This is a genomic window from Marinobacterium iners DSM 11526, from assembly GCF_900107855.1.
Classification (GTDB): Bacteria; Pseudomonadota; Gammaproteobacteria; order Pseudomonadales; family Balneatricaceae; genus Marinobacterium; species Marinobacterium iners.
The window spans coordinates 113,738-167,945 of sequence record NZ_FNRJ01000007.1; the positions used below are offsets into that span (position 1 = coordinate 113,738).

Consider the following 54,208-nt stretch of genomic DNA (forward strand, 5'->3'; position numbering starts at 1 on the left):
TCGTAACAACAACGGCCGTATCACCACCCGTCATATCGGTGGTGGTCACAAGCAGCATTACCGTATCGTCGATTTTCGTCGCAACAAGGATGGTATCCCCGCTGTAATCGAGCGTGTGGAATACGATCCGAACCGTTCTGCGCACATCGCTCTGGTGAAGTACGCAGATGGTGAGCGTCGTTATATTATTGCGGCTAAAGGTTTGACTGCGGGTTCCAAAATCCAGTCTGGTGATGATGCCGATATCAAAATCGGTAACACTCTGCCGCTGCGTAACATTCCGCTGGGTAGTACTGTTCACTGTGTCGAACTGAAGCCGGGTAAGGGCGCTCAGATCGCACGTTCAGCAGGAACTTCAGCACAGCTGGTAGCCCGTGAGGGAACCTACGCGACACTGCGTTTGCGTTCAGGTGAAACTCGCAAGGTGCTGTCCGAATGCCGCGCGACCCTGGGTGAAGTGAGCAACTCTGAGCACAGCCTGCGTCAGCTGGGTAAAGCTGGTGCCAAGCGCTGGCGTGGTGTTCGTCCGACCGTTCGCGGTGTGGCGATGAACCCGGTTGATCACCCGCACGGTGGTGGTGAGGGTCGTACCTCTGGTGGTCGTCACCCGGTTACACCGTGGGGCGTGCCGACCAAGGGTCACAAAACCCGTTCGAACAAGCGTACTGATAAACTGATCGTACGCCGTCGTCAGGCTAAATAAGAGGATACAGCTGTGCCACGTTCACTGAAGAAAGGTCCGTTCATTGACCTTCACCTGTTGAAGAAGGTAGAGGCTGCAATCGAGGCTAACGAGCGTCGTCCGATCAAGACCTGGTCACGTCGTTCAACTGTGTTCCCACAGTTTGTAGGTCTCACTATTGCAGTACATAACGGTCGTCAGCATGTTCCGGTTTTTATTACCGAGGACATGGTAGGCCATAAACTGGGCGAGTTCGCTGCGACACGTACATACCGCGGTCATGCAGCCGACAAGAAGGCCAAGAAGAAGTAAGGGGGTTGATGATGGAAGTTATCGCCAAGCATGTAGGCGCCAACATCTCCGCCCAGAAGGCCCGACTGGTCGCTGATCAGATCCGTGGTAAGTCTGTGGGCGAAGCTCTGAATATCCTGGCGTTCAGCACGAAGAAAGGTGCACACCTGGTCAAGAAAGTACTCGAGTCTGCTATCGCGAATGCGGAGCATAACGAAGGTGCTGATGTTGACGAGCTGCGTGTATCAACGATCTTCGTTGATGAAGGGATGACCATGAAGCGTATCCGGCCGCGTGCCAAGGGTCGCGCTGATCGCATCCTGAAGCGTACGTCACATATCACCGTCAAGGTGGCCGACTAAGAGCTGACTGCTAGGAGAGTTCAATATGGGTCAGAAAGTAAATCCGACCGGTATTCGGCTTGGTATCGTTAAAGACCACACCTCTGTGTGGTACGCGGACAAGTCTGAATACTCTGCACGGCTGCTGAACGATCTCCAGGTTCGCAAGTACCTGGATCAGCAGCTGAAAAATGCATCTGTGAGCCGCATCGAAATCGAGCGTCCGGCACAGAATGCCAAGATCACCATCTACACGGCTCGTCCGGGTATTGTGATCGGCAAGAAGGGCGAAGATGTCGAGAAGCTGCGTAACGCCGTTTCCCAGATGATGGGTGTGCCTGTTCACATCAACATCGAAGAAGTACGCAAGCCGGATCTGGATGCAAAACTGGTTGCACAGAGCGTCGCCAGTCAGCTGGAACGTCGCGTAATGTTCCGTCGCGCCATGAAGCGTGCGGTTCAGAACGCCATGCGTCAGGGCGCGAAAGGCATCAAAATTCAGGTTGGCGGACGTCTCGGCGGTGCCGAGATTGCACGTACTGAATGGTATCGCGAAGGTCGTGTTCCTCTGCACACTCTGCGTGCAGACATCGATTACGCTACCTACGAAGCCCACACTACATATGGTGTGATTGGCGTTAAAGTCTGGATCTTCAAGGGTGAGATCCTCGGCGGTATCGAACAGGTACGTGCCGAGAAGAACGCGCCCAAGAAGAAAGGTTCTAAGTGAGGTAGACGTCAATGCTGCAACCGAAACGACTGAAATACCGCAAGGTAATGAAAGGTCGCAACCGCGGCCTGGCACAGCGCGGCAGCAAGGTCAGCTTTGGTGAGTTTGCACTGAAAGCGACCGGTCGTGGCCGCATCACTGCTCGCCAGATCGAAGCGGCCCGTCGTACCATGACCCGTCACGTAAAGCGTGGTGGCAAGATCTGGATTCGGGTTTTCCCGGATAAGCCGATCACCACCAAGCCGCTTGAAGTACGTATGGGTAAAGGTAAGGGTAGCGTGGAATACTGGGTCGCTCAGATTCAGCCCGGCAAGGTGCTGTTTGAAATGAGCGGTGTTCCCGAAGAGCTGGCTGCAGAAGCCTTCGCTCTGGCTGCTGCCAAGCTGCCGGTATCAACCACTTTTGTTAAACGGACGGTGATGTAATGAAAGCTACTGAACTGCGTGACAAGTCCGTTGAAGAGCTTCAGCAGGCTCTGCTGGGCCTTCTGAAGGACCAGTTTAACCTGCGTATGCAGAAAGCTACTGGCCAGCTGGCGCAGACTCACCTGCTTGGTCAGGTTCGTCGCGACATCGCTCGCGTTAAGACAGTACTTAACGAAATGCAGGTGACCAAATGAGCGCGGAAAAACGTACTCGGACTGTGACCGGTAAGGTCGTCAGTGACAAGATGGATAAAACCATCACAGTTCTGGTTGAGCGTAAGGAAAAACACCCGATCTACGGTAAGTTTGTAAAGCGCTCCACCAAACTGCATGCTCACGATGAGAAGAATGAGTGTCAGATGGGTGATCTGGTAACTATTGCCGAATCCCGTCCGCTTTCAAAGACCAAAACCTGGTCGCTTATTCGCATTGAAGAGCGTGCAGCAAAGGTGTAAACTAGTGCGCCTTTGCTCCATTATGCCTGCTCACCTCAGCTGCTAATGGCAGTTGTGGTGACGGTTTATACAGTTTGTGGAGTAGACCATGATTCAGACTGAAACGATGCTTGATGTTGCTGACAACAGCGGCGCCAAGCGTGTGCAGTGTATTAAGGTCCTGGGTGGTTCCCACCGCCGCTACGCATCCGTTGGCGACATCATCAAGGTGACCGTCAAGGAAGCAATTCCGCGTGGCAAGGTGAAGAAAGGCCAGGTACTTAAGGCTGTCGTAGTACGTACCCGTAAAGGTGTTCGTCGTCCAGATGGTTCACTGATCCGCTTTGATACCAACTCTGCGGTTCTGCTGAACAACAACGACGCTCCGATTGGAACGCGTATCTTCGGGCCAGTAACGCGTGAGCTTCGTAATGAGAAGTTCATGAAGATCATTTCCCTGGCGCCTGAAGTGCTCTAAGACTCTGTTTATTAACAGTGTCTTGTTAAAAACGCCACTCCCAGTAGGGTTTGGCGTTTTTGAGCATGAGAGGGTAGCAGGAAAAGACAAGGTAAAATAATGCGTAAGATTCGTCGCGACGATGAAGTCATCGTTATCGCAGGTAAAGATAAGGGCAAGCGCGGCAAGGTTATGCGCGTGCTTCAGGACGATCGTCTGATCGTTTCTGGCATCAACATGATCAAGAAGCACCAGAAGCCCAATCCGATGCTGGGTCGTCAGGGTGGCATTGTTGAGAAGGAAGCGGCTATCGCGACCTCCAACGTGGCTATCTTTAACGCGCAGACCGGAAAAGGCGATCGTGTAGGCTTCAAGCTGCTCGAAGACGGCACCAAGGTCCGCTTCTACAAGTCTACCGGCGAAACCATCGTTGGTGCTAAGTAAGAGAGGTTGGTGCAAATGTCCAGATTGAAAGCGCTTTACGCAAACGAAATCAAGCAGAAGCTCAAAGAAGAGCTGAACTGCCCGAACGTCATGGCCGTTCCCCGTGTTACCAAAATCACCCTGAACATGGGTGTTGGTGAAGCATTGGGCGACAAGAAACAGCTCGAAAACGCTGTTGCTGACATGACTGCAATCGCTGGTCAGAAACCGGTCGTAACCAATGCTCGCAAGTCAATTGCAGGCTTTAAGGTTCGTGAAGGTTGGCCTATCGGTTGCAAAGTCACTCTGCGTGGTCAGCAGATGTGGGAGTTCCTGGATCGTCTGGTTGACGTTTCCATCCCGCGTATCCGCGACTTCCGTGGACTGAACCCGAAGTCCTTCGATGGCCGTGGTAACTATAGCATGGGCGTCAAAGAGCAGATTATCTTCCCGGAAATCGACTATGACAAAGTCGACAAGCTGCGTGGTCTCGATATTACGATCACCACTACCGCGAAGAATAACGACGAAGGTCGTGCGCTGCTGTCCGCTCTGCAGTTCCCGTTCAAGAAATAAGGCAGGGGTTGAATAATGGCCAAGGTTTCCATGATCAATCGTGAGCTCAAGCGCGAGAATCTCGTGAACAAGTACGCCGCAAAGCGTGCTGAGCTCAAAGCAATTATTGCAAGCCCGAACAGCTCAGAAGATGAGGTGTGGGATGCACAGGTCGCGCTGCAGAAATTGCCGCGTGATGCTAGCCCGGTGCGTAAGCAGCGTCGCTGTCAGGTTACAGGTCGTCCGCACGGCGTATATCGCAAGTTCGGACTGTGCCGTATCAAGCTGCGTGAAGCAGCTATGCGTGGCGATGTTCCGGGTCTGAAGAAGGCAAGCTGGTAAGCTTGTCATTGGTAAGCTCAGTGGTCAGGGCAGGCAATTTGCCTGCTACCGCACTGCGCTGCACTTAAGAGGACGTTAATAGCATGAGTATGCAAGACACCCTCGCGGATATGTTTACCCGTATCCGCAACGGACACATGGCTGAAAAAGCCCATGTTGCCATGCCGTCTTCCAAACAGAAGATTGCAGTGGCAAATCTTCTGAAGGATGAAGGCTACATCACCGACTTCTCCGTTGAAGGTGATGTTAAGCCGGTCCTGTCCATCGAACTGAAATATTTCGAAGGCAAGCCGGTTATCGAAGAGATCAAGCGTGTAAGCCGTCCCAGTCTGCGTATCTACAAGAGCGCGTCTGAGCTGCCGAAAGTGGCAGATGGTCTTGGTATCGCAATTGTCTCTACCAGCAAAGGCGTCATGACCGATCGCGCTGCCCGTAAGGCCGGCATCGGTGGTGAAGTTATCTGCACGGTATTCTAAGAGGTATTCCAATGTCACGAATTGCGAAGAAACCCGTAGTAGTACCGGCAGGCGTGGAGATTAAACTGGCGGGTCAGTCTCTGACAGCCAAAGGTAAAAACGGTCAGCTGAGCCTGGATGTTCATGCTTCAGTTGCTGTAGAGCAGGCTGAAGGTCAGCTCGTTTTTGCTCCGCGTGATGGCGCCAAACAGTCCATGGCACTGGCTGGTACTACACGTGCACTGGTCAACAATATGGTGGTTGGTGTAAGTGAAGGCTTTTCCAAGACCCTGAATTTGCTGGGTGTTGGTTACCGTGCGCAGGCTAAAGGTAAAGTTCTGAACCTGACGCTTGGCTTCTCTCATCCGATCGATTACGAACTGCCCGAAGGTGTTACAGCTGAAACACCGAACAACACCACGATCGTTATCAGCGGTGCTGATAAGCAGCGTGTTGGTCAGGTGGCTGCAGAAGTTCGCGCATTCCGTCCGCCTGAACCTTATAAAGGTAAGGGTGTTCGTTATGTTGACGAATATGTACGCCGTAAAGAGGCTAAGAAGAAGTAAGGCAGGGTCATGAACGTTAAGAAACAAGCTCGTATCCGTCGTGCGCGTCGGTCGCGCATGCAAATGCGCGAGCAGAGTGCTGTTCGCCTTTGCGTGAACCGCTCTCCGCGTCACATTTACGCGCAGGTTATCTCTGCTGATGGCAGCCAGGTTCTGGCCTCTGCTTCCACAGTAGAAAAAGATCTGCGTGAAGGTGCTACCGGAAATATCGAAGCAGCCAAGAAAGTGGGTGCTCTGATCGCCAGCCGTGCTAAAGAAGCAGGCGTTTCCAAGGTAGCGTTTGACCGCTCCGGTTTTAAATACCACGGTCGTGTTGCAGCTCTTGCTGATGCTGCTCGCGAAGGCGGCCTGGAATTCTAAAGGTTTCTATTATGGCAAATCACGAACAGAAAGACGGTGAACTGCAAGAGAAGCTGGTTCAGGTAAACCGCGTCGCCAAGGTGGTAAAAGGCGGTCGTATCTTCGGTTTCACAGCGCTGACTGTCGTTGGTGACGGTAACGGACGTGTGGGCTTCGGCCGCGGTAAAGCACGTGAAGTTCCTGTTGCGATCCAGAAAGCGATGGAGCAGGCGCGCCGTAACATGGTTAGCGTCCAGCTCAATGGCCACACTCTGCAGTACCCGGTTAAAGCCCGTCACGGTGCTTCCCGTGTTTACATGCAGCCCGCTTCAGAAGGTACCGGTGTAATTGCCGGTGGTGCAATGCGCGCCGTTCTGGAATTGGCAGGCGTTCACAACGTACTGGCCAAGTGCTACGGCTCTACCAACCCGGTAAACGTAGTACGTGCAACTATCAACGGCCTGAAAGTCATGAAGGCGCCTGAAGATGTTGCAGCCAAGCGTGGCAAGTCCGTTGAAGAGATTCTGGAGAGCTAAGCGATGGCGAATACTATCAAGGTAACTCTGACTCGTAGCACCATCGGTCGGCTGCCCAAGCACATTCAGTGTGTGAAGGGTCTGGGTCTGCGCCGTATCGGCCACACCGTAGAAGTGGAAGATACTCCGGCTGTGCGCGGGATGATCAACAAGGTCAACTACATGGTTAGTGTAGAAGGCGAATAAAAGGAGTCACCCAATGCGTTTGAATTCTCTGCGCCCGGGCGCCGGTTCCAAGCATGCTCCCAAGCGTGTAGGTCGCGGTATCGGTTCCGGACTGGGTAAAACTGGTGGCCGTGGCCACAAGGGCCAGAAGTCCCGTTCTGGCGGTAGCGTGAACCCGGGCTTCGAAGGTGGTCAGATGCCAATCCAGCGTCGTCTGCCGAAGTTTGGTTTTACCTCTCGTCAGGCGCGCTATGTAGCTGAAGTTCGTTTGAACGAACTGGCTGCTGCCGGTGTTGACGTTGTCGACCTGGCTGCGCTGAAACAGGCTGATATCATCCGTGAAGAGATCAAGTCTGCACGCGTGATACTGTCTGGTGAGATCAAAAAGGCAGTCACCGTTAAAGGTCTTAAAGTGACCAAAGGTGCACAGGCTGCGATCGAGGCTGCTGGCGGCAAAGTCGAGGCGTAAATGGCTAAGCAAGGACAAATACCGGCAGGCATGCAGAGTGGACTGAAAGAGCTTTGGGCTCGTCTCAGATTCGTTCTGATTGCGATCATCGTATACCGCATCGGGGCTCATATTCCGGTGCCGGGTATCAACCCTGATCGTCTTGCTGCGCTGTTTGATCAGAATCAGGGAACCATTCTCAGTCTGTTCAACATGTTCTCAGGTGGTGCGCTGGAAAGGATGTCAATCCTGGCGCTGGGGATCATGCCCTACATCTCTGCATCCATAATCATGCAGTTGATGACAGTGGTCAGTCCGCACCTGGAGCAGTTGAAGAAGGAAGGAGAGGCGGGTCGTCGCAAGATCAGCCAGTACACCCGCTACGGTACAGTCATTCTCGCGACTGTACAGGGGCTTGGTATGGCAGTTGGTCTGGCCAGTCAGGGCGTTGCCTTCGCAGCCGATATGAGCTTCTACTTTGTAGCAGTCGTAACGCTGGTTGCAGGGGCTGTATTCCTGATGTGGCTGGGTGAGCAGATCACTGAGCACGGCATTGGCAACGGCATCTCGATTCTGATCTTTGCCGGTATTGTGGCTGGTTTGCCGGGTGCGATCGGTCAGTCCTTCGAATCAGCGCGCCAGGGTGATCTCAATATCCTGGCGCTGCTGGCGATTGCTGTCATGGCCATTGCTACTGTTGGTTTTGTTGTGTTCATGGAGCGTGGCCAACGCCGCATTACCATTAACTATGCAAAACGTCAGCAGGGACGTCGTGTCTATGCCGCGCAGTCAAGTCATCTGCCTTTGAAGGTCAATATGGCTGGGGTTATCCCGCCGATCTTCGCGTCCAGCATCCTGCTCTTCCCGGCTTCGGTTGGCCAATGGTTTGGTCAGTCTGAAGGGATGGAGTGGCTGCAGGATGTGGCACTGGCTCTTGGGCCAGGACAGCCGCTGTACATTCTGCTGTTTGCGATGGCAATTGTGTTCTTCTGCTACTTCTACACTGCGATTGTTTTCAATCCACGTGATGTAGCAGATAACCTGAAGAAATCAGGTGCCTTTATTCCAGGGATTCGTCCTGGTGATCAGTCCGCACGGTATATCGACTCCGTGCTGAGTCGCCTGACATTGTTTGGTGCACTCTATATCACGGCCGTTTCGCTGATGCCCCAGTTTCTGGTGGTAGCTTGGAACGTGCCATTCTACTTCGGCGGTACATCGTTGCTGATCGTGGTGGTAGTGGTTATGGACTTTATGGCGCAGGTGCAGTCGCATCTGATGTCACATCAGTATGAGTCCCTGATGAAAAAATCGAATCTTAAAGGCGGCGCAGGTCTGCTGCGCTAAGCCTAATGAGGTGGATCATGAAAGTACGTGCATCTGTTAAAAAGATTTGCCGTAACTGCAAGATCGTACGACGCAACGGTTCCGTGCGCGTGATCTGCAAAGTGGAGCCCCGACACAAGCAGCGCCAGGGTTAATCCACAGCTGGCCGGGAGTGGAGGTGCGTAGCCTTGATTTATTTTTGATCAGGGTGTAACATTGCGCGCCTTCCACGAACTAAAGAATGATTGGTTCTGGTGAGCATTTCTCCCAGGACATAAATATGGAGTACATTGAATGGCCCGTATAGCTGGCGTCAATATTCCTGACAATAAGCATGCGGTAATTTCTCTGACTTACATTTACGGGATAGGCCGCACGACTGCACAACAGATCTGTGATGCTACTGGCATTGCGCCTAGCACCAAGATTGGTGATCTGTCTGAAGAGCAGCTCGATAATGTTCGTGGTGAAATTGCCAAGTTGACCGTTGAAGGCGACTTGCGTCGTGAAGTCAACATGAACATCAAGCGCCTTATGGACCTCGGTTGCTACCGTGGCCTGCGTCACCGTCGTAATTTGCCGGTGCGTGGTCAGCGCAGCAAGACCAATGCGCGTACCCGTAAAGGGCCGCGTAAGCCGATCCGTAAGTAAGCGATAGGAATTTCCGAATATGGCTAAGCCAGGTAATCGCACTCGTAAAAAGGTTAAAAAGCAGGTAGCGGATGGGCTCGCGCACATCCACGCCTCTTTTAACAACACTATCATCACTATTACCGATCGCCAGGGTAATGCTCTGAGCTGGGCAACTTCAGGTGGCTCCGGCTTCCGTGGTTCCCGCAAGAGCACCCCGTTTGCCGCCCAGGTGGCAGCTGAGCGTGCCGGTCAGGCAGCTCTGGAATACGGTCTGAAAAACCTCGACGTGTTTGTGAAAGGCCCGGGACCGGGTCGTGAGTCAGCAGTCCGTGCACTGAACGGCTGTGGCTACAAAATCACAAACATCACGGACGTGACCCCGATTCCGCACAACGGTTGTCGTCCGCCGAAGAAGCGTCGCGTTTAATCTGGAGACGGTAATATGGCTCGTTATCTTGGACCAAAGTGCAAGCTGTCCCGTCGTGAAGGCACCGATCTCTTCCTGAAGAGTGGTGTCCGCGCGCTTGACAGCAAGTGCAAAGCAGAAACAGTACCCGGTGTTCACGGTGCCCGTCGCGGTCGCCTGTCTGAATACGGTCTGCAGCTGCGTGAAAAGCAAAAAGTACGTCGCATTTACGGCGTGCTGGAACGTCAGTTCCGTGGTTATTACAAAGAAGCAGCACGCCGCAAGGGTGCTACAGGTGAAAACCTGCTTCAGCTTCTCGAAGGCCGTCTGGACAACGTTGTATACCGCATGGGTTATGGTTCTACCCGTGCTGAAGCACGTCAGGTTGTGTCTCACCGTCAGATCACTGTCAATGGTCAGGTAGTTAATATTCCTTCCTACCAGGTACAGGCTGGCGACGTAGTAGCAGTTCGCGAAAAAGCCAAAAACCAGCTGCGTATCAAACACGCACTGGATCTGGCTGCTCAGCGTGCTCCCGTTGAATGGATTGAAGTTGATGCTTCGAAGATGGAAGGTACTTTCAAGTCCCTGCCGGAACGTAGCGATCTTTCAGCCGACATCAACGAGCACCTGATCGTCGAGCTCTACTCGAAGTAATTCTTGAACTCTTGACTGGTGGAACTATGCAGCGTTCAGTAAACGAGTTTCTTTACCCGCGTCACATTGACGTGCAGGAGATTAGCAAAACCCGCGCCAAGGTGACTCTTGAGCCACTGGAGCGAGGGTTCGGCCATACCCTGGGCAATGCGCTGCGCCGTATCCTGCTCTCTTCCATGCCGGGTTGTGCAATTTCGGAAGTTGAGATTGAGGGTGTGTTGCACGAGTACAGCAGCATAGAAGGGGTGCAGGAGGATGTCATCGAGATCCTGCTGAACCTCAAAGGTGTTGCCATTGCTCTGCACAACGGTGATGAGGCGCTTCTGACACTCTCCAAGTCAGAGGCAGGTTCTGTCACGGCTGGCGATATTCAGCTGACTCAGGACGTTGAAATTGCCAATCCCGAACATGTGATTGCTCACCTGAATCCGGGTGCTGCACTGAACATGCAGCTGCGCGTGACACGCGGCCGTGGCTATGTGCCGGCTGACTCACGTAACAGCGACGAGGATGAAACTCGTGCCATCGGACGTCTGCAGCTGGATGCCAGCTACAGCCCTGTTCTGCGCGTGTCCTATGCAGTTGAAAGTGCACGTGTAGAACAGCGCACCGACCTGGACAAGCTCGTGATCGATATCGAATCCAACGGTACTATCGATCCGGAAGAGTGCATCCGTCGTGCGGCTACCATACTGCAGCAGCAGCTGGTCGTGTTTGTTGATCTGGAAGACGCGGGTGAACAGACTCGCGCCGAGCCGAATGAGCCGGAGATTGATCCTGTTCTTCTGCGCCCGGTCGACGACCTGGAGCTGACTGTACGTTCCGCGAACTGTCTGAAAGCAGAGCAGATCTATTATATTGGTGATCTGATCCAGCGCACCGAAGTAGAGCTGCTGAAGACTCCTAACTTGGGCAAGAAGTCTCTGACCGAGATCAAAGATGTGCTGGCATCTAAAGGTCTGTCGCTTGGCATGCGTCTGGAAAACTGGCCCCCGGCCAGTCTGAAAGGCGATGACAAGGTTGCCTCTTGAGTCTGACTTCTAACCCTAAGTTGCAAAGGATTTAGAAAATGCGTCATCGTAAATCTGGTCGACACTTAAATCGTACAAGTGCTCACCGCAAAGCGATGTTCAAAAATATGGCAGTGTCTCTGTTCGAACACGAACTGATCAAGACTACTCTGCCTAAAGCTAAAGAACTGCGCCGCTTTGCTGAGCCGCTGATCACTCTGGCCAAGATCGATTCGGTTGCTAACCGTCGTCTGGCGTTCTCCCGTACCCGCAGCAACGATGCTGTAGGTAAACTGTTCAACGAACTGGGTCCGCGTTACGCGGCTCGTCCCGGTGGCTATATCCGCATTCTCAAGTGCGGATACCGTGCCGGCGACAAGGCTCCCATGGCCTACGTTGAACTGGTAGATCGTCCGGTTGGTCAGACTGTTGCAGATGAGAGTGCAGAAGATTAATACTCTTCTGAACTGTTAAAAAAACCCGGTGCCTTTGGTTACCGGGTTTTTTTTCGCCTGTAATTTAGTGAAGGCGGGCTGTAGTGTTGGTGACAGCCCGCACAAGGTCAGACAGGTTTCAACATGGGTTTCAGGAAGCGTCCGGTATGTGACTGTGGCACGTTTGCAACGGTCTCGGGTGTGCCGGTGGCAATGATTTCGCCACCACCGCTGCCACCTTCCGGGCCCAGGTCTATGATCCAGTCGGCGGTCTTGATTACGTCCAGGTTGTGTTCAATCACTACGATGGTATTGCCGTGGTCCCGTAGGCGATCAAGGACATTGAGCAGCTGCTGTATGTCATAGAAATGCAGTCCGGTGGTGGGCTCGTCAAGAATATACAGGGTCTTGCCGGTGTCACGCTTGCTTAATTCGCGTGCAAGTTTGACACGTTGGGCTTCGCCGCCAGACAGCGTGGTGGCGGCCTGCCCGAGGCGGATATAACTGAGACCGACATCGATCAGCGTCTGCAATCGTCGAGCCAGCGCCGGTATGGCGTCGAAGAATTCACGCGCATCCTCAACCGTCAGCTGTAACACCTCATCAATGCTCTTGCCCTTGTATTTCACTTCCAGGGTTTCACGGTTATAGCGCTTCCCTTTGCAAATATCGCAGGGCACATAGATGTCCGGCAGGAAGTGCATCTCCACCTTGATTACGCCGTCCCCCTGGCAGGCTTCACAGCGGCCACCTTTTACATTGAAGCTGAAACGTCCCGGTTTGTAGCCGCGTGAGCGTGCTTCCTGGGTCCCGGAAAAGAGTTCACGGATCGGTGTAAAAATACCGGTATAGGTCGCGGGGTTGGAGCGTGGAGTGCGTCCAATCGGACTCTGGTCTATATCGATGACCTTGTCAAACAGATCCAATCCTTCAATCCGCTCATAAGGTGCTGCGTCCAGCGTTGTCGCATGATTAAGTGCCGTGGCGGCAACCGGGTACAACGTGTTGTTGATCAATGTGGATTTGCCTGAACCCGACACGCCGGTCACACAGGTCATCAGTCCAACAGGAATTTCGAGCGTCACCTGCTGCAGGTTGTTGCCGCTGGCGCCTATCAGACGCAGTATCCTGTCACTGTCCACCGGCTTGCGTTGTTCCGGTATCGCAATCGACCGTTTGCCGGACAGATACTGGCCTGTGATCGATTCGGGATTGTCCATAATGGTCTGGGGCAGGCCCGCGGCGATGACACGCCCGCCATGTACGCCGGCTCCGGGGCCGATATCAATCAGATAATCCGCCATGCGGATGGCATCTTCATCGTGTTCAACTACGATGACGGTATTGCCCAGGTCACGCAGGTGTTCCAGAGTTTTGAGCAGACGTTCATTGTCGCGTTGATGCAGTCCGATGGATGGCTCATCCAGTACATACATGACACCGACCAGACCTGCACCAATCTGACTTGCCAGTCGGATGCGCTGAGCTTCACCACCTGAAAGAGTATCAGCACTGCGTTCAAGCGATAGGTAGTCGAGTCCTACATTGACCAGAAAACTCAGGCGTTCACGAATCTCTTTTAGAATCTTGTCGGCGATCTCGCCTTGTTTGCCTCCGAGTTGAAGCTGTTCAAAGTACTCTTTTGCCTGACCAATCGGCAGGCGTACAAGATCAGGCAGAGTGCGTTGGTCAATAAATACATGGCGCGCGTCAGCACGCAATCGGCTGCCATTGCATGAGGGGCATGCATGCATGTTGAGATAGCGAGCCAGGTCTTCGCGTACACTTTCGGACTCGGTTTCCCGGTAGCGCCGCTCCAGATTATTGATAACGCCTTCAAAGGGGTGCGCCTTCTTAACGCGTTCGCCTCGATCATTACGGTAGTGAAAGTCTACGCTGTCATCACCACTGCCGTGCAGAATGATATTGCGGTGTTGTTCGCTGAGTTTCTCAAACGGGGTATCCAGATCAAAGCCGTAGTGTTGACCTACCGCCTGCAGCTGTTGGTAATAGTAGAGACTTCGCTTATCCCAGCCACGTATGGCACCCTGTGCAAGTGTCAGTGATGCGTCCTGTACCAGTTTGGCTGGATCAAAATACTGTCGTACCCCAAGACCATCACAGGCAGGGCAGGCGCCGTGGGGGTTGTTGAATGAGAACAAACGAGGCTCGAGTTCCTGAATGCTGTGGCCGCAGGTCGGGCAGGCGAAACGTGCCGAAAATACCATCTCCTCCATACCCTCATCCATGGGGGCAATTCTGGCAATGCCATCGCTCAGCTCCAGAGCGGTTTCAAATGATTCTGCCAAGCGGGTTTGAAGGTCCTCTCGAACCTTGATGCGATCAACCACCACTTCAATATCGTGTTTGCGTTTCTTGTCCAGTGTTGGGGCATCATCAAGATCGACCACCAGCCCATCTATACGGGCGCGGACGAAGCCCTGGCTGCGCAGCTGGCTGATGATATGTAAGTGCTCACCCTTGCGGCCCTGTACGACGGGAGCCAACAGCATTACGCGTGTGCCTTCGGGCAGTGCGAGCACCTGATCAACCATCTGGCTGACGGTCTGTGCCGCCAGCGGCAAGTCATGTTCAGGGCAGCGCGGTTCGCCTGCTCGGGCAAAGAGCAGACGCAGGTAATCGTAAATCTCGGTGATGGTACCAACTGTCGAGCGGGGATTATGCGATGTGGATTTCTGCTCGATCGATATGGCCGGTGACAGTCCTTCGATATGGTCTACATCGGGCTTTTCCATCATCGACAAGAACTGGCGTGCATAGGTGGACAAGGATTCCACGTAGCGGCGCTGTCCTTCGGCGTAGAGAGTGTCGAAGGCGAGTGAGGACTTGCCTGATCCCGACAGCCCTGTGATGACGATCAACTGGTCGCGGGGGATATCGAGGTCAATATTTTTCAGGTTGTGGGTGCGTGCACCCCGTACCAGAATCTTGTCCATTGCGGCTCCGCCTTGGCTGGCAAAAAGGACTATTATAGAGCCTATAGCGGGACAGCAAAAACAGCTGTGCTTGTGGTATCCTCATGGGCGTACGGCCACATGCAGGATGCGGTGGCCCAGGCTAACAGGATAACGGGAGAGTGAGATGGCGCGCGGTATCAATAAGGTAATTCTGATCGGTAATCTGGGAGCTGATCCCGAAGTACGTTACATGCCATCTGGCAATGCGGTCACCAACGTGAACCTTGCCACCAGTGATAGCTGGAAAGACAAACAGAGCGGCCAGATGCAGGAGCGTACCGAGTGGCATCGGGTCGTATTCTTCAACCGTCTGGCTGAAATTGCGGGCGAGTATCTGCGTAAGGGTTCAAAGGTTTACATTGAGGGCTCCCTGCGTACCCGCAAGTGGCAGGGACAGGATGGCCAGGATCGCTACACGACTGAAATTGTAGCCAGCGAGATGCAGATGCTGGATGGACGCGGTGGTGAAGGGGGTGGTGGTTACCAGCAACCTTCACAGGGTGGCGGTTATGCACCTCAGGGCGGCGACATGGGCTATGGTCAGCCACAACAATACAATCAGGCACCGCCACAGCAGGCTCCGCGTCAGCAGCCGGCACAACAGCCTGCGCAACAACCTCAGCAGCCAGCCCCGGGTTTTGATGACTTTGATGATGACATCCCGTTCTGAGAGCTGATCCACGCGACTGCAGCAATACCTGTTCAAAGGCCCCGCAACGCGGGGCTTTTGTGTCTGTTGCAGGGCACTTTTTTTCATATCGGGCAGGTGTGCAGGGGCAGAGTTTGCGGTATGCTCGAAATGAACCGGGCTTGCCCCCGAACTTTCATTCCAGTAACAGGTGAACATCCCGTCAATGGTGGCCAGCGCCTATACAACATCAGCCAAGGTTCTCATCTGCGGAGCGGATGGCCAGATTGGTCATGCTCTGGCGGAGCTGTTGTTGCAACAGCAGGGGCTTGAGTGTATCGCCCTGGGACGACGCAAACTTGATGTGACCGACCCTGAGCAGATCCGACAGCAACTTGAACGACACCTGCCTGACTATGTGATCAACTGTGCCGGCTTCAACCGGGTTGATGATGCCGAACGGCAGCCTGATCAGGCTTTGGCCGTGAACAGTGCCGGCGCGGCCAACCTTGCTGCCGCTTGTGCGCTGCTCAGTATCCCGCTGCTGCACCTGTCCTCGGACTATGTCTTCGATGGCCACTATGCCAGTGGCTACAGTGAGGATGACGCTGCCTCCCCGCTGGGAGTATTTGGGCGCAGCAAGTGGGAAGGTGAAGAATCCGTGCGCAGCCTGCACTCTCAACATCTTATCCTGCGTGTGAGCTGGGTGTTCAGTGCCCGTGGTGACAATTATCTTTTGCGTACACTGGAGCAGGCGCGGCATGAAGCCATGATTGAGGCGGTTGATGACCGGCGTGGCTGCCCTACCTCGGCTGAAGATGTGGCGCGTGTCATCCTAGCCATCCTGCGCCAGCTGACCTGCGGTATTGATGTGTGGGGAACCTATCACTATTGCGGTGCTGAAATCACCTCCCGTTATGGCTTCAGTGAGGCGATTCTGGCCGCGGCGCGGCAGTATGAGGAGCTTGCTGTACAGGAACTTCGTGCCGTAGCATCGGCTGATTATCCGGCTGCTGCACAGCGGCCGGCTTCATCTGTGCTCAAGTGCCGTAAGCTGCTCAGTACCTTCGGTATTCGTCAGCGTCCCTGGCGCAGTGAGTTGCAGCGCGTCATTCGGGAGCATTACGGCGAACTCTAAATGTTCGCCGTATACCTTCACATTTTAAAACAGCCCAAGGCTGGCAGAACGCGTCAAAGCCACTGCCAGAATATACCCCAGACACAACAGTGCCGCGACCAGAGCCAGCAGGCGTGTTTTCATTGTTTTGCCACGCTTCAGCGCAACCGTTCCAAAACCAATATATCCGACCAGACCCAGTATCTTGGCTGTGAGCCAGTGATGGGTGAGCGGGTATTGCGACAGCACCAGCATCAGGCCGATCGCACTGACCAGCAGCAACGTATCGATCACATGGGGGAAAATCTTGAGCCAGCGAGCATTGAGCGCCTTGGGCCAAACCAGCATAAGTGCTGCGCGCAACATGAACAGGATGATACTCAGTCCGACCATGGTCAGGTGTGCATGTTTAAGCATCAGGTAAGTATTCAATGCCGGTTTCCTCAACTATTGCAGGCGGGTGGGTGTTGGATGGGCTTCACTATACCTGCGGCATGTCTGATTTGAAATTCGCCTTTGCCTGCAGGGTAATGTTTTACCTTCCGCTGCACTGTAAAACGGGCAGTAACAGGGTAAAATGTGCAACTTTTCAGCAGCCGCTAGAGGCGTGATATACGCGAATGAATGCTCAGACTCTGACACCGGATCCCTATCAGTCCATCCGCCCCTACAGGGATGATGAAGTCGAGGCGGTACTTCAGCGGCTGGTGCGCGACGACGAATGTATCTCGGCCCTGACACGCTACCAGTTTCCCAGGGCTTCCGGCCCGCTGGGTTGGCTGCTGCGTCCACTGGTGCGCATTGCTGTGGCAGCACGAGTTGGCGAGATCGAAAGCATAGATGGTTTCCAGCAGCTGGTGGCCGATTACATGCAGAAAATGATCGGACGCACCACAACGCGGGTTAGCTGCTCGGGTATTGAGCGTTTGGACCCCAACGAAGCTTATCTGTTCGTATCCAATCACCGTGACATCGCCATGGACCCGGCGTTTGTGAACTGGGTTCGCTATAAGGCTGGCATGTCGACGGTGCGCATTGCGATCGGTGATAACCTTCTGCGCAAACCTTATGTGTCGGACCTGATGCGGCTTAATAAAAGCTTCATCGTTAATCGCTCTGCCAAGGGGCGAGAGATGATGTCGGCGCTGACTCAACTCTCTTCCTACATCGATCACAGCATCAGCAATGGCCACTCTATCTGGATCGCGCAGCGCGAGGGGCGGGCGAAAGATGGCAATGACCGTACAGATCCGGCATTGATGAAAATGTTCTACATGTCGCACCGCAAGCAGCGCAGCCTGGGCGAGATGGTGGGGCGGCTCAACATTGTACCGGTATCCATTGCCTATGAGCTTGACCCCTGTGATGAGCTCAAGGCTCGTGAGCTGGCCGCTGTTGCGCTGCACGGTGCATACGAGAAGTCTGAATACGAGGATATCAGCAGTATTGTCCGAGGCATTACCGGCGACAAGGGGGAGGTTTACATCGCTTTTGGTACTCCGCTGAGTGGCGAGTTTGAAACCCCTGAGCAGATTGCCGCTGAGATCGATCGTCAAATCCACCTCAATTACCGGCTGCACCCAAGCAATCTTGCTGCTGCCGGCGAGGCGGTCAGTGTCGAGCAGCAGCAGGCCTTTGACGCGCGCCTTGAAAGTGTGAGCGATGAGGAGCGGCCGTTCCTGCGTCAGATGTACGCCAACCCGGTCATCAATCATCACAATGCCAGCCAGGGGGAGAGCTGATGCCTGCTCAACGCTCTGGCAGCATGTGGCTGTATCTGCGCGGCTTGCTCTATGCAGTTGGCTTTTACCCGTTGACCATGCTGTTTGCGATTCCCTGTTTGCTGATTGGCCCATTGCTGCCGTTTCGGGCCCGGTTCAAGTTTCTGACCCTGATCAATTACTTCTATATCGACTGGTTGCGCATCTGCTGTGGTTTGGGAGTTGAACTGAAGGGGCGTGAGCATCTTCCAAAAGAAGGTGCGTATGTGGTTGTGGCCAATCATCAGAGCGAGTGGGAGACGCTGTACTTCCAGACACTCGTTCGGCCTCAGGCCGTGGTGCTCAAGCGCGAGCTGCTACGAATCCCGCTGTTCGGCTGGGCACTGGCACTGTTGCGTCCGATCGCGCTTGATCGCAGCAAGCGGCGCGGTGCGCTGAAACAGCTGCTGGAGCAGGGGCAGCAGCGGCTGGACAGCGGTATTCCATTGCTGATTTTTCCGCAGGGTACACGTGTACCTGTGGGGCAGATGGGCAAGCTGAACAAGGGCGGTGCGATGCTGGCCGTGAGTCGCGGTGTACCGATTGTACCGGTGGCACATAATGCGGGTCTTTACTGGCCCGGTAACTCGTTCGTCAAGTATCCCGGCACCGTGCAGGTCAGTGTAGGTCCCGCGATCCAGACGGAAGGGCGCAGTGTGGATGAAGTGCATGCTGAAGTAGCAGGCTGGCTGGAGCAGACCATGCGAGAGCAGGGCAGTCTGGAGTAAGCTAAGGTTGAATTCGGCCCATAAAAAAGCCGCTCCATTATGAGCGGCTTTTTTATGGGCCAGCCAACGGGGCTGGCCGCAGTATCAGCCTTCGTATTTCTCGAACACCAAAGTTGAGTTGGTGCCGCCGAAGCCGAAGCTGTTGGACATGACGCGCTTGAGCTCGATGTTGTCCTTGCGTTCCGTGACAACCGGCATGCCGGCCGCTTCCGGATCCAGTTCTTCGATGTTGGCCGACGCACAGATGAAGTTGTTCTGCTGCATCAGGATCGAGTAGATCGCTTCCTGTGCACCGGTGGCGCCCAGTGAGTGACCGGTGAGTGACTTGGTAGAGCTGACCGGCGGCATCTTGTCACCGAAGGTCTGCTTCATCGCCTTCAGCTCCTGAATGTCACCAGCCGGAGTGGAGGTGCCGTGGGAGTTGATGTAGTCGATGGGGCCATCTACGGTGGCCATCGCCTGCTGCATGCAACGAATGGCGCCTTCACCGGACGGTGCAACCATGTCGTAGCCGTCGGAAGTAGCGCCGTAGCCAGTCAGCTCAGCGTAAATCTTGGCGCCACGAGCTTTGGCGTGCTCCAGTTCTTCGAGCACCAGCATGCCGGCACCACCTGCGATCACGAAACCGTCGCGATTGGCGTCATAAGCACGAGACGCTTTTTCCGGAGTATCGTTGTACTTGCTGGACAGCGCGCCCATGGCGTCAAACATGACACTCAGCGACCAGTGCAGCTCTTCACCACCACCGGCAAAAACAACGTCCTGCTTGCCGAGCTGGATCTGCTCCATGGCGCTACCGATGCAGTGTGCACTGGTCGCGCAGGCTGAGGTGATCGAGTAGTTGACACCCTTGATCTTGAACGGAGTTGCCAGACAGGCGGAGACGGTGGAGCCCATGGTGCGGGTAACGCGGTAGGGGCCTACGCGGCGGACACCTTTTTCACGCAGAATATCAGCAGTTTCAACGATATCGGCTGAAGATGCACCCCCTGAGCCGGCGATCAGGCCGGTACGGACATTGGAGATCTGGTCTTCGCTCAGGCCGGAATCTTCAATCGCCTGCTTCATGGCCAGGTAGGCATAAGCCGCAGCGTTGCCCATGAATCGACGCAGCTTGCGATCGATCAGGCTGTCCAGGTCGATATCGATGCTGCCCGCAACCTGACTGCGGAAGCCAAGCTCCTTGTACTCCGGCTGAAACTTGATGCCGGAGCGCCCCTGCTTCAGTGAGTCCAGAACTGTTTCCAGATCATTTCCCAGGCAGGAAACGATCCCCATACCGGTCACAACGACGCGTCGCATGTGTAGCCTCTCTTCAATCGTTCAGAAATATACTGTCTTATTATATGGCAAGGTTAACGGGTCGAAGTTCAGGCTCAGAAGTTATCTGTCTGCTTGAACAGGCCGACACGCAGGTCCGTGGCAGTATAGATGGTACGGCCGTCAACAGACAGTGAACCATCGGCTATACCCATAACCAGCTTGCGCTCGATGACACGCTTGAGCTCGATGTGATAGGTCACCTTGCTGGCAGTGGGAAGCACCTGACCGGTGAACTTGACTTCGCCGGAGCCCAGTGCGCGCCCGCGTCCTTCATTGCCGCGCCAGCCGAGGAAAAAGCCTACCAGCTGCCACATGGCATCAAGACCGAGACAGCCCGGCATGACAGGGTCTCCCGGGAAGTGGCAGTCAAAGAACCAAAGGTCTGGGCGGATATCGAGTTCGGCGATGATCTCACCCTTGCCGTACTGACCACCATCGGTGTTGATCTCGATGATGCGGTCCAGCATCAGCATGTTGCCGACCGGCAGCTGGGCATTGCCTGGGCCGAACATCTCGCCATGGCCGCACTTGAGCAGCTCTTCACGTTCAAAGGAGGAGGGTCTAGTCATAGGAAACCGTATATCCAAGGCATTTCATAAAATTTGCCCGATTATACCGATTTGACTGCCTGCAGGCACGGCCTGTGTGCCCTTATTTGATCGATATCGGATCAGATGGGGGATTTTAGCGGCTGCAAAGGCTCAAGTTGCACGCCGCAGTCGAGCTGCAGCGTGCTCAGGGATCAGCTGGTGCGGCGGGTTGCCATCTGTGCCAGGGTGGTGAGTGTCTCACGGAAAGAACTGGCCGGCAGTGCTTCCAGCGCGGTAATGGCGCGACTGACTTCGGCTTCGGCCTGCTGACGGGTGTAGTCGATTGACCCTGTGCGCTGCACGATATCCAGTACCGGTTGCAGATCGTCCAGACCGCCTTCGCGAATAGCGCCACGAATCAGTTTGCGCTCAGTCTCGCTGCCGACTCGCATGGCGTGGATCAGTGGCAGGGTGGCCTTGCCTTCCGCCAGGTCATCACCGACATTCTTGCCCATGGTGGCGCTGTCGGACAGATAGTCCATCAGGTCGTCCACCAGCTGGAAGGCGATACCCAGGTGGCGACCGTACAGTCGCAGTGCTTCGCGCTCCTCTGCGCTGGCATCGGCGAGAATGGCGCCAACTTCGGTAGCAGCCTCAAACAGCATCGCCGTTTTGCCGAGAATGACCTGCATGTAGGACTCTTCGGAGGTGTCCGGGTTGCGCTGATTCAGCAGCTGTAACACTTCACCTTCGGCGATTACGGTAGTTGCATTGGAGATCACCTGCATGATCTCCATGCGGTTTATCTCGACCATGATCTGGAAAGCGCGGGAATAGAGAAAATCACCCACCAGTACGCTGGGCGCATTGCCCCATTTGGCATTGGCGGTTGCATTGCCACGGCGCAGCTCTGAGTTATCCACAACATCGTCGTGCAGCAGGGTAGCGGTATGGATGAACTCGATTACGGCGGCCAGCGGGATATGCTGCTCGCCCCTGTAGCCGCAAGCGTTGGCGCTGAGCAGTACCAGCAGCGGGCGCAGTCGCTTGCCGCCGCCGGCGACAATATAGTGACCGATCTTCTCGACCAGGGGCACAGTCGACCCAAGGTGGTTAAGAATATAATCGGTTACCGCATCGAACTGCGGCTCTATGGTCGGATTAAGCTGGTGTGGCTGCATGGGCGGGGTTCTGTATGTGGACTGAACACCCGCCGCATGCTAGGGGGCTGGGAGAAGGGTGTCAAGCCGAGCTGGGAGACGGGCGTCGGGGCGGGGGATTTGGCAAGGATTGCGCTTGCCTGTAACGAGGGACTCGGGTAAAATTGCGCGCCTTAAACCTGTCCACGATCGCTCCCTACCATAGGGTGTCCAGAAGTCTTCAGACTTCGGCCATTAGAAGTAGGTTTCGTTTCCAGTAGCCGGGCAGGTTAATACTTGGAGAAAAGCATGTTTGCAGTAATCGTAAGCGGCGGTAAACAGTACCGTGTGCAGGAAGGACAGACACTGAAGCTGGAAAAACTGACTGCTGAAGCAGGTTCCAGCGTTGAGTTCGACCGCGTTTTGCTGGTCGGTAACGGCGACGACGTTAAGGTCGGTGCTCCGGTTGTTGAAGGTGCCAAAGTGGCTGCAGAAGTTGTAGCTCACGGCCGTGGTGACAAAGTCACTATCATCAAGTTCCGTCGCCGCAAGCATCACATGAAGCGTCAGGGTCACCGTCAGTGGTTTACAGAAGTTAAAATCACTGGCATCAGTGGCTGATCAACCGAATTAGGAGATTGAATAATGGCTCATAAGAAGGCTGGTGGTTCAACGCGTAACGGCCGCGACTCACAATCAAAGCGTCTGGGCGTAAAGCGTTTCGGTGGTCAGGCCGTTATCGCGGGTAACATTCTGATCCGTCAGCGTGGCACCAAGTTCCACGCCGGCACCAACGTTGGTCTGGGCAAGGATCACACCCTGTTTGCAACTGCAAACGGCGTGGTCAAGTTCGAGGTCAAGGGTCCGAACAACCGTAAATATGTGAGCGTCGTTCCTGCCTGAGCAGTGATCTGATACTCGCATCGAAAAGCTCCGCCCAGGCGGGGCTTTTTTCGTTTGCAGGCGGCCGTGCGCAAGCGTCCGGCTGTCCCGCCCGGATTGAGGGGGTGTACTCCTCTGATCCCGGGATGAATGAAAGTTGGAGGTAATGATGAAATTTGTAGATGAAGCGACCATCACAGTGGAAGCTGGCAAGGGTGGTAACGGCTGTCTGAGCTTCCGGCGTGAGAAATTCATTCCAAAGGGCGGGCCTGATGGCGGAGATGGTGGTGATGGTGGCTCGATCTGGGTTGAGGCGGATGAATCGCTCAATACGCTGATCGACTATCGCTTTACCCGCCGATTCAAGGCGCAGAACGGTGAATCCGGCAGCGGGCGCAACTGTACCGGCTCCAAGGGGGAAGATCTCATCCTGAAGGTGCCTGTGGGTACAACAATAGTGGATGTCGATACCGGAGAGGTGTTGGCGGATCTAACCCGTATTGGTCAGCAGGACAAGATTGCTCAGGGCGGTTTTCATGGCCTGGGTAATACGCGCTTCAAGAGCAGTGTCAACCGCGCACCGCGCCAGACCACCAAAGGCAGTGAAGGCGAATTGCGCAACCTGCGGCTGGAGCTGAAGGTGTTGGCCGATGTAGGGTTGTTGGGTTTGCCCAATGCGGGCAAGTCCACCCTTATTCGCTCCATCTCGGCAGCCAAGCCGAAAGTGGCGGATTACCCGTTTACAACGCTGGTGCCCAACCTTGGCGTGGTGCGCACCGAAGCGCATCGCAGCTTCGTGGTGGCTGATATTCCGGGCATCATCGAAGGTGCAGCCGAGGGTGCGGGGCTGGGGATTCGCTTCCTCAAGCATCTGGCGCGCAACCGGGTGCTGCTGCATCTGGTGGATATGGCGCCCTGGGATGAAACTACGCCCGCGCAGGCGGCGGTGACCGCGGTGAACGAACTTGAAAAATTCAGCCAGACGCTGGCGCAACAGCCGCGCTGGCTGGTGCTGAACAAGCTGGATATGTTGCCTGAAGAGGAGCAGGATGCAGCCTGTCAGGCCGTAATCGACGCGTTGGGCTGGGAAGGTCCAGTGTATCGAATTTCAGCGCTGAACAAGCTGGGGCTGACGCCGCTGGTGCATGATCTGCAGGACTTCCTGGACGCGCGTGCAGCGGCCATCGCGGAAGACCCGGAACTGCTCGAGCAGGAGAGGCATGCGCGTGCACTGATCGATGAAGAGGCGCGTGAGAATCTGCAGCGTCTGCGCATGGAGCAACGTGCTCGTCGCATGGCGGATGATGGCCTCGATGATGATGACTTCGACGATGATGATTACGATGTCGAAGTGGAGTATGTACCCTGACGGAGAAGGTATAAGGTGACAGCGGGACGTAATGGTCTGACCCAGCGCGGGCGCTGGGTGGTCAAGATTGGCAGTGCGCTGCTGACCAATGATGGTCAGGGGCTGGATCAGGTCGCCATTGCGCACTGGGTGGACCAGCTGGTAGAGCTGACGCGCAGTGGTGTCGAGGTGGTGCTGGTGTCTTCTGGCTCAGTGGCTGAGGGAATGACCCGGCTGGGCTGGGCTGGGCGTCCGCGCGAGATTTACCGCCTTCAAGCGGCAGCGGCTGTCGGTCAGATGGGGTTGGTGCAGGCCTATGAGACCAACTTCCGCCGTCACGGCATGCACACGGCTCAGATATTGCTGACCCACGATGACCTGTCCAATCGCAAGCGCTATCTCAATGCTCGCTCCACGCTGCGTACCCTGATCGAGCTGGGTGTGGTTGCAGTGGTCAACGAAAACGATACCGTTGTCACCAGTGAGATTCGCTTCGGTGACAACGATACGCTGGGGGCATTGGTGGCCAACGCGGTCGAAGCGGATGTGCTGGTACTGCTGACTGATCAGCAGGGGCTGTATACCGCTGATCCGCGCAGCAATCCCGATGCAGAGCTGATCAGTGAAGCGATGGCGGAGGATGAGCGACTGGTCGCCATGGCTGGAGATGGTGGTCGGCTTGGACGCGGTGGCATGGCGACCAAGGTGCGTGCAGCCAAGCTGGCAGCGCGCTCTGGTGCACTGACGCTGATTGCCAGTGGGCGCGAGCCGGATGTGCTGCTGCGGCTCCACCGCGGTGAGCTGATCGGTACTCTACTGTTGCCTGAGAGAGAGCCCATGGCGGCACGCAAGCAGTGGATTGCCGGGCACCTGCAGGCGCGCGGTACGCTGGTGCTGGATGCTGGTGCCGTGATGGCGCTGGCGGAACGGGGCAAGAGTCTCCTGCCTGCTGGAGTGCGCTCGGTCAGCGGTGATTTCTCGCGTGGCGAGATGGTGATGATGATGGATGAGCAGGGGCGTGTGGTTGCACGCGGGCTGGCAAATTACGGCGTAGAGGATGCGCGTCGAATTATCGGTCGTCCCAGTCGCGAAATCGAGTCATTGCTGGGCTTCATGGGCGAGGAAGAGCTGGTGCACCGTGATAACCTGGTGCTGGCCTGAGGTCGGTACCTCGCGGCGTTATTACAGTGGCTGAATGACAGGCACAAAAAAACCGGCAATTGCCGGTTTTTTTATGCTGACAAGGTAGTGACTTATGCCATTGCCTTGATGCGAGCAGTCAGGCGGCTCTTGGTGCGGGCGATCTTGTTCTTGTGGAAGATGCCTTTGGTTACAGAGCTGTCCATGATCGGCTGAGCGACCTTGAACGCTGCTTCAGCAGCAGCCTTGTCACCGCCGTCGATGGCAGCGATTACTTTTTTCATGTACGTGCGCGCCATGGAGCGCAGGCTAGCGTTGTGTTGACGACGCTTCTCCGCCTGGCGAGCGCGTTTTTTGGATCCTGCGGAATTAGCCACGGTCCGGCTCCTTTGATAATTGGGTTGATCAGATTACGACGATGCGAGTGCCGAAAATTAGACGCGACATTATTCATGTCAGGCCGGTCAATGTCAACCTTTACGCGCGTCGTCTTGAATCCACTTTGTCTGTCTGGCAAAGGGGGATATGATCGGCGCACATTTTTTGCATTTCAATAAAGGGGTCAGTGTGACAGACAAGGCGAAACGGGGCGGTGTCGGGCTACTGCGCTCCAGTGGCGTTGTGGGCATCATGACCATGATGTCGCGAGTGCTTGGCCTGGTGCGTGATGTGGTGATTGCCAATTACTTTGGTGCCAGTGGCAGTGCCGATGCCTTCTTTGTCGCATTCAAGATACCCAACTTCCTCCGCCGTCTGTTTGCCGAGGGCGCTTTCTCCCAGGCCTTTGTGCCGGTGCTGTCCGAGTATCGCAGCCAGCGAGATCTTGCCGCGGTCAAACAGCTTGTTGATCGCGTTGCCGGGGCGCTGGGTTCGGTGCTGGTGCTGGTCACGGTAATTGCGGTGATAGGAGCGCCTGTGCTGGCTGCTGTTTTTGCGCCGGGCTTTTACATGGCCGGTGGCGAAAAGTTTGAGCTTGCCGCCGACATGCTCAGAATCACCTTTCCCTATCTGTTGCTGATCTCTCTGACTGCTTTTTGCGGCGCCATTTTGAACAGCTACGAGCGCTTCGCCGTTCCGGCCTTTACCCCGGTGCTGCTGAATCTTTGCTTGATCGGTTCGGCGGTTTGGCTCAGCCCCTGGTTCGAAACCCCCATCATGGCGCTCGCCTGGGGAGTGCTGATGGCTGGCGGTGTACAGCTGCTGTTCCAGTTGCCGTTCCTGGCGCGGCTGCGGCTGTTGCCGCTTCCGAAGGCTGATTTCAAGGATGAGGGGGTGCGCCGAATTCTTAAGCTGATGCTGCCGGCACTGTTCGGCGTCTCGGTGGCGCAAATCAATCTGCTGCTGGATACCGTGCTGGCCTCTTTCCTGCAGACTGGCAGTGTGTCCTGGCTGTACTACTCCGACCGGCTGTCGGAGCTGCCGCTGGGGGTGTTCGGCATCGCTATCGCTACCGTGATTCTGCCCAGCCTGTCCCGCATTCATGCCGAAAAGAGTCCGGAACGTTTTGCCCATACCCTCGACTGGGCGATCCGCATGATTCTGCTGATCGGTCTGCCCGCTGCGCTGGCGTTGGCGGTGCTGGCCGAGCCGCTGATCGCTACCCTGTTCCATTACGGTGAAATGACCGATCGGGATGTGCAGATGGCCGCCATGAGCCTGCGCGCCTATGCTTTCGGTCTGCTGGCGTTCATGCTGATCAAGGTGCTGGCACCGGGCTATTTTGCTCGTCAGAATACCCGTACCCCGGTCAAAATCGCCGTCAAGGCGATGGCTGCTAATATGGTGCTCAACTTGATTCTGATCTGGCCGCTCGACCATGTGGGGCTGGCGCTGGCGACATCCATTTCTGCCTTCATGAATGCGGGCTGGCTGCTGCATGGGCTGATCAAGGAAGGCGTGTTCCGCTGGCAACCGGGCTGGGCCATGATGCTGTTCCGGCTGGTCAGCGCTTCCATAACGCTGGTGGCGGTGTTGTTGCTGATCATGAATTGGCTGGCCGGGAACTGGCTTGATGCAGGTGTATGGCTGCGAGTGCAGTGGATGACAGTGCTGGTGCTGGCCGGAGCGGGGGCGTATCTCCTGATGCTGCTGGTGACCGGTCTCAGGTTACGCCATCTGCGCGGTTGAACACTTTCTGAGCGGTACTCGCCGGGTTCAGAGTACGATATACTTCGCAGTCCGAAATTCTGGCGCTGGCTCGGCAACTGCATGGAACTGATACGAGGCTTACACAATCTGCGTGATCGCCACCGTGGCTGCGTGGCAACAATTGGCAACTTCGATGGTGTTCACCTGGGCCATCGCAAGGTGCTGGCGCAGGTCAAGGCAAAGGCGGCTGCGCTTGGGCTGCCGAGTGTCGTTATCATTTTTGAACCCCAGCCGCGTGAATTCTTTGGCGGCGACAGCGTGCCGCCCCGTCTGACTCGTTTTGATGAAAAGGTACGTCTGTTGGCGGCCGAGGGTGTAGACCGGGTGGTCTGCCTCAGCTTCAATGCACGCCTGCGACAGATGTCGGCGGAAGCGTTCATCAATGAGCTGCTGCTGAAAGGGCTGGCGGTAGAGCATTTCGTGGTGGGCGATGACTTCCGTTTTGGTTGCGACCGCCGCGGCGACTATCACATGCTGTGCGAAGCCGGCGAGCGTCACGGTTTCACGGTTGAAGGCACGCACACCTTCACGTTGCTGGGCGAGCGTGTCAGTAGCACGCGTGTTCGCACTGCGCTGATGCGGAATGATTTTGAGCTGGCCGAGCAACTGCTGGGTTGGCGTTACGCCGTTACCGGCCGAGTGATGCATGGCCAGAAACTGGGGCGGCAGTTGGGTGTGCCAACCGCGAACGTGCGCATGCACCGCTACCCTTGTCCGCTGCGAGGGGTGTTTGCAGCCTGGGCTCATTTTGATGGCCAGTGTTTGCCTGCCGTCTGTAATGTGGGGTTGCGTCCCACCGTGCATGGCCGCCTGCCGGTGCTGGAAGCGCACCTGCTCGACTACACAGGGGCCGAGTTGTATGGCAGCCTGATGCGGGTGGAGTTTCTGCACTTCATTCGCCCCGAACAGGCCTTTGATGGCCTGGACGCGCTCAAGACACAGATAGAAGCCGATATTGAACATGTCCGCGCCTGGTTTGCCCAGGCGGGCCGAGACTGACCTTACCTCTGGAAGCGACCTGTTATGACCGATTACAAAGCGACACTCAACCTGCCGGAAACGGCATTCCCGATGCGCGGCAACCTGCCGCAGCGTGAACCGGCTCGTCTGGCGCGCTGGGATGAAATCGACCTGTATCGTCAGTTGCGTGAAGAGGGCAAGGGACGCAAGACGTTTATCCTCCACGATGGTCCTCCCTACGCCAACGGTAATATTCATATCGGTCATGCGGTCAACAAGGTGATCAAAGACATGATCATCAAGTCCAGGACTCTGAGCGGCTTTGACGCCCCCTACGTGCCAGGGTGGGATTGTCATGGGCTGCCGATCGAGCACAAGGTCGAAACCCTGATCGGCAAGGCCGGTGATAAGGTGCCCTACCGTGAATTCCGTCAGAAGTGTCGCGAATACGCCGCCGAGCAGGTCGCCGGGCAGAAAGCGGATTTTATCCGTCTGGGCGTACTGGGCGACTGGGACAACCCCTACCTGACGATGAACTTCGACACCGAAGCCAACATCGTGCGCGCGCTGGGCAAGATCATCGACAACGGCCATCTGGTGAAGGGCTACAAGCCGGTCTACTGGAGTGTGGTCGGTCAGTCCGCACTGGCTGAAGCCGAAGTGGAATATCAGGACAAGACCTCCACCGCCATCGATGTGCGTTTTACCTTCATCGATCAGGACAAGGTGCTAGCACTGTTCGGCGCCACTGCCGGTGAGGCGCCGGTATCGGTGGTGATCTGGACCACCACGCCCTGGACCATTCCCGCCAACCAGGCGGTGTCGATCAATGGCGCTCTGGACTACGCTCTGGTGGAGGCCCATACCGAACAGGGTGTGGATCGCATGGTGCTGGCAGCCGAAATGGTGGATGACATCATGGCGCGCTGGGGTGTGGACAAGTTTGAAGTGCTGGCAACCTGCAACGGCGCAGCGCTGGAGTTGCTGCAGCTCAAGCATCCTGTCTATGACCGTCAGGTGCCGGTGATCCTCGGTGATCACGTCACCACCGATGCCGGTACCGGTGCCGTTCACACTGCGCCTGATCACGGCATGGAAGACTTTGTGGTCGGTCAGGCCTACGGTCTGGGCACACTGAACCTGGTGCAGGCCGACGGTACCTACACCGACGCGGCCGGCGAATTTGCCGGTGTTCATGTCTACAAGGCAGATGGCCCGGTGTGCGAGGCACTGGAGCGTGAGGGTACTCTGGTGCATCTGAAGCGTTTCCAGCACAGCTACCCGCACTGCTGGCGCACCAAAACGCCGCTGATCTACCGTGCCACACCGCAGTGGTTTGTCTCCATGGAGGCGAAGCAGCTGAAGGCGCAGGCGCTGGATGCTATCAAGGGCGTGCAGTGGTTCCCCGAGTGGGGCCAGAACCGCATTGAATCCATGGTTGAGCAGAGCCCAGACTGGTGTGTTTCGCGCCAGCGTACCTGGGGTGTGCCGATCACCGTCTTTACCCACAAGCAGACCGGTGAGCTGCACCCGCGCACCGCTGAACTGATCGAGCAGGTCGCGCAGAAGATCGAACAGGGCGGCATCGATGCCTGGTTTGAGCTGGACGCAACCGAACTGCTGGGCGATGAAGCGGCCGACTACGACAAGGTCACCGATACTCTGGATGTCTGGTTCGACTCCGGTGTGACCCACCATGCGGTCCTGCGCGAGCGCGAAGGCCTCAGCTTCCCGGCCGACATGTATCTGGAAGGTTCCGACCAGCACCGTGGCTGGTTCCAGTCATCGCTGAAAACCTCCATCGCCATCAACGGCTGCGCGCCCTACAAGCAGGTGCTGACCCACGGTTTCACCGTCGACGAAAAGGGCTACAAAATGTCCAAGTCGCTCGGTAACGTGATCGCGCCACAGGAAGTCACCGATACCCTCGGTGCCGATATCCTGCGCCTCTGGGTCGCCTCGACCGATTACTCCGGTGAAATGGCCGTGTCCAAGCAGATTCTGCAGCGCACAGCTGATTCCTACCGCCGTATTCGTAACACCGCTCGCTTCCTGCTGGCCAACCTGAACGGTTTCGACCCGGCCACCCACAGTGTGGATGCTGCTGACATGCTGGCACTCGACCGTTGGGCCGTAGACGCCACGGCGCGTCTGCAGCAGAAGGTAATTGCGGCCTACGACAGCTATCGTTTCCTCGATGTGTACCAGCAGGTGCACCACTTCTGCGTGCAGGAACTGGGCGGGTTCTATCTTGATATTATCAAGGACCGTCAGTACACCACCCAGCCGGACTCGCTGGCGCGTCGTTCCTGTCAGACCGCGCTGTTCCATATCGCCCAGGCGCTGGTGCGCTGGATCGCGCCGATCCTCAGCTTCACGGCTGAAGAGATCTATGAAGCGCTGCCGGGCGAGCACAAGGACTCGATTCTGCTGACCACCTGGTATGAAGAACTGTTCGAACTGGCTGAGGACGATGCCTTTGGTCGCGAGTTCTGGCAGCGAGTGATGGCGGTGAAAGACGCCGTCAACAAGTGTCTGGAAGATGCCCGTAACGAAAAGCTGGTGAAGGCTTCACTGGCGGCAGAGGCGATCCTGTATGTGGATGACGGTCTGAGCGCCGATCTGGAGCGTCTGGGCGATGAGCTGCGCTTTGTCCTGATCACCTCCGAGGCCACGCTGAAGCCGCTTAGCGAAGCCGGTGATGCCCGGGCCACGGATGTGAACGGCCTTAAGGTGGCTGTGGCGGCTTCTGGTCATGCCAAGTGTGGTCGTTGCTGGCACCACCGCGAAGATGTGGGCAGCCATGCCGGCCATGAAGAGCTGTGCGGTCGCTGCGTCAGCAACGTTGAAGGTGAGGGCGAAACTCGCCATTTTGCCTGATGACCAAGACTCTCAAGACAGGAGCCAGTGCGTTGCACTGGCTTTGGCTCAGCCTGCTGGTGATCGTGCTTGATCTGGGCAGCAAGTATCTGGCCGACAGCCTGCTGACCTATGCCAACCCAGTGCCTCTACTGCCGGTATTTGATCTGACGCTGCTCTATAACACGGGTGCCGCGTTCAGCTTTCTGGCAGGTGCCGGTGGCTGGCAGCGCTGGCTGTTCGTGGCCATCGCTATGGGCATGAGTGCCTTCCTGCTGCACTGGATGTACCGTACCCCCCGGTCACATTACCTGTTGGGCGTGGGACTGGCGCTGGTGCTGGGCGGTGCTCTGGGCAACCTTTATGATCGTACAGTGCATGGTCATGTGGTGGATTTCATATCGCTGCACTGGGAAGGCTATTACTTCCCGGCCTTTAATATCGCTGACACGGCCATCACGCTGGGCACCATCGCGCTGCTGGTCGATATGCTGTTCAGCCGTAACGACACAACTGTTGAGGAACAGAAATGACAGACGCTGCAATCGGTCCCGGTACTCGGGTCAGTCTGCATTTTGCAATTAAACTGCAGGACGGACAGATCATCGACAGCAACTTCGATGCTCAGCCCGCCAGCTTCACCTTCGGCGACGGCAATATCCCGGAAGGATTTGAGCAGGCGATGCTCGGTCTCAAGGCCGGTGAGCACACAGAGTTGACCATCGCCCCCGAGCGTGGCTTCGGCATGCACAACCCCTCCAATATCCAGATACTGCCGCGCAGCCAGTTCAAGGATATGGAGCTGGAGCCGGGCCTGGTCGTATCATTTCAGGAGCCGGGCGGTGAGCTGCCGGGCATGGTGACCGAGTTCAATGATGACAAGGTCACAGTGGACTTTAACCATCCACTGGCCGGCAAGACGCTTATCTTTGAAGTGCAGGTGGAGGCGGTCGAGGCCGCTTGACACCCGCCGCCAGACTGTTCAGTCTGTAAAGGCCCGACTCAGGATGAGAACGGCCTGCACAAGGTAAGTACAGCAAGAGACAGGATCATGGATGATCATACCCATATTGCCCCGGCGACCCAGCGGGGGCTTACGCTGATCGAATGCCTGTTGGCCATTGCCATACTGGGTATTCTGATTGCAATTGGCCCTGGCGGCTTTCACTCCCTGCCGGCTTCCAGCCGGCTAGCGTCGACTCAAACCGAAATTCGCTCGTTGTTGGCCAGTGCCCGCTCGGAAGCGCTCACACGCAATCGCCGGGTTACAGTCTGTCGTACACTGGATGGTGCTCAATGTGCCGGAACCGGTCGCGCCGGTCAGAGGCAGTGGCAAGGGGCCCTGCTGTTCGTTGATCTGGATCAGGATCGCAGGGTTGGCGCAGGGGAAACAGTGTTTTACGTTGCAAACTTTCACACAGCTGTGAACATAATCTGGAATCGGGGTGATTCTCTGATCTATCAACCGGACGGTACAGCTCTGGGTGGCTCCAATGGCACATTTTCCCTGCAGGCAGAGGGCACGGCCATCGAGCACCGGGTGGTGGTCTCTTTACTGGGCCGTGTGCGTACTGAGGTGATCAACCCCTGAAGCGAACATGGGCTCCACCGGGAGGGGGCCTGACCACAAAACGTAACAAGGGAGCGTCGTTCCATGTCCGATTTTCTGATAGCCGGTGCTGGTGTTATTGGCTTGATGACTGCCCGTCTGCTTGCGCAGGCTGGTGCCAAGGTAAAACTGATTGAACGCGGCCAATGTGCCCGTGAAGCGTCCTGGGCGGGGGGCGGCATTGTATCGCCGCTGTATCCCTGGCGTTACAGCGATGAAGTGACAGCGCTGGCGCTGTGGTCTCAGAGCAGCTATGTGCATCTGGCTGAAGACCTTTACTCAGAAACCGGCTGCGACCCTGAACTGCGCCAGAAAGGGATGCTGATGGTCAACGTGGACCCGGAACAGGAGCAGCGAGCATTGGACTGGGCGCGGCGTTATCACCGCCCCCTGACTCGCGTTGAAGCCCCATTCATCTACGAAACCGAACCCAATCTGGCAGCAGGCTTCGAGTCCGGCATCTGGATGCCGGAAGTCGCCAGTATCCGCAACCCGCGCCTTGGTCGCGCTTTGCGCGAAAGCGTACAGAAGCACCCCAATATCACCCTGTATGAAGATACCGAGATTGTGGGCTTTACCACCTTCGGTGAGCGAGTGACCGGCGTGAAAACGGCTCGTGGCCAGCATCAAGCCGATGAGGTGATTCTGGCCGGTGGGGCCTGGAGTGGTGAGCTGCTGGCCTCACTGGGGCTGAAGCTACCGGTCGAGCCGGTGCGTGGACAGATGATGGTGTTCAGAGCCCCTGTTGGGCTGGTCAATCGTGTGGTGATGCTGGAAGGACGTTACGTTATTCCGCGCAATGATGGCCGTGTACTGGTGGGCAGCACACTGGAGCATGTGGGCTTTGACAAGCAGACCACGGAAGAGGCTGGCCATTCCCTGTTTGATACCGCCACCCGCATTGTGCCCGAGCTGGCCGCATATGAAGTCGAACATCATTGGGCCGGCCTGCGTCCCGGCTCCCCTGACGGTATTCCCTTTATCGGTGCCGTTCCCGGCTGGAAGGGGCTACACCTGAATACCGGACACTACCGCAACGGGCTGGTTTTGGCGCCGGCGTCCACGCGCCTGTTGTCCGATCTGCTGCTTGAGCGTTCACCCGTCATCAATCCTGAGGCATACTCTCCTGCTGGACGTTTACAGGCACTCTGAGCAGTCGCAGGAGAGAGATGAGCACACCGATCCGGGTCGTTATGGCCCAGCTGAATCTGCTGGTGGGAGATATCCCCGGCAATACGGGCCGTATCATCGATACGGCCCTCAAGGCACGAGATGAACTGAACGCTGATCTCGTGCTGTTCCCCGAACTGGCCCTGACCGGTTATCCGCCTGAAGACCTGCTGCTGCGCCCCAGCCTTGAGCTGCGTGTTCAGGAAGCGCTGCAGCGCATTCTTGCCGCCGTATCGGGGGTCACGCTGGTGCTGGGCTACCCACGCTATCGCGAGGGCGCGCTTTACAACATGGCCGGCGTGATCCGTGACGGTGAGCTGCTGCATGAATATGCCAAGCAGTGCCTGCCCAACTTTCAGGTGTTCGACGAGAAGCGCTATTTTGCGGCGGGCGATGAAGTCGGAATGTTTGAGCACAAGGGCATCAAAATCGGCCTGAGCATCTGCGAAGACATCTGGCACACCGGGCCGGTTGAACAGCTTAGGGCTGAGGGTGCAGAGCTGGTACTGAGCCTCAACGCATCCCCTTTCCATATCGGCAAGCCGGCACAGCGTCGCGATGTACTGAATCAGCGGGCGCAGCAACTGGGTTGCCCTCTGGTGTATCTGAACCTGACCGGTGGACAGGATGAGCTGGTGTTTGATGGCGGCTCCATGCTGGCCTCGGAACAGGGCGATATTCTGTTTCAGGGCGTACATTGCGAAGAAGCGCTGTACAGCTGCAGCTTTGACCCGGCTACGGGCGTACTGAAACCGGAGCAGGCTGGCGTGGCCGAGCCGGACAGTGACGCACTGGTCTATCAGGTACTGGTGCAAGGCGTGCGTGATTACATCAACAAGAACGGTTTTCGCGGCGTGGTGCTGGGGCTCTCGGGCGGCATCGATTCGGCCCTGACGGTGGCGGTGGCGGTGGATGCGCTGGGTGCCGACCGGGTAGAAGCGGTGATGATGCCGTTCCGCTATACCTCCTCAATGAGCCTTGAGGATGCCGAAGCCGAAGCGCGGGCGCTGGGCATTCAATATGATGTGATCTCCATCGAGCCCCTGTATGACAGCTTCATGCAGCAGCTGGCGCCCCAGTTCGAGGGGCTGAACCCGGATACCACCGAAGAGAACCTGCAGGCCCGCTGTCGGGGTGTGCTGCTGATGGCGATCTCCAACAAGAAAGGCTACCTGGTGCTCACCACCGGTAACAAGAGTGAAATGGCCGTGGGCTATTCCACCCTGTACGGCGATATGGCCGGTGGCTTTGATGTGCTCAAGGATATCCCCAAAACGCTGGTATACCGGCTGTCGCGCTATCGCAATACGCTGTCGCCGGTGATACCTCAGCGCGTCATCGATCGTCCGCCATCGGCCGAGCTGGCGCCTGACCAGACCGATCAGGACAGCCTGCCGGACTACGATGTACTGGACCGCATTCTTGAACTGTATGTGGAGCGTGATTACTCCGCTCAGGCGATTATCGACGAGGGTTTTGCCGCAGAGGATGTAAACCGAGTGCTGCGTCTGGTCGATATAAACGAGTACAAGCGGCGTCAGGCACCGATCGGGCCACGCGTAACCCAGCGCGGCTTTGGCCGCGACCGGCGTTATCCGATTACGTCAGGCTGGAAAGCCGGAATCTGATTCCGGTTGTCGCTGCAACAAAAAAGGCCGGCAATTTGCCGGCCTTTTTATGTGCGTAAGGATGAAGTCTTGGCTTATTCGGCCGCATCCTCATCATCAAATACACCAAAGGTCATGCGACTGAACAGCGAGCGCTTGTTGGCTTGCTCTTCAGCGTCTGCACGATCCTGCGCTTCGGCCCGCAGGCGATCAGCGGCCGGAGTGGGGCGGGCCGGTTCAGCCGGCTCGGCACCACCAAATAGACCAAAACTGGCGGCTTGCATCAGGGTCGCACTGTCCTGCTTGAACGGACGTATCTGATACTCCGGGTAGTTCAGCTGCAGCACTTCCAATGCATTTTTGGCCAGGTCATGCATGTTCAGCTCGGTATAGGCCTCGGCCATGATCGCCAGCGCATCGGGAACGGCTGGAGTTTCCTGCAGGTTCTCGACCACATAACGACCACGGTTGGCTGCGGCCACCCAAGCCTGACGGCGCATGTAGTAGGACGCTACATGGATCTCGTGGGTAGCCAGACGGTTTTTCAGGTACTGCATGCGCTTTTGCGCATCCGGTGCATACTCGCTCTGCGGGTAGCGGTTGAGCAGGGTCGAGAAGCTCTCGAAAGACTCAAGTGCGGCACCGGGATCGCGCTGGCTCACATCGATTGGCAGGTATTTTTCGAAGAAGGAGCGGTCTTCCTCGAATGCGGTCAGGCCCTTGAGGTAGTAGGCGTAGTCGATGTTATCGTGGTTCGGGTGCAGACGAATGAAGCGGTCGGCAGCGGCACGGGCCGATTCCGGTTCGTAATTGCGGAAGTAGGCGTAGATCAACTCCAGCTGAGCCTGCTCCGAGTAACGGCCAAACGGATAGCGGGCTTCCAGCAGCTGCAGCTTTTCAACCGCCAGGCCGTAGTTGTCGGCTTCCAGAGCGCTGAGCGCCTCGTCATAGAGCTGCTGCTCCGGTACATCCGGTGCCACCTTGTCGCCTCCAAACCATGAGCAGGCGGAGAGCAGGCTGAAAAGCGCCAGAGTAGCCAAGATTTTCAAGGGTCGCATGATCGATCATTCCTGATGCTGGGAGCCGAATTCGGCGTGACTGACCGGATTCGGTTATACTGGCCAGATAGTATCCGGCCTATTTAAACATAACCGGAGCCCATGCCAAAACATCCGCCGATTAAGAATCATATTGATGTCAGAACAGTTAGAGTTAGAAACACAGGTACCGACCGAAATGTTCGGAATGCGACTGGATCAGGCGGTCGCGCAGCTGTTCCCGGATTATTCCCGTTCCCGCCTGCAGGGCTGGATCAAGGAGGGAACTCTAACCGTTGACGGCAAGGTGCTCCGGCCCCGTGACAAGCTTAATGGTGGCGAACGGATCGAGGTCAAAACCGAGCTGCAGCGCATCGAGCATCACGAGGCACAGGTGATCCCCCTCGACATCATCTACGAAGATGAATCGATCATGGTGATCAACAAGCCTTCAGGGCTGGTAGTCCATCCCGGCGCCGGTCATGCCAGTGGTACGCTGATGAATGCCCTGCTGCACCACTGCCCGGATATTGCTCAGGTACCGCGTGCCGGCATCGTGCACCGGCTGGATAAGGAAACCACAGGCCTCATGGTCGTGGCCAAGACAATTGCTGCCCAGACCGATATCGTGGTCCAGCTGCAGGAACGCAGCATGGGACGGGAATACGAAGCGGTTGTAAATGGTGTCATGACAGGTGGGGGCTGCGTCGAGGAGCCAATGGGACGCCACTCCAAAAATCGCCAGAAGATGGCGGTTGTAGGGGTTGGGAAGGAAGCGATCACTCACTACCGAGTACTTGAAAAGTTTCGTGCGCACACGCACATCCGGCTTAAGCTGGAAACCGGGCGCACCCACCAGATCCGTGTCCACATGGCCCATATCAACTACCCACTGGTGGGTGATCCGCTTTACGGTGGTCGCTTTCGCATGCCCAAGGGAGCCAGTGGTGCCATGCAGCGTGCCTTGAAAGCGTTCCACCGTCAGGCGCTGCATGCCAAAAAACTGGAGTTGTATCATCCGACCAGTGGTGAGCTGATGTCCTGGGAAATTGATCTGCCCGAAGACATGCAGCATCTTTTGACCGTTTTGAAACGGGATGCACAGGAATACGACTACGAGCTATGAAACTGATCCGGCCGGACTGGTCCCTCTCTGATGGTATTGGTGCATGTGTCACCACCCGTATTGGCGGAGTGAGCCAGTCGCCATGGGCATCGCTGAATCTGGGTGACCATGTGGGTGATCAGCCGGAGGCCGTGGCCGCCAACCGTTGGCAGTTGCAGCAGGCGCTCGGTAGCATCAAGCCTCAATGGCTGTCGCAGGTACACGGCATCGAAGTGGTCGAGGCTCAGGCCGATGGCCGTGTCCGCGAAGCCGATGCCTGTTGGAGTTCGACCCCCGGCGTGGCGTGTGCAGTGCTGACGGCAGATTGCCTGCCGGTGCTGTTTGCCGATCCGGCCGGCCAGCGAGTTGCTGCTGCCCATGCCGGTTGGCGCGGGCTGTTGAACGGTGTACTGGAAGCCACCCTGGACTGTTTTGAAACACCCGAGCGGGTGCAGGTCTGGCTGGGGCCGGCGATCGGGCCATTGGCCTTTGAGGTTGGGCCTGAGGTACGGACCGCATTCTGTGAACAGATGCCCGCGGCGGAACAGGCATTCGTCCCCTCGCCACTGCACCCCAACCGCTGGTTGGCGGATCTTTATCAGCTGGCATGGCAGCGACTGCACCGGGCCGGTGTCACCGTGATCAGTGGCGGTGAGTATTGCACTTTCACCCAGCAGGATCTGTTTTTCTCCTATCGTCGCGACGGCGTAACCGGTCGCATGGCGAGTTTGATCTGGCTAGAAACAGCGGCCGGAGGCCGCAGGGACAGCTGAATGAACCTGACTGATTTAAAAGCTCAGCAAGTTGCGCTTATCCTTGCTCTGGATGGGCCGCAGTCCTTGCGGCAGCGGCTGGCAGCATTGGGTATCCTGCGTGGCCAGCGAGTAGAGCTGCGTACCAAGTCGCTCTGGGGCGACCCGCGTGCATACCGGATCGGCAATCAGCAATTCTGTCTGCGCAACGCTGAGGCGCAACATATTTGGATACAATTGCAAGATGACTGATCGCTGCTATACGCTCGCCCTGATAGGCAACCCCAACTGTGGTAAGACCTCGTTGTTTAATCAGCTCACTGGGGCCAGTCAGCGTACCGGGAACCTGTCAGGGGTGACGGTCAGTGGTCGTATCGGGGAATGTGTGCACCAGGGGGTACGGCTGAAAATCGTCGACCTGCCGGGTATCTATTCCCTGAGTCAGAACCGCAGTGAAGAGCGAGTCGCAAGAGACTACCTGACGCAAGAGCAGCCGGATCTGGTGATCAACGTGCTGGATGCAGGCAACCTGGGTCGGCACTTGGCGTTAACCAGTCAGTTGATGGAACAGAACGTACCGCTGCTGCTGGCGCTGAACATGCTGGACGAGGCTGAGCGCAACGGCACTCGACCGGATCTGGCCGCCATGTCCGAGGTACTGGGCGTTCCGGTGCTGCCCAGCGATGGCCGACGCAAACTCTATTGCGACAAACTGTTGGACGCGGTCGTGACCCGGTTACAGCAACCGGTTGCAGTACCACCGCTTATAATCGAATACGAACCTCACATTGATACCCTGTTGAATCGTCTGGAAACACATGGACTGCCGCGTTGGCAGAGTGTGCGCTGGCTGGAGTCCGCTGGCGATGTGGATTTTGCCTTGACGGATGAACAGCAGGCCATGCTGGATGAGGGGCAGAACAGCATCCAGGCCGAGCACGCACTCGGAGCTGCCGAACTGGTGTCCGAAGGGCGCTACGGCTGGGTTCATGGCTTGCTGCACCGCATGGGGCAGAGCCATGAAGAGTGCAATTTGGCCGATGATCGTCTGGATCGTATTGTGTTGAACCGTTGGCTGGGGCTACCGGTTCTGGTTGCACTGCTGTGGTTGATGTTCGAAACCACCTTTACCGCAGGGGCGCTGCCTGCAGACTGGATCTCTCAGGGCGTGGACTGGATTACGACACAGGTGGCACAACACATGCCTGAGTCTTTGCTGCGGGAAGTGATAGTCGATGGGATAATGGCCGGTGTCGGTGGTGTGCTGGTATTCCTGCCCAACGTGGTGCTGCTGTTCCTGTTCATGGAGTTGCTTGAGCAAAGTGGCTACATGGCCCGTGCCACCTTTCTGGTCGATCGGCTGCTCAGTCGAGTGGGTTTGCATGGCAAGGCGCTGGTGCCTCTGGTGATGGGATTTGGCTGTAACGTACCGGCAATTATGGCGACCCGCTCCATAGAAGAGCCCCGCGCCCGCCTGATCACCATTCTGATCAACCCCTTTATGAGCTGCTCGGCGCGGTTGCCGGTACTGCTGTTACTTGCCGGAGTGTTTTTTCCGGACAACGCGGGTACGGTGTTGTTTGCAGTCTACGGGCTTGGGGTCTTGATCGCGCTTGCATGTGCCGCGATCTTTGCACGGGTGCTGCCGGCGCATTATGACGAAACGTTCATCATGGAACTGCCGCCCTGGCGTATGCCTGGTGGCCGCTCACTGCTGCTGCATCTTTGGGATCGCTGCCGTGACTTTATAACCAAGGCGGGCACCGTGATTCTGATCGGTTCCATTCTGATCTGGCTGCTGCAAACCTTCCCGCGTGGTGGTGAACCGTTGCTGGAACAGTTCGGTCATGCCCTGACGCCGCTCTTTGCTCCTTTGGGATTCACCTGGCATGAAACGGTTGCACTGCTGTCCGGTTTCCTCGCCAAAGAGGTGATCGTGGCATCGTTGGCGGTTGTCTATCAGGCCAACAGCGAGAATACTGCCCAGCTGCAGCAGGCGATAGGCCAGGTACTGCCGGCAAGCGCAGGGCTGGCCTTTATGGTCTACACCCTTCTTTACATGCCTTGCCTGGCAACACTGGCAGTGATTCGGCGTGAAACCGGGCGGTGGGCCTGGGCTGTTGTTTCACTGTTGCTTGGGCTGACACTGGCTTGGGTGTGTGCCTGGATAACCTTTCATGTAGGGCAGTGGTTGCTGTGAGCACGATGACTGTGTTCGATTGGGTCATATTGGTCGGTCTGGTGTTACTGGTCAGCATCTGGCTGCTGTACCGTATTCGCTCCAGCCTTAAGGTCGGCTGCTGCAGCACGGATACCTCCACTTGTGCCGGTTGCAGTGGTGGGTGCGGCAAGCGTAACCAGACGAATGTCAGCCCCTCGGCTGCCAATAACAAAAAGCCCGACTGATTGCTCAGCCGGGCTTTTTATCAGGGCGCTTATGGGTTTCAGGCGCCGATCACACCACCATCCTCACGCTGTACCACCATAATGGTGGAACGCGGCTTGCTGTTGCCACCGCCCGGGAAGTGGGACGGTGCCAGCTCTTCACCCGGGTGCTGCACACCGATGAAGACCGTGCGCTGATCCGGTGAGAACGCCAGACCGGTGATCTCACAGGCGATGGGGCCAGTGGCAAAGCGGCGGATCTCGCCGGTCTGCGGGTCGGCACAAAGCATCTGGTTGTTGCCCATGCCGGCAAACTCGCCCTCGTTGCTGTACTTGCCGTCGGTCTGAATCCAGAGGCGGCCGGCAGCATCAAAGCCAAGACCATCCGGGCTGTTGAACATATTGTCGGCAGTGATGTTGTCGCTGCCGGCGTAGAGGCCTTCGGCAACGGTCGGGTTGCCGGCCATGGCGAACAGGTCCCAGTCAAAGCGGCTGTCCACATGGTTGCCCTGATGCGGCCACCAGCGCACGATCTGGCCGTAGTTGTTCTTGGCTCGCGGGTTCGGACCACCCACCGGCTGGCCTTCCTTGCCGCGGTTCTTGTTGTTGGTCAGAGTGCAGAACACTGCCTTGTTGTCCGGATGAACAGCTACCCACTCCGGGCGATCCATGGTGGTGGCGCCTACTTGCGTGGCGGCTTCACGGGCAAAGATCAGCACTTCCGCCTGGTCGGCAAAGCCGTTCTCGGCGGTAAGGCCATTCTTGCCGTGAGTCAGCTCGATCCACTCGCCCTGGCCCTTGATCTCGCCGTCATTGGCGGAGAAGCGTGCCACGTACAGGGTGCCTTCTTCCAACAGGTCACGGTTGGCCTGCTGGTTGTTCGGGTTGTATTTGGCCTTGGAAACGAACTTGTACAGGTGCTCGCCACGCTCGTCATCACCCAAATACACCACCACATGACCGGACGGGTCGATGGTCAGAGCGGCATTCTCATGCTTGAAACGGCCCAGAGCGGTGCGCTTCTTCGGTGTAGCGGTCGGGTCCATCGGATCGATCTCGACCACCCAGCCGAAACGGTGCGGCTCGTTGGGGTGTTTGGCCAGATCGAAACGCTCGTCATGGCGGTACCACTGGTAGTCACGGTTGCCCGCTTTCAGGCCGTAGCGTGTATCGCGTGCCGGCAGTGCAACGTCATCCTGAGCCGAGGCGAAGTACTTGTGGAAATTCTCTTCGCAGGTCAGGTAGGTGCCCCAGGGCGTTTCGCCGTTGGCGCAGTTGTTGAATGTGCCCAGCGGCTTGCGGCCTGAAGGATCGGCGGCGGTTTTCATCAGCGCATGGCCAGCGGCCGGGCCGGTCAGCTCCATCGGTGTGTAGGCGGTGATACGACGGTTATGGTCGGAATCGCGGTTCACCTGCCACTCGCCCTTGGCGTTACGGCGGATTTCGAAGATAGACACGCCATGTGCCGCCTGGGACTTCTTCACCTCATCGGCGGTCAGGTCCTGCTTGCCCTGGTGGGCGAACAGGTATTCCGGGTTGATGTACTCGTTATTCACTGCCAGCAATGCACGGTCTTCGTCCAGCGGGAAGAAGCTCATGCCGTCGGTATTGTCACCGAACTGACCGGCCTGCGCGGCTGCATTTTGGGTACCGGATGCGTCAAACGCCGGCGCACCCTTGAGGATGGGATCGCCCCAGGAAATCAGCGGCTTGGCTACATAGCCTTCGGGCACCACAAAAGTATCGGCGGTGCTGGCCGGTACGGCCTTGAATCCCATCAGCTTGCTGGGTTCCGGGCGGGTTACGGCTGCAACTGCCTGTGCCAGCGGGTTGGCGGCCAGGAACAGGCCCATGGCAGCGGCTCCACCACGCAGGAAGTTGCGGCGGCTGATGCCTTTCGCCGTCATGCGGTCAAAATCGGTCTGTTCCAGTTCCGGATGATCTTCGGGATCAAAATGCTCAATCTGATTCATGTCACCTGTCCTGTATTGGGTTACCGGGATGCAGGTGCATGTTGTAGCAGTGTGCTATTACAGAATTAAGAAAAGTGTACTGCTGTATAAGAAATAACTAATTTAATTGCTGTCAGATCTTGAAGCCGCCCCTGCTGGCCCCTATCTATAGGGGTAACAGAAACAGCCGAACCGTCTGACCCCCTATGTCGGACCAGCGGCACCGAGAGATCCACAGGAGACCTCATGCGACCCGACAAATTTACCTCACGACTTCAGGAAGCCCTGTCCGACGCCCAGTCACTGGCGATCGGCAAGGACCACAACATGGTGGAGCCGATCCACCTGCTGGCTGCCTTTTTGCAGCAGCAGAACGGCTCGGTGGCGCCGCTTTTGCGTCAGGCCGGTGCCGACCGGATGAGCCTGACCGCCAAGGTAGGCGAAGCACTGGACCGCCTGCCGGTGGTGAGCAGCCCCGATGGCGAGATCCATCTGTCCCAGAACATGGCGCGCCTGTTCAACCTCACCGACAAGCTGGCGCAGCAGCGTGGCGACCAGTACGTCGCCAGTGAACTGGTGCTGCTGGCGATGCTGGACGGCAAGAGTGATGCCGGCAAGGTATTGAAAGACTGCGGCGTGAATCGCCAGTCACTGGAAAACGCCATCAACAACATGCGCGGAGGCGACAGCGTGAACGATCCCAACGCGGAAGAGACCCGTCAGGCGCTGGACAAATACTGCATCGACCTGACCGAGCGCGCCGAGTCCGGCAAGCTGGACCCGGTGATCGGCCGTGATGACGAGATTCGCCGTACCATTCAGGTGCTGCAGCGCCGCACCAAGAACAACCCGGTGCTGATCGGTGAGCCCGGTGTGGGCAAGACCGCCATCGTTGAAGGGCTGGCGCAGCGTATCGTCAATGGTGAAGTGCCGGAAGGGCTCAAGCGCAAGAAAGTGCTGTCGCTGGATATGGGATCGCTGATCGCCGGTGCCAAGTTCCGTGGCGAGTTTGAAGAGCGCCTGAAAGCGGTATTGAACGAACTGTCGAAACAGGAAGGCCAGATCATCCTGTTCATCGACGAGCTGCATACCATGGTCGGTGCCGGCAAGGGCGAAGGCGCCATGGACGCGGGCAACATGCTCAAGCCCGCGCTGGCGCGTGGCGAGCTGCACTGTGTCGGTGCCACTACCCTGGACGAGTATCGTCAGTACGTGGAAAAGGACGCCGCGCTGGAACGCCGCTTCCAGAAGGTGATCGTCGATGAGCCCTCCGAAGAAGACACCATCGCCATCCTGCGTGGCCTGAAAGAGCGCTACGAAGTACACCACGGCGTCGATATCACCGACTCCGCGATCATCGCTTCCGCCAAGCTGAGTCAGCGTTACATCACCGACCGCCAGCTGCCGGACAAGGCGATCGACCTGATCGACGAAGCCGCCTCGCGCATCCGCATGGAGATGGACTCCAAGCCGGAAGAGATGGACCGTCTCGACCGTCGCCTGATCCAGCTGAAGATGGAACGCGAAGCGCTGAAGAAAGAGAAGGACGAAGCCTCGCGCAAGCGTCTGGAAGAGCTTGAGCACAACATCGGCAAGCTGGAGAAAGAGTACTCCGACTTCGAAGAGGTGTGGAAGGCCGAGAAGGCCAGCCTGCAGGGTTCGCAGCAGATCAAGGAACAGCTTGATCAGGCCCGTGTCGAAATGGAACAGGCACGCCGCGCCGGTGACCTGGCCAAGATGTCCGAGCTGCAGTATGGCCGCATTCCCGAGCTGGAAAAACAGCTGCAGGCTGCCGACAGCACTGAGCAACAGGCGGAAGAGCACAAGCTGCTGCGCAACAAGGTGACTGAAGAGGAAGTGGCCGAAGTGGTTGCCCGCTGGACCGGCATACCGGTCAGCAAGATGCTGGAAGGCGAGCGCGAAAAGCTGCTGCGTATGGAAGATGCCCTGCACCAGCGCGTGGTGGGGCAGAGCGAAGCGGTGGTGGCTGTGTCCAACGCCGTGCGCCGTTCCCGTGCCGGCCTGTCTGACCCCAACCGCCCCAACGGCTCCTTCCTGTTCCTCGGCCCGACCGGTGTCGGCAAGACCGAACTGTGCAAGGCGCTGGCCAGCTTCCTGTTCGATACCGAAGACGCCATGGTGCGAATCGATATGTCCGAGTTCATGGAGAAGCACTCCGTGGCGCGCCTGATCGGTGCGCCTCCGGGCTATGTCGGTTATGAAGAGGGCGGCTACCTGACCGAAGCGGTGCGCCGCAAACCGTACTCCGTGCTGCTGCTGGACGAAGTGGAGAAGGCGCACCCGGATGTGTTCAACATCCTGCTGCAGGTGCTGGAAGATGGCCGCCTGACCGATGGCCAGGGCCGCACCGTGGACTTCCGCAATACCATCGTGGTGATGACCTCTAACCTGGGCTCTGACCTGATCCAGAACTACAGCGATGACGACGACTACAACCTGATGAAACAGGCGGTAATGGAGTCTGTGGGTACTCACTTCCGCCCCGAAGTGATCAACCGCATCGACGAGGTGGTGGTATTCCACAGCCTGCGCAAGGAACAGGTGGCCGGTATCGCCGAGATCCAGCTGGACCGTCTGCGCAAGCGCCTGGCCGAGCGCGAGCTGAGCATCACCTTCACCAGCACCGCCATGGACAAGCTGGTGGATGTGGGCTTCGAGCCGATCTACGGCGCCCGTCCGCTGAAGCGGGCGATCCAGCAGTGGATCGAAAACCCGCTGGCGCAGAGGCTGCTGGCCGGCGAGTACGAGCCCGGTCGCAAGATCGCGGTGGATGTGGAGGCCGGAGAGTTTACCTTCAGGTAATCTCAGGTTGTCACACCATGTTGGGAGCAAAGGCCTGCCGAGCGATCGGTGGGCTTTTTTGCTTTTCGGGTACTGAAACTGGTAGTGAACCGATGCACGGCTACCCAGGAGAGGAAGTGCAGAGCCAGGGTGATAGATTTTTTACTTTGGTTGGGTGGTCAGTTCAGACTGTGCTGGCTATAGTGTTGTTAATGGATGACAGGGAGTACCGTGCAGATCAGCGCAGCACGGCGGCGTTCAGCACGTAATGAAGGAGTATCAGGTATGACCAAACCTCACCAAGTTTTTCCTCTGATCCCTTCCCGGCTGCCGTTGATGATGCTATCTGCTGAGTGGCCCTCTGTCGAACGGGTATACCTTTTTGTCAGTTCAACGAAAAAAAAACCTTATCTATCAGTTGGTTATGTGATGGATGAAGGAATTAAAAGGTATACCCGCTAATAATTATTATGAGGTTTACCTCATAAATAGGCTGTTATGTTTTTTTAGCCTAATCATCCATTAACTCGAAGGAGTGAAGAAATGAATACGTTGTTTAAACTCATATTTGTTATTTTCCTTTCGGTAGTATCATTAATGGCTTCTGCTATAGAAAGGCAGCAAGCTCAAAACTGGTGTTGGGCAGCTTCAGTACAAGATGTAATGGCTCAAGCTGGCTTTTATCAAACACAGCCGCAAATCGCCGCTCGTTTAGATGGGTGGCCAAGAGATAGACCTGCATATACTCAAGAGCTTGTACTTTTATTAAGATCATATGGGTTCCGCGCATGGCAAGCGGGGCGCCCTGGATCACCGCAAGAGCTTTATGGCTCGTTAAGCAGTGGTTGGAAATTAATCGCATTTGTGAGGCCATCAAATGGCGCAGTCGGCCACTTCATAGTTTTACAGGGCATTGATCCAATATCGAGAGGTATTATTGTGTCCGATCCATGGACTGGGCAAACATATGTAAACTCTTTGCAGCAGTTGTATCAAGGCTGGCGCTGGGGTGATTCTGTTGTTGTCGGTACGCCCGGATAAATAAAATATAACAAACGCTTGCACCGGAACAATTTTCCGTTGCTTCCGCAACTACAAGTTGTCCGGTGAAGCGGGCGTTAGAACTTAAGGAGAGATAGGTGTCAGATCAAAAAGAAAAATATGACAAACCCTTGCTAACGTTGCGAAATGCTCGTGATGTAATAGTGATATGTTTGATTGGGGTTGTAACTTGGAAGTTGATCAACTCTGACATATCAATCTCTATCAAAGAGTTCACGTTCACCGACTTACTATCGATATTTGTTTCATTCTTTGCAATCGCCTTATCTATAGCCTTTTACTTTAAGGCAACAGATACGAGCAATCGTTTTTACGACAACTCCTATAAGTTCACTAAAGAGATATCTGAAATATTGGGACGCATTGAGGCCGGATTCGGAGAAAAACTAAAACATATAGATGAAGGTTATGCAGGAATTAGAGATCGATTTGACCAGCTTCCCTTTGATGCAAATAAGGCAAAGGAAGAGATTGAGGCGGAGAAAAAAGAAATAGAAAAGAAAAAGAAAGAGCAAAATAACCTTCTTGAGAGTTTGGCTCAGAAAGCGCAACTGGCCGAGGCTGAAAAAGAAGATCTCTTTAATAAAATGGAAAAAACGAATAAAGAGCTCGAATCAGCAAAGAGTGATCTCAGGCGAATGCAGAGAAACATGATGAAGCATGAGCGTCTTAAACTTAATATTGACCCTGAAAGAAAGCGACGAGTAATGGAATACCTAGTAGATAGAATTAGCGAAGAAATACCTCCTGGCTGGGAAAGGACGCCTAGAGCTAGCATGTTAATAGAGATTTTCGACAACATCCGGGACGATTTACACCCCGAAGCAATTGAAGATTTAGAGCATGTTGGCATGATTGATGATGACGGGCAGTTGAATCGTCGTGGAGTCGAAGGGTTACTCTTCAAACTGAGAAAGAGTGCGTAAAGTTCTAACAAACGCGTCAATTAGGACGCTCGCAAGCTCGCGCCTATTACGCGGGCGTTAAATTGCAAGGAGAGTTATGAGTCAAACCGAAGTGCTCGCAATATGGGGTGCGGTGACCGGGACAATAGGCACCGTTGCTGGCCTATTAGGGCTTTGGCTGAGATTTAGGCAACACGGTTTGGATAAGGCCAAACTGCTGTGTGAGTCATCTTTTGGTTTTGACTCGCCAAGTCGGACGTTGCACAAATTAACTGTACGCTCCATCGGTAGAAGACCAGTTTCAATTGATAATATTAAATACTTCATTACGCCAAGAGATTGGAAGCAAAGGCTTATCAAGTCTTGGCACCACAAGAAAGGACGCTGGCTTTGGCATCAAGAGCCGAAACAAAAAATAAAACTTGGTGAAGGTGAAAAAACGGAAATTGGTATTTCACTTCCAAATGGTATAGCCATCACTGAGATATATAAAGTTGAAGTAGTAGATCAGGCCGGTAAGGCTTGGCCTGTTAATTGGGAAACAAGCTCAAGACTACAAAAGGTAGCAACTCAGGAAACATTGGACGAACTTGCTAAGGAAAATGACAAGCGAGTAGTTAGTGCTACAGGCTATCGACTCGGTGAAAAATATTTCTTAGAGACAAAGTTCAACACAAAACCAAGCCGTTCAGGCACTCCTTGTGGAAGAAGCTTCTGGTTTCTCGACACAAAGAAATATCAAGAAAAACTACAGAGCATAAAAGATATCCAGTTTGATCAGTTCTTATCTGGTGATATTGAAGAACTGAGTTAGCAATTTAACAAACAGCTGCAGTGGATCAGTTTTCGCTGCGCAAAAACTGTCCGCTGAGCCGGGCGTTACGTGTCATCACATTGAGGAGTTTTAATTAATGCAAATTGGAGCAGCAGCAATCGCGAAAATTGCTGAAATGATATGTGGTGATCAACCATTTCAATTCTTTCCATATCGAAGTTCGTCTTACCTTACGCGATTTTTTGTCGATTTAGACCTTGATTATGTCCATGATGGATCAACTAGGCGAGTCTGGGTTAGGGAAGTTCTTGACGAACTCAATAGGAGGCAATCTCCAGACAATATGCCATCACCAGAAATGGTTAAGGTAATTGAGTATCTATTACATCCAGATCACTTTCTATTTGATGATAAAGTTGACCGTGACAAGGCTTTAGAAGCTGTTACTTCATCGCTAAAAACAAATGACTTAACAATTTCTGTTCAGGCGAACGGAACAGTTCGGTTACTTCCTGCGAATGGTGAGTTTGTATCAACCTCTTTTGAAGAAATTCCAACCGAGCGAGTAATTACGTTTAAACCTAGTGTATTTCAAGTTCCTGCTAAAAAGTTAAACGAAAAACTAATTTCCGTGATGATGCCATTTAATGCGGGATTTAATGGCACTTACTCAGCAATAACTAGGGTAGCGGATTATATGAGTTTGGAATGCAAGCGAGCTGATGATATTTGGGACAATTCGACGTTTATACAAGATATCTTTGATTTGATATTTTGTTCTAAGGTTGTGGTGGTTGATTTCACCGGTAAAAACCCAAATGTCATGTATGAAACAGGAATCGCTCATACTCTTGGTAAAACGGTTATTCCAATTACTCAGTCCCTTGACGATATACCTTCTGACTTAGGGCATCATAGGGCACTAAAATACTATCCAAATGAAGAAGGTTTAAGGAATCTAAGTAATGAGCTTTATAAACGCCTTCAAGTTATCTATAAGCAAAACACGTAACAAGCGCATGTTGTCGGACTGGTTTTCCGCTGCGCTCCAAACCAGCCGCAAATGCGGGCGTTAGGCTTTCAAAAAATAAACGATGGAGAAAAGAAATGACAACTGATGAAAAGAATGATGATGTTCAGGTCTCTGTTGAAGGACCAAAGCAGATTGGTAAAGCCAACCATCACACCAGAGCTGCGAGCATTACTCTTACAACATACGTCCCACAGGTTGCTAATGTTAAATGGGTTCGTGCATACATACGTAATCTTCCATGGGGGCAAGGGCAATGCACTCTAGGTAGTTCAGCATGGGTTCAAGCACCGCTTGATGGCCGCGAGCCCATGGGGTGGTGTAGAGCTGAGGGTCGTGGCCAAGGAACAACAGAACATGCTCGTTGGGTCAAGGTTCAGTTTTACAGCTGGAGCCACTGTAATAGCAGGGAAGCTAAATTGGAGGTTGGTTATTCAATGCCCAAGTCTCTTGGTGAAGAGAAAGAAATTGTTGAAATAGCAGAATCTCTTTGGCAAGAACCTAGCCTTGGCTATACCGAAGATAAAGAAGCCTAACAAGGCAAATTCACTCGGACTGCCAAAAGCTGCGCCGCTCGTTCCTCGCTTCGCAGCTTTTGGCACCCGGTGATTTGCGGCGTTAGCCAATACTAAAGGAAGGAGAGCAAGAATGGTAAGTCGAATTGTGGCCCTATTGATGATGATTGCAACCATATCAGGATGTTATCAAGCGCAAACATACATGACTCGTCCAGATCCGGTAACAGGAATTAATGTCTACACATCAGATGGAGGTAAAATACCAGGTACGTGGGTCTATGTTATAGATGATTCTGTCACCTCCGCTTCACGCCAAATAAAGGCATCTTCTCACGCATGTAGTCTCCATACCTATCCCGTAAACGCTGGAGATTCTCTTTCATCCTCAGTTAGCAATGCTATGGAGCAAATATTTGAAAACACTTTACCTCGAAAGGCTCTTCCAACATCAAGTTCGGCTGTTGAAGAAGGGCTGTCTGGTGCTGCCATCATCAAGTTAGATGAATTTTATCCAAAATTTAACTGTTCAATTGGGCAAATCGAAGGATATTGCACAGCTAATACTGATTTGTCGTTAACAGTAACGTTGGTGCACTACCCAGAAGGTAAGAGAAAATACGTTCATGCTAGCTCCCAGCGCAGTGCAGATGGAAGTTCGGGTCAAATGTGCGCTGCTGTAAGCAACGTTATAGCGGCTTCTGTTAAGAAAACAACAAAAGATGTATTAGAACGAATAGGTGAAAAAATATCGTTGGTAAATATGTCTAGCAAGTAATTATGGCTAACAAAGCAAATGCACTCGGACGGTAAAAATCGCCGCTCCTCGTTCCTCGTCGTTCTGCTTTTTACCGCCGGTGATTTGCGCCGTTATACGTAAAGGAAGAACATGAGCACAATCGGAATTCTCGCATACGGATCTCTAATTGAAGACCCAGGTATTGAACTGGAACCTTTAATATTCGAAAGAAAAGAAGGTATACAAACTCCATTTAATATTGAATTTGCACGGACTAGTTCTTCCCGTGGTGGAGCACCAACGGTTGTTCCGGTTGAGAATATCGGTTCACCGGTGTCTGCCGTAATACTTATGTTATCAAACGATCTAGATGTAGATGCTGCTAAAGACCTTCTCTGGCGACGAGAAACACGGAACGAAAAATCTAAAAAGCATTATTCTAATCCAGTTAATCCAACTGTGAATCAGGTAGTGGTGGAAGAAGTAAGAGATTTCCATGGTGTCGATCTAGTACTATTCACTAAGATTGGTGCGAACATTGACGCTCCAACAGCTGTTAAGCTCGCTACCCTAGCAATAGAAAGTGCTCGAGGAGGTGCGGGTGCAGATAGGAAGGATGGAATAAGCTATCTAATTTCCTTGAAGCGGCAAAATATATCTACCCCATTAATGCATAGTTATGAAAGTACAATATTGCAGAGGCTTGGAGTAAAAACATTAGAAGAGGCGTATGAAGCTGCACGCCAAAACGTATAATTAGCTGTTATGATTTACAGAATGTGAGTTCGGTATGAAGTTTATTCGCGACAAAAGAATAATGTCAGTACTTCTTAATGAAGCACGGTATTTGACAGGGATATTCGGTGGATTTAATCTGGCATCTATGGCCATTATGGCTAGTAGAGATTTAAATTTATGGGTTGGGGTTAGTCTGTTTGTGACAGCAATGTCAACCTTGCTTCTCATATTTTCAACTTATTTGATAGCTGCGATGTCTGGAGTGAATGAGTTAAAAGATCACCCAGAGCTAATCGATGATAATGGCCATAGGATTATCGATGATATTGATAAGGAATCATTTTCCTCTATAAGTGTCATTTGGGGATTTGGTGTATTTAGTTTTGTTCTAAGTATATTTACACTGTGCATTAGTATAGGTTGGACGGCTGTGCTAGGTTTTATATCAGCCGTATTGATAATATTATTTATTTTTAAATATGAAGATAAGATTTATAGCAAGTATTTTGAATCATAACAAGGCGTTCAAAATCAGTCGCTGCGCTCCTTGGGACCTCCAAAGCTACGCTTTTCCGGCCCTTTAACGCGGCGTTAAAAGTTAAGGATGACTATGAGTTATTTTGGACTTACCTTACTTATCATCTTGGCTAGCCTGGTGGTCTATTCGGCAAGCTTCGTTACGTATCATGTATCTCGGTCCGACTCACTTGAAGTTAATCAGAAGCGCGCAATCTATTTGTTGGCCTGGTTGATTCCCTTAGTTGGTCCGGCCATTACTGTTGCGGCGCTTGGGAATGATTTTGCTCGGCAGAAAAAGAAACATGCTATTCCATTGTTAAGTTACATTTTCTTAGCTGGCGTATTTGCGCCAACTCAAGATAGTAATGACGAATCAGGTAATGGCTCCAGTAACGATACAACAGGGGGAAGCGATGGAGACTTTTAACAAGCGCATGTTGATCAGCCGCTTCGCGGCCTGGGACCTCCTTTCAGTCGGCCCCAAATGCGGGCGTTAGAGGTCATATGAACTCATTCATTTATCACGCTATTATGATGCTCGAAGATATGGGAATGTCTGTTGGATATCCTGATTTCCATCATGCCACAGTTAATAATGATGGATCGAAAAACGTGCACATGAAAATTTGTGAAAGAATTGGTAATAGAGTAAGCATCGAACAGAATCAAAAAATGAAATTCATGATGATTTTTTCGATCTTCGATGTTTACATTGATTCCTGTTATCCAGAACTGGAAGGTCTTTCATTTTTACAGAAATATAAAAATATTCCGTCTGACAATGATATGGATTTAATACTCAGTCAGTTATTTAGAATTGCAAAATTAATAAGAAATTCAATTATTCATAGTCCCTCATCTTTTGAATTTTCCAATAGCAATCTTAACGTTGAATATAAATTCAGAGGCACGAATTTTTTCGTTGAACTATCATTTGATGCATTGAATACACTCTATACAGCGATAGTGATGTATACGAAAGGGGATTTGGGATCGGGAAACTACTTTCTTGGAATAATGAGGTATATTTTCAGCAACATTATCTCCGGAATTAGTCGATTTTCGGACGAGTTCGGGACTGAGTTGAAACATCCTGATTGCGGTATAAAAATAAAGCCGTATTTAAGGGAGGTTGTGATGAATACTGAATACGAAGTTAAAGATGGGGAAGTGAAAATAAAATTTGATGAAAGTAAGCTCTCTGATTGGCAAGGGGCAGACTTTTATATTGAGAGGAATGGTGAAGACTTTTTGGTGCCAATAGAGGCATTAGGAACCGATCTTACAATTGAAGAAGCTGGTTTAATGAGTAAATGGAGGTACGAAGGCTCTTTTCCTCCACTCAATAAAAACCTCTAACAAGTTGCAGCACTTCAGCCGCTACGCGGCTCGGACCTCAATAAGCTACGCTTATTTCGTCCGGTGTGCAAAGCGTTAGGGCGAAAGGAACTTCCGGAGAATATGGCAAACATAGAGATACCAGATGAAGCGAGACAGGCACAGTCAGTCGTTGAAGGTGTGCTTGGTGATTCGATCGTCGGCATTTTTCTCTTCGGCTCTGCCGTTGTTGGTGGTTTAAAGCGCGACAGCGACGTAGATATCTTGGTCGCAGTCTCTGACTCGCCTACCTTTGAACAAAGAAAGGCCTTGGTATCTCAGTTAATGAACGTATCCGGCGCTATTGGGAATCGGCAAGCCATCAGGCCACTAGAGTTAACTGTGATGACGATTTCTGATGTCGTGCCTTGGCAGTTCCCGCCTAGGGCTGAGTTTGTATACGGTGAGTGGTTGCGAGAGGAGTTTGAGGCTGGAAGTGTTCCGGAACCAGACCGCGATCCGGTGCCAATGAGTGACATCCGACGGGCAATCCATGACTCTTTGCCCAGTCTTCTGGCCGAGGCAAAGGGAGATGAACGCAATGTCGTTCTCACCTTGTCACGTATGTGGCTGACCGCTGCTACCGGTAATATTGCTCCAAAAGATGCGGCTGCGGAGTGGGCGGAAAAGCAAGCATCCCCTGACCAAGCAATGCTATTGAGGTATGCGCGGGATGGCTATTTGGGAAAGATTGAGGATCGATGGGATGAGAAGCAGGAGGATTTCGAGACACTTGTTTCTTATATGAAAGAATCGATCCAGGCACAGGGACAAATGTAGTTCCCCCGGTTCAGTGGACACCTCGATCTAATTCAGACGAGGTGAGATATGCCAGCGTACAAGAACCCAAAAAAGACGCGACAGTACACGAACGAGTTCAAGGCCAAAGCTGTTAAGCTGACCCATCTGAGTGGGGCGAGCGTGAAGGGAGTGGC

General features: G+C 54.7%; 66 protein-coding genes (1 of these 66 only partly in view). 58 read left to right on the forward strand and 8 right to left on the reverse strand.

Annotated elements, in window-relative coordinates:
• The 24 genes from rplB to rplQ all read left to right on the forward strand — a co-directional run.
• Nucleotides 1-703, forward strand: the 3' portion of a protein-coding gene (gene rplB / locus BLV48_RS09650) for a 50S ribosomal protein L2 (protein ID WP_091826398.1). The gene continues 125 nt to the left of window position 1, outside the view; only the last 703 of its 828 coding nucleotides appear in the window; its start codon lies off the left edge, out of view; the stop codon is at nt 701-703.
• 12 nt (nt 704-715) lie between these two features.
• Nucleotides 716-994: a 30S ribosomal protein S19 gene (rpsS, locus tag BLV48_RS09655; protein WP_010324100.1), complete on the forward strand. Its 279-nt coding sequence runs from the start codon at nt 716-718 to the stop codon at nt 992-994.
• A gap of 8 nt (nt 995-1,002) precedes the next feature.
• Nucleotides 1,003-1,335, forward strand: a complete 333-nt coding sequence (gene rplV / locus BLV48_RS09660) for a 50S ribosomal protein L22 (RefSeq protein WP_425270423.1) — start codon at nt 1,003-1,005, stop codon at nt 1,333-1,335.
• Between the two features lie 25 nt (nt 1,336-1,360).
• Entirely contained in the window at nt 1,361-2,044 is a 684-nt protein-coding gene (gene rpsC, locus BLV48_RS09665; protein ID WP_091826403.1) for a 30S ribosomal protein S3, read from the forward strand.
• A gap of 11 nt (nt 2,045-2,055) precedes the next feature.
• Nucleotides 2,056-2,469 (forward strand): 50S ribosomal protein L16, encoded by a 414-nt coding sequence (gene rplP / locus BLV48_RS09670; protein WP_091826405.1) that lies wholly within the window; start codon nt 2,056-2,058, stop codon nt 2,467-2,469.
• Entirely contained in the window at nt 2,469-2,663 is a 195-nt protein-coding gene (gene rpmC, locus BLV48_RS09675) for a 50S ribosomal protein L29 (protein ID WP_091826407.1), read from the forward strand. The genes rplP and rpmC overlap by 1 nt, the downstream gene beginning before the upstream one ends.
• On the forward strand, nt 2,660-2,923 hold the full coding sequence (rpsQ, locus tag BLV48_RS09680; RefSeq protein ID WP_010324095.1) for a 30S ribosomal protein S17: 264 nt from the start codon (nt 2,660-2,662) through the stop codon (nt 2,921-2,923). The genes rpmC and rpsQ overlap by 4 nt, the downstream gene beginning before the upstream one ends.
• A gap of 88 nt (nt 2,924-3,011) precedes the next feature.
• Nucleotides 3,012-3,380, forward strand: a complete 369-nt coding sequence (gene rplN, locus BLV48_RS09685) for a 50S ribosomal protein L14 (RefSeq protein ID WP_091826408.1) — start codon at nt 3,012-3,014, stop codon at nt 3,378-3,380.
• 99 nt (nt 3,381-3,479) lie between these two features.
• Nucleotides 3,480-3,803, forward strand: a complete 324-nt coding sequence (rplX, locus tag BLV48_RS09690) for a 50S ribosomal protein L24 (protein ID WP_091826410.1) — start codon at nt 3,480-3,482, stop codon at nt 3,801-3,803.
• 15 nt (nt 3,804-3,818) lie between these two features.
• A complete protein-coding gene (rplE, locus tag BLV48_RS09695) occupies nt 3,819-4,358 on the forward strand; it encodes a 50S ribosomal protein L5 (protein ID WP_091826412.1) in 540 nt (179 codons plus the stop codon).
• Nucleotides 4,359-4,373: 15 nt separating this feature from the next.
• Nucleotides 4,374-4,679: a 30S ribosomal protein S14 gene (gene rpsN / locus BLV48_RS09700; RefSeq protein WP_091826414.1), complete on the forward strand. Its 306-nt coding sequence runs from the start codon at nt 4,374-4,376 to the stop codon at nt 4,677-4,679.
• An 83-nt stretch (nt 4,680-4,762) separates the two neighbouring features.
• Nucleotides 4,763-5,155 carry a 30S ribosomal protein S8 gene (rpsH, locus tag BLV48_RS09705; protein ID WP_091826417.1) on the forward strand — a complete coding sequence of 131 codons (393 nt, stop codon included), beginning with the start codon at nt 4,763-4,765 and terminating at the stop codon, nt 5,153-5,155.
• A gap of 11 nt (nt 5,156-5,166) precedes the next feature.
• Nucleotides 5,167-5,700, forward strand: coding sequence for a 50S ribosomal protein L6 (rplF, locus tag BLV48_RS09710; RefSeq protein ID WP_091826419.1), 534 nt, complete (start codon nt 5,167-5,169; stop codon nt 5,698-5,700).
• A gap of 9 nt (nt 5,701-5,709) precedes the next feature.
• Nucleotides 5,710-6,060 (forward strand): 50S ribosomal protein L18, encoded by a 351-nt coding sequence (gene rplR, locus BLV48_RS09715; RefSeq protein ID WP_091826421.1) that lies wholly within the window; start codon nt 5,710-5,712, stop codon nt 6,058-6,060.
• Nucleotides 6,061-6,071: 11 nt separating this feature from the next.
• A complete protein-coding gene (gene rpsE, locus BLV48_RS09720) occupies nt 6,072-6,575 on the forward strand; it encodes a 30S ribosomal protein S5 (RefSeq protein WP_091826423.1) in 504 nt (167 codons plus the stop codon).
• Between the two features lie 3 nt (nt 6,576-6,578).
• Nucleotides 6,579-6,761 carry a 50S ribosomal protein L30 gene (gene rpmD / locus BLV48_RS09725; RefSeq protein WP_091826425.1) on the forward strand — a complete coding sequence of 61 codons (183 nt, stop codon included), beginning with the start codon at nt 6,579-6,581 and terminating at the stop codon, nt 6,759-6,761.
• 13 nt (nt 6,762-6,774) lie between these two features.
• On the forward strand, nt 6,775-7,209 hold the full coding sequence (gene rplO, locus BLV48_RS09730) for a 50S ribosomal protein L15 (RefSeq protein WP_091826427.1): 435 nt from the start codon (nt 6,775-6,777) through the stop codon (nt 7,207-7,209).
• Entirely contained in the window at nt 7,210-8,535 is a 1,326-nt protein-coding gene (gene secY / locus BLV48_RS09735; protein WP_091826428.1) for a preprotein translocase subunit SecY, read from the forward strand. It begins immediately after the preceding gene.
• Between the two features lie 17 nt (nt 8,536-8,552).
• The gene (rpmJ, locus tag BLV48_RS09740) at nt 8,553-8,669 is read left to right on the forward strand and encodes a 50S ribosomal protein L36 (protein WP_007021200.1); all 117 of its coding nucleotides are present in this window, start codon (nt 8,553-8,555) and stop codon (nt 8,667-8,669) included.
• Nucleotides 8,670-8,808: 139 nt separating this feature from the next.
• Nucleotides 8,809-9,165, forward strand: a complete 357-nt coding sequence (gene rpsM, locus BLV48_RS09745; protein WP_091826430.1) for a 30S ribosomal protein S13 — start codon at nt 8,809-8,811, stop codon at nt 9,163-9,165.
• A gap of 19 nt (nt 9,166-9,184) precedes the next feature.
• Nucleotides 9,185-9,574 (forward strand): 30S ribosomal protein S11, encoded by a 390-nt coding sequence (rpsK, locus tag BLV48_RS09750; protein ID WP_010324082.1) that lies wholly within the window; start codon nt 9,185-9,187, stop codon nt 9,572-9,574.
• Nucleotides 9,575-9,589: 15 nt separating this feature from the next.
• On the forward strand, nt 9,590-10,210 hold the full coding sequence (gene rpsD / locus BLV48_RS09755) for a 30S ribosomal protein S4 (RefSeq protein ID WP_091826432.1): 621 nt from the start codon (nt 9,590-9,592) through the stop codon (nt 10,208-10,210).
• Nucleotides 10,211-10,236: 26 nt separating this feature from the next.
• The gene (locus tag BLV48_RS09760) at nt 10,237-11,241 is read left to right on the forward strand and encodes a DNA-directed RNA polymerase subunit alpha (RefSeq protein ID WP_091826434.1); all 1,005 of its coding nucleotides are present in this window, start codon (nt 10,237-10,239) and stop codon (nt 11,239-11,241) included.
• Between the two features lie 38 nt (nt 11,242-11,279).
• Nucleotides 11,280-11,675, forward strand: coding sequence for a 50S ribosomal protein L17 (gene rplQ, locus BLV48_RS09765; RefSeq protein WP_091826436.1), 396 nt, complete (start codon nt 11,280-11,282; stop codon nt 11,673-11,675).
• A 107-nt stretch (nt 11,676-11,782) separates the two neighbouring features.
• On the opposite strand, the gene uvrA is transcribed toward rplQ, so the two are convergent.
• Nucleotides 11,783-14,611, reverse strand: coding sequence for an excinuclease ABC subunit UvrA (uvrA, locus tag BLV48_RS09770; RefSeq protein ID WP_091826438.1), 2,829 nt, complete (start codon nt 14,609-14,611; stop codon nt 11,783-11,785).
• A gap of 145 nt (nt 14,612-14,756) precedes the next feature.
• On the opposite strand from uvrA, the gene ssb reads away from it, so the two are divergent.
• Together ssb and rfbD are read left to right on the forward strand one after the other, a co-directional pair.
• Nucleotides 14,757-15,302, forward strand: a complete 546-nt coding sequence (gene ssb / locus BLV48_RS09775) for a single-stranded DNA-binding protein (protein WP_091826440.1) — start codon at nt 14,757-14,759, stop codon at nt 15,300-15,302.
• A 169-nt stretch (nt 15,303-15,471) separates the two neighbouring features.
• The gene (rfbD, locus tag BLV48_RS09780; RefSeq protein ID WP_254775009.1) at nt 15,472-16,398 is read left to right on the forward strand and encodes a dTDP-4-dehydrorhamnose reductase; all 927 of its coding nucleotides are present in this window, start codon (nt 15,472-15,474) and stop codon (nt 16,396-16,398) included.
• Nucleotides 16,399-16,422: 24 nt separating this feature from the next.
• Here rfbD and BLV48_RS09785 read toward each other — a convergent pair whose 3' ends face one another.
• Nucleotides 16,423-16,809 carry a SirB2 family protein gene (locus tag BLV48_RS09785; RefSeq protein WP_091826443.1) on the reverse strand — a complete coding sequence of 129 codons (387 nt, stop codon included), beginning with the start codon at nt 16,807-16,809 and terminating at the stop codon, nt 16,423-16,425.
• A 188-nt stretch (nt 16,810-16,997) separates the two neighbouring features.
• Here BLV48_RS09785 and BLV48_RS09790 point away from each other — a divergent pair, with 188 nt between their 5' ends.
• Nucleotides 16,998-18,119, forward strand: coding sequence for a 1-acyl-sn-glycerol-3-phosphate acyltransferase (locus BLV48_RS09790; RefSeq protein WP_091826445.1), 1,122 nt, complete (start codon nt 16,998-17,000; stop codon nt 18,117-18,119).
• The gene (locus tag BLV48_RS09795) at nt 18,119-18,865 is read left to right on the forward strand and encodes a lysophospholipid acyltransferase family protein (RefSeq protein ID WP_091826446.1); all 747 of its coding nucleotides are present in this window, start codon (nt 18,119-18,121) and stop codon (nt 18,863-18,865) included. The genes BLV48_RS09790 and BLV48_RS09795 overlap by 1 nt, the downstream gene beginning before the upstream one ends.
• Before the next feature lie 84 nt (nt 18,866-18,949).
• On the opposite strand, the gene fabB is transcribed toward BLV48_RS09795, so the two are convergent.
• The 3 genes from fabB to ispB form a co-directional block, all read right to left on the reverse strand.
• A complete protein-coding gene (fabB, locus tag BLV48_RS09800; RefSeq protein WP_091826448.1) occupies nt 18,950-20,167 on the reverse strand; it encodes a beta-ketoacyl-ACP synthase I in 1,218 nt (405 codons plus the stop codon).
• Between the two features lie 74 nt (nt 20,168-20,241).
• Nucleotides 20,242-20,757 carry a 3-hydroxyacyl-[acyl-carrier-protein] dehydratase FabA gene (gene fabA / locus BLV48_RS09805; protein WP_091826450.1) on the reverse strand — a complete coding sequence of 172 codons (516 nt, stop codon included), beginning with the start codon at nt 20,755-20,757 and terminating at the stop codon, nt 20,242-20,244.
• Nucleotides 20,758-20,930: 173 nt separating this feature from the next.
• Nucleotides 20,931-21,899, reverse strand: coding sequence for an octaprenyl diphosphate synthase (gene ispB / locus BLV48_RS09810; RefSeq protein ID WP_091826451.1), 969 nt, complete (start codon nt 21,897-21,899; stop codon nt 20,931-20,933).
• Nucleotides 21,900-22,166: 267 nt separating this feature from the next.
• Here ispB and rplU point away from each other — a divergent pair, with 267 nt between their 5' ends.
• From rplU to proB, 4 genes are all read left to right on the forward strand, one after another.
• Complete coding sequence (gene rplU / locus BLV48_RS09815) at nt 22,167-22,478, forward strand: 50S ribosomal protein L21 (protein WP_091826453.1); 312 nt, start codon at nt 22,167-22,169, stop codon at nt 22,476-22,478.
• A 24-nt stretch (nt 22,479-22,502) separates the two neighbouring features.
• The gene (gene rpmA / locus BLV48_RS09820) at nt 22,503-22,760 is read left to right on the forward strand and encodes a 50S ribosomal protein L27 (RefSeq protein WP_091826454.1); all 258 of its coding nucleotides are present in this window, start codon (nt 22,503-22,505) and stop codon (nt 22,758-22,760) included.
• Nucleotides 22,761-22,908: 148 nt separating this feature from the next.
• The gene (gene cgtA, locus BLV48_RS09825) at nt 22,909-24,108 is read left to right on the forward strand and encodes an Obg family GTPase CgtA (protein ID WP_091826530.1); all 1,200 of its coding nucleotides are present in this window, start codon (nt 22,909-22,911) and stop codon (nt 24,106-24,108) included.
• Nucleotides 24,109-24,123: 15 nt separating this feature from the next.
• A complete protein-coding gene (proB, locus tag BLV48_RS09830) occupies nt 24,124-25,248 on the forward strand; it encodes a glutamate 5-kinase (protein ID WP_091826456.1) in 1,125 nt (374 codons plus the stop codon).
• Between the two features lie 92 nt (nt 25,249-25,340).
• On the opposite strand, the gene rpsT is transcribed toward proB, so the two are convergent.
• Nucleotides 25,341-25,604, reverse strand: a complete 264-nt coding sequence (gene rpsT / locus BLV48_RS09835) for a 30S ribosomal protein S20 (RefSeq protein WP_091826457.1) — start codon at nt 25,602-25,604, stop codon at nt 25,341-25,343.
• A 253-nt stretch (nt 25,605-25,857) separates the two neighbouring features.
• Between rpsT and murJ the strand changes: the two genes are divergently transcribed.
• The 8 genes from murJ (at nt 25,858) to BLV48_RS09875 (ending at nt 35,601) form a co-directional block, all read left to right on the forward strand.
• Nucleotides 25,858-27,354 carry a murein biosynthesis integral membrane protein MurJ gene (murJ, locus tag BLV48_RS09840; RefSeq protein WP_254775010.1) on the forward strand — a complete coding sequence of 499 codons (1,497 nt, stop codon included), beginning with the start codon at nt 25,858-25,860 and terminating at the stop codon, nt 27,352-27,354.
• Between the two features lie 81 nt (nt 27,355-27,435).
• Nucleotides 27,436-28,374: a bifunctional riboflavin kinase/FAD synthetase gene (gene ribF / locus BLV48_RS09845; RefSeq protein WP_091826461.1), complete on the forward strand. Its 939-nt coding sequence runs from the start codon at nt 27,436-27,438 to the stop codon at nt 28,372-28,374.
• 24 nt (nt 28,375-28,398) lie between these two features.
• Nucleotides 28,399-31,215 carry an isoleucine--tRNA ligase gene (ileS, locus tag BLV48_RS09850; protein ID WP_091826463.1) on the forward strand — a complete coding sequence of 939 codons (2,817 nt, stop codon included), beginning with the start codon at nt 28,399-28,401 and terminating at the stop codon, nt 31,213-31,215.
• Nucleotides 31,215-31,727 carry a signal peptidase II gene (gene lspA, locus BLV48_RS09855; protein WP_091826465.1) on the forward strand — a complete coding sequence of 171 codons (513 nt, stop codon included), beginning with the start codon at nt 31,215-31,217 and terminating at the stop codon, nt 31,725-31,727. Before ileS ends, lspA begins: the two co-directional genes overlap by 1 nt.
• Nucleotides 31,724-32,158, forward strand: coding sequence for an FKBP-type peptidyl-prolyl cis-trans isomerase (locus BLV48_RS09860; RefSeq protein ID WP_091826466.1), 435 nt, complete (start codon nt 31,724-31,726; stop codon nt 32,156-32,158). Before lspA ends, BLV48_RS09860 begins: the two co-directional genes overlap by 4 nt.
• Before the next feature lie 87 nt (nt 32,159-32,245).
• The gene (locus tag BLV48_RS09865) at nt 32,246-32,785 is read left to right on the forward strand and encodes a GspH/FimT family protein (RefSeq protein WP_091826532.1); all 540 of its coding nucleotides are present in this window, start codon (nt 32,246-32,248) and stop codon (nt 32,783-32,785) included.
• Between the two features lie 63 nt (nt 32,786-32,848).
• The gene (thiO, locus tag BLV48_RS09870; RefSeq protein ID WP_091826468.1) at nt 32,849-33,955 is read left to right on the forward strand and encodes a glycine oxidase ThiO; all 1,107 of its coding nucleotides are present in this window, start codon (nt 32,849-32,851) and stop codon (nt 33,953-33,955) included.
• Between the two features lie 17 nt (nt 33,956-33,972).
• Nucleotides 33,973-35,601, forward strand: a complete 1,629-nt coding sequence (locus BLV48_RS09875; protein WP_091826470.1) for an NAD+ synthase — start codon at nt 33,973-33,975, stop codon at nt 35,599-35,601.
• Between the two features lie 74 nt (nt 35,602-35,675).
• Here the strand turns inward: BLV48_RS09875 and BLV48_RS09880 are convergent, their stop codons facing one another.
• The gene (locus tag BLV48_RS09880; protein ID WP_091826472.1) at nt 35,676-36,638 is read right to left on the reverse strand and encodes an outer membrane protein assembly factor BamD; all 963 of its coding nucleotides are present in this window, start codon (nt 36,636-36,638) and stop codon (nt 35,676-35,678) included.
• A 136-nt stretch (nt 36,639-36,774) separates the two neighbouring features.
• On the opposite strand from BLV48_RS09880, the gene rluD reads away from it, so the two are divergent.
• Genes rluD through BLV48_RS09905 form a run of 5 tightly spaced genes read left to right on the forward strand, consistent with a single transcriptional unit; the run spans nt 36,775 to nt 40,880 of the window.
• Nucleotides 36,775-37,743, forward strand: coding sequence for a 23S rRNA pseudouridine(1911/1915/1917) synthase RluD (gene rluD, locus BLV48_RS09885; protein WP_091826474.1), 969 nt, complete (start codon nt 36,775-36,777; stop codon nt 37,741-37,743).
• On the forward strand, nt 37,740-38,495 hold the full coding sequence (gene pgeF, locus BLV48_RS09890) for a peptidoglycan editing factor PgeF (protein ID WP_091826476.1): 756 nt from the start codon (nt 37,740-37,742) through the stop codon (nt 38,493-38,495). Before rluD ends, pgeF begins: the two co-directional genes overlap by 4 nt.
• A complete protein-coding gene (locus tag BLV48_RS09895; RefSeq protein ID WP_091826478.1) occupies nt 38,496-38,726 on the forward strand; it encodes a FeoA family protein in 231 nt (76 codons plus the stop codon).
• Nucleotides 38,719-40,674, forward strand: a complete 1,956-nt coding sequence (gene feoB / locus BLV48_RS09900; protein WP_091826479.1) for a ferrous iron transport protein B — start codon at nt 38,719-38,721, stop codon at nt 40,672-40,674. The genes BLV48_RS09895 and feoB overlap by 8 nt, the downstream gene beginning before the upstream one ends.
• A complete protein-coding gene (locus BLV48_RS09905; RefSeq protein ID WP_139253903.1) occupies nt 40,671-40,880 on the forward strand; it encodes a hypothetical protein in 210 nt (69 codons plus the stop codon). The genes feoB and BLV48_RS09905 overlap by 4 nt, the downstream gene beginning before the upstream one ends.
• Before the next feature lie 38 nt (nt 40,881-40,918).
• Here the strand turns inward: BLV48_RS09905 and BLV48_RS09910 are convergent, their stop codons facing one another.
• Nucleotides 40,919-42,832, reverse strand: a complete 1,914-nt coding sequence (locus BLV48_RS09910) for a PhoX family protein (protein WP_091826483.1) — start codon at nt 42,830-42,832, stop codon at nt 40,919-40,921.
• Nucleotides 42,833-43,057: 225 nt separating this feature from the next.
• Between BLV48_RS09910 and clpB the strand changes: the two genes are divergently transcribed.
• The 13 genes from clpB to BLV48_RS09975 all read left to right on the forward strand — a co-directional run bounded on the left by clpB (nt 43,058) and on the right by BLV48_RS09975 (nt 54,053).
• On the forward strand, nt 43,058-45,634 hold the full coding sequence (gene clpB / locus BLV48_RS09915; RefSeq protein ID WP_091826485.1) for an ATP-dependent chaperone ClpB: 2,577 nt from the start codon (nt 43,058-43,060) through the stop codon (nt 45,632-45,634).
• Between the two features lie 264 nt (nt 45,635-45,898).
• On the forward strand, nt 45,899-46,075 hold the full coding sequence (locus BLV48_RS18970) for a hypothetical protein (protein WP_175527634.1): 177 nt from the start codon (nt 45,899-45,901) through the stop codon (nt 46,073-46,075).
• An 81-nt stretch (nt 46,076-46,156) separates the two neighbouring features.
• Nucleotides 46,157-46,654: a papain-like cysteine protease family protein gene (locus BLV48_RS09925; protein ID WP_091826488.1), complete on the forward strand. Its 498-nt coding sequence runs from the start codon at nt 46,157-46,159 to the stop codon at nt 46,652-46,654.
• A gap of 98 nt (nt 46,655-46,752) precedes the next feature.
• The gene (locus BLV48_RS09930; RefSeq protein ID WP_091826490.1) at nt 46,753-47,601 is read left to right on the forward strand and encodes a hypothetical protein; all 849 of its coding nucleotides are present in this window, start codon (nt 46,753-46,755) and stop codon (nt 47,599-47,601) included.
• 76 nt (nt 47,602-47,677) lie between these two features.
• Nucleotides 47,678-48,394 carry a hypothetical protein gene (locus BLV48_RS09935; RefSeq protein ID WP_091826491.1) on the forward strand — a complete coding sequence of 239 codons (717 nt, stop codon included), beginning with the start codon at nt 47,678-47,680 and terminating at the stop codon, nt 48,392-48,394.
• Between the two features lie 97 nt (nt 48,395-48,491).
• Nucleotides 48,492-49,367, forward strand: coding sequence for a hypothetical protein (locus BLV48_RS09940; RefSeq protein ID WP_091826493.1), 876 nt, complete (start codon nt 48,492-48,494; stop codon nt 49,365-49,367).
• A gap of 95 nt (nt 49,368-49,462) precedes the next feature.
• On the forward strand, nt 49,463-49,921 hold the full coding sequence (locus BLV48_RS18760; RefSeq protein WP_139253904.1) for a hypothetical protein: 459 nt from the start codon (nt 49,463-49,465) through the stop codon (nt 49,919-49,921).
• A 112-nt stretch (nt 49,922-50,033) separates the two neighbouring features.
• A complete protein-coding gene (locus BLV48_RS18765) occupies nt 50,034-50,678 on the forward strand; it encodes a hypothetical protein (RefSeq protein WP_139253905.1) in 645 nt (214 codons plus the stop codon).
• Nucleotides 50,679-50,789: 111 nt separating this feature from the next.
• Nucleotides 50,790-51,395: a hypothetical protein gene (locus BLV48_RS09955; RefSeq protein WP_091826498.1), complete on the forward strand. Its 606-nt coding sequence runs from the start codon at nt 50,790-50,792 to the stop codon at nt 51,393-51,395.
• Between the two features lie 34 nt (nt 51,396-51,429).
• The gene (locus tag BLV48_RS09960) at nt 51,430-51,894 is read left to right on the forward strand and encodes a hypothetical protein (protein WP_091826500.1); all 465 of its coding nucleotides are present in this window, start codon (nt 51,430-51,432) and stop codon (nt 51,892-51,894) included.
• 93 nt (nt 51,895-51,987) lie between these two features.
• Complete coding sequence (locus BLV48_RS09965) at nt 51,988-52,323, forward strand: hypothetical protein (RefSeq protein WP_091826501.1); 336 nt, start codon at nt 51,988-51,990, stop codon at nt 52,321-52,323.
• A gap of 77 nt (nt 52,324-52,400) precedes the next feature.
• The gene (locus tag BLV48_RS09970) at nt 52,401-53,255 is read left to right on the forward strand and encodes a hypothetical protein (RefSeq protein WP_091826503.1); all 855 of its coding nucleotides are present in this window, start codon (nt 52,401-52,403) and stop codon (nt 53,253-53,255) included.
• A 102-nt stretch (nt 53,256-53,357) separates the two neighbouring features.
• Nucleotides 53,358-54,053: an aminoglycoside adenylyltransferase domain-containing protein gene (locus BLV48_RS09975; protein WP_091826504.1), complete on the forward strand. Its 696-nt coding sequence runs from the start codon at nt 53,358-53,360 to the stop codon at nt 54,051-54,053.
• Nucleotides 54,054-54,208: the final 155 nt, after the last annotated feature.

Coding starts and splice junctions, on each gene's coding strand:
- rplV (WP_425270423.1), top strand. CDS start 1,003: ATGATGGAAGTTATCGCCAAGCATGTAGGCGCCAACATCTCCGCCCAG.
- rpsC (WP_091826403.1), top strand. CDS start 1,361: ATGGGTCAGAAAGTAAATCCGACCGGTATTCGGCTTGGTATCGTTAAA.
- rplP (WP_091826405.1), top strand. CDS start 2,056: ATGCTGCAACCGAAACGACTGAAATACCGCAAGGTAATGAAAGGTCGC.
- rpmC (WP_091826407.1), top strand. CDS start 2,469: ATGAAAGCTACTGAACTGCGTGACAAGTCCGTTGAAGAGCTTCAGCAG.
- rpsQ (WP_010324095.1), top strand. CDS start 2,660: ATGAGCGCGGAAAAACGTACTCGGACTGTGACCGGTAAGGTCGTCAGT.
- rplN (WP_091826408.1), top strand. CDS start 3,012: ATGATTCAGACTGAAACGATGCTTGATGTTGCTGACAACAGCGGCGCC.
- rplX (WP_091826410.1), top strand. CDS start 3,480: ATGCGTAAGATTCGTCGCGACGATGAAGTCATCGTTATCGCAGGTAAA.
- rplE (WP_091826412.1), top strand. CDS start 3,819: ATGTCCAGATTGAAAGCGCTTTACGCAAACGAAATCAAGCAGAAGCTC.
- rpsN (WP_091826414.1), top strand. CDS start 4,374: ATGGCCAAGGTTTCCATGATCAATCGTGAGCTCAAGCGCGAGAATCTC.
- rpsH (WP_091826417.1), top strand. CDS start 4,763: ATGAGTATGCAAGACACCCTCGCGGATATGTTTACCCGTATCCGCAAC.
- rplF (WP_091826419.1), top strand. CDS start 5,167: ATGTCACGAATTGCGAAGAAACCCGTAGTAGTACCGGCAGGCGTGGAG.
- rplR (WP_091826421.1), top strand. CDS start 5,710: ATGAACGTTAAGAAACAAGCTCGTATCCGTCGTGCGCGTCGGTCGCGC.
- rpsE (WP_091826423.1), top strand. CDS start 6,072: ATGGCAAATCACGAACAGAAAGACGGTGAACTGCAAGAGAAGCTGGTT.
- rpmD (WP_091826425.1), top strand. CDS start 6,579: ATGGCGAATACTATCAAGGTAACTCTGACTCGTAGCACCATCGGTCGG.
- rplO (WP_091826427.1), top strand. CDS start 6,775: ATGCGTTTGAATTCTCTGCGCCCGGGCGCCGGTTCCAAGCATGCTCCC.
- secY (WP_091826428.1), top strand. CDS start 7,210: ATGGCTAAGCAAGGACAAATACCGGCAGGCATGCAGAGTGGACTGAAA.
- rpmJ (WP_007021200.1), top strand. CDS start 8,553: ATGAAAGTACGTGCATCTGTTAAAAAGATTTGCCGTAACTGCAAGATC.
- rpsM (WP_091826430.1), top strand. CDS start 8,809: ATGGCCCGTATAGCTGGCGTCAATATTCCTGACAATAAGCATGCGGTA.
- rpsK (WP_010324082.1), top strand. CDS start 9,185: ATGGCTAAGCCAGGTAATCGCACTCGTAAAAAGGTTAAAAAGCAGGTA.
- rpsD (WP_091826432.1), top strand. CDS start 9,590: ATGGCTCGTTATCTTGGACCAAAGTGCAAGCTGTCCCGTCGTGAAGGC.
- BLV48_RS09760 (WP_091826434.1), top strand. CDS start 10,237: ATGCAGCGTTCAGTAAACGAGTTTCTTTACCCGCGTCACATTGACGTG.
- rplQ (WP_091826436.1), top strand. CDS start 11,280: ATGCGTCATCGTAAATCTGGTCGACACTTAAATCGTACAAGTGCTCAC.
- uvrA (WP_091826438.1), bottom strand. CDS start 14,611: ATGGACAAGATTCTGGTACGGGGTGCACGCACCCACAACCTGAAAAAT.
- ssb (WP_091826440.1), top strand. CDS start 14,757: ATGGCGCGCGGTATCAATAAGGTAATTCTGATCGGTAATCTGGGAGCT.
- BLV48_RS09790 (WP_091826445.1), top strand. CDS start 16,998: ATGAATGCTCAGACTCTGACACCGGATCCCTATCAGTCCATCCGCCCC.
- BLV48_RS09795 (WP_091826446.1), top strand. CDS start 18,119: ATGCCTGCTCAACGCTCTGGCAGCATGTGGCTGTATCTGCGCGGCTTG.
- fabB (WP_091826448.1), bottom strand. CDS start 20,167: ATGCGACGCGTCGTTGTGACCGGTATGGGGATCGTTTCCTGCCTGGGA.
- fabA (WP_091826450.1), bottom strand. CDS start 20,757: ATGACTAGACCCTCCTCCTTTGAACGTGAAGAGCTGCTCAAGTGCGGC.
- ispB (WP_091826451.1), bottom strand. CDS start 21,899: ATGCAGCCACACCAGCTTAATCCGACCATAGAGCCGCAGTTCGATGCG.
- rplU (WP_091826453.1), top strand. CDS start 22,167: ATGTTTGCAGTAATCGTAAGCGGCGGTAAACAGTACCGTGTGCAGGAA.
- rpmA (WP_091826454.1), top strand. CDS start 22,503: ATGGCTCATAAGAAGGCTGGTGGTTCAACGCGTAACGGCCGCGACTCA.
- cgtA (WP_091826530.1), top strand. CDS start 22,909: ATGAAATTTGTAGATGAAGCGACCATCACAGTGGAAGCTGGCAAGGGT.
- murJ (WP_254775010.1), top strand. CDS start 25,858: ATGACCATGATGTCGCGAGTGCTTGGCCTGGTGCGTGATGTGGTGATT.
- ribF (WP_091826461.1), top strand. CDS start 27,436: ATGGAACTGATACGAGGCTTACACAATCTGCGTGATCGCCACCGTGGC.
- ileS (WP_091826463.1), top strand. CDS start 28,399: ATGACCGATTACAAAGCGACACTCAACCTGCCGGAAACGGCATTCCCG.
- lspA (WP_091826465.1), top strand. CDS start 31,215: ATGACCAAGACTCTCAAGACAGGAGCCAGTGCGTTGCACTGGCTTTGG.
- BLV48_RS09860 (WP_091826466.1), top strand. CDS start 31,724: ATGACAGACGCTGCAATCGGTCCCGGTACTCGGGTCAGTCTGCATTTT.
- BLV48_RS09865 (WP_091826532.1), top strand. CDS start 32,246: ATGGATGATCATACCCATATTGCCCCGGCGACCCAGCGGGGGCTTACG.
- thiO (WP_091826468.1), top strand. CDS start 32,849: ATGTCCGATTTTCTGATAGCCGGTGCTGGTGTTATTGGCTTGATGACT.
- BLV48_RS09875 (WP_091826470.1), top strand. CDS start 33,973: ATGAGCACACCGATCCGGGTCGTTATGGCCCAGCTGAATCTGCTGGTG.
- BLV48_RS09880 (WP_091826472.1), bottom strand. CDS start 36,638: ATGCGACCCTTGAAAATCTTGGCTACTCTGGCGCTTTTCAGCCTGCTC.
- rluD (WP_091826474.1), top strand. CDS start 36,775: ATGTCAGAACAGTTAGAGTTAGAAACACAGGTACCGACCGAAATGTTC.
- pgeF (WP_091826476.1), top strand. CDS start 37,740: ATGAAACTGATCCGGCCGGACTGGTCCCTCTCTGATGGTATTGGTGCA.
- BLV48_RS09895 (WP_091826478.1), top strand. CDS start 38,496: ATGAACCTGACTGATTTAAAAGCTCAGCAAGTTGCGCTTATCCTTGCT.
- feoB (WP_091826479.1), top strand. CDS start 38,719: ATGACTGATCGCTGCTATACGCTCGCCCTGATAGGCAACCCCAACTGT.
- BLV48_RS09910 (WP_091826483.1), bottom strand. CDS start 42,832: ATGAATCAGATTGAGCATTTTGATCCCGAAGATCATCCGGAACTGGAA.
- clpB (WP_091826485.1), top strand. CDS start 43,058: ATGCGACCCGACAAATTTACCTCACGACTTCAGGAAGCCCTGTCCGAC.
- BLV48_RS18970 (WP_175527634.1), top strand. CDS start 45,899: ATGACCAAACCTCACCAAGTTTTTCCTCTGATCCCTTCCCGGCTGCCG.
- BLV48_RS09925 (WP_091826488.1), top strand. CDS start 46,157: ATGAATACGTTGTTTAAACTCATATTTGTTATTTTCCTTTCGGTAGTA.
- BLV48_RS09935 (WP_091826491.1), top strand. CDS start 47,678: ATGAGTCAAACCGAAGTGCTCGCAATATGGGGTGCGGTGACCGGGACA.
- BLV48_RS09940 (WP_091826493.1), top strand. CDS start 48,492: ATGCAAATTGGAGCAGCAGCAATCGCGAAAATTGCTGAAATGATATGT.
- BLV48_RS18760 (WP_139253904.1), top strand. CDS start 49,463: ATGACAACTGATGAAAAGAATGATGATGTTCAGGTCTCTGTTGAAGGA.
- BLV48_RS18765 (WP_139253905.1), top strand. CDS start 50,034: ATGGTAAGTCGAATTGTGGCCCTATTGATGATGATTGCAACCATATCA.
- BLV48_RS09955 (WP_091826498.1), top strand. CDS start 50,790: ATGAGCACAATCGGAATTCTCGCATACGGATCTCTAATTGAAGACCCA.
- BLV48_RS09960 (WP_091826500.1), top strand. CDS start 51,430: ATGAAGTTTATTCGCGACAAAAGAATAATGTCAGTACTTCTTAATGAA.
- BLV48_RS09965 (WP_091826501.1), top strand. CDS start 51,988: ATGAGTTATTTTGGACTTACCTTACTTATCATCTTGGCTAGCCTGGTG.
- BLV48_RS09970 (WP_091826503.1), top strand. CDS start 52,401: ATGAACTCATTCATTTATCACGCTATTATGATGCTCGAAGATATGGGA.
- BLV48_RS09975 (WP_091826504.1), top strand. CDS start 53,358: ATGGCAAACATAGAGATACCAGATGAAGCGAGACAGGCACAGTCAGTC.